General features: G+C 71.4%; 45 protein-coding genes and 1 pseudogene (2 of these 46 only partly in view). 26 read left to right on the top strand and 20 right to left on the bottom strand.

Features of this window, described 5'->3' with window-relative positions; genetic code table 11:
* The 8 genes from FHS22_RS37410 to FHS22_RS23005 all read left to right on the top strand — a co-directional run.
* Nucleotides 1–49 carry the end of a hypothetical protein gene (locus FHS22_RS37410; protein ID WP_221473977.1) on the top strand. 200 nt of this gene lie to the left of the window's left edge, so the window shows 49 of its 249 coding nt (coding positions 201–249); its start codon lies beyond the left edge, outside the window; it ends in the stop codon at nt 47–49.
* A gap of 322 nt (nt 50–371) precedes the next feature.
* On the top strand, nt 372–761 hold the full coding sequence (locus FHS22_RS23035; protein WP_184944713.1) for a very short patch repair endonuclease: 390 nt from the start codon (nt 372–374) through the stop codon (nt 759–761).
* A gap of 536 nt (nt 762–1,297) precedes the next feature.
* Nucleotides 1,298–3,856, top strand: a complete 2,559-nt coding sequence (locus FHS22_RS23030) for a Z1 domain-containing protein (RefSeq protein WP_184944711.1) — start codon at nt 1,298–1,300, stop codon at nt 3,854–3,856.
* On the top strand, nt 3,853–4,839 hold the full coding sequence (locus FHS22_RS23025) for a PD-(D/E)XK motif protein (protein WP_184944709.1): 987 nt from the start codon (nt 3,853–3,855) through the stop codon (nt 4,837–4,839). Before FHS22_RS23030 ends, FHS22_RS23025 begins: the two co-directional genes overlap by 4 nt.
* Nucleotides 4,836–6,707 carry a hypothetical protein gene (locus FHS22_RS23020; protein ID WP_184944707.1) on the top strand — a complete coding sequence of 624 codons (1,872 nt, stop codon included), beginning with the start codon at nt 4,836–4,838 and terminating at the stop codon, nt 6,705–6,707. Before FHS22_RS23025 ends, FHS22_RS23020 begins: the two co-directional genes overlap by 4 nt.
* Before the next feature lie 52 nt (nt 6,708–6,759).
* Entirely contained in the window at nt 6,760–7,584 is an 825-nt protein-coding gene (locus FHS22_RS23015) for a hypothetical protein (protein WP_184944705.1), read from the top strand.
* Complete coding sequence (locus FHS22_RS23010) at nt 7,581–8,330, top strand: DUF6339 family protein (RefSeq protein WP_184944703.1); 750 nt, start codon at nt 7,581–7,583, stop codon at nt 8,328–8,330. The genes FHS22_RS23015 and FHS22_RS23010 overlap by 4 nt, the downstream gene beginning before the upstream one ends.
* A gap of 233 nt (nt 8,331–8,563) precedes the next feature.
* The gene (locus FHS22_RS23005; RefSeq protein ID WP_184944702.1) at nt 8,564–9,919 is read left to right on the top strand and encodes a DNA cytosine methyltransferase; all 1,356 of its coding nucleotides are present in this window, start codon (nt 8,564–8,566) and stop codon (nt 9,917–9,919) included.
* 20 nt (nt 9,920–9,939) lie between these two features.
* On the opposite strand, the gene FHS22_RS23000 is transcribed toward FHS22_RS23005, so the two are convergent.
* Nucleotides 9,940–10,161 (bottom strand): DUF397 domain-containing protein, encoded by a 222-nt coding sequence (locus tag FHS22_RS23000; RefSeq protein WP_184944700.1) that lies wholly within the window; start codon nt 10,159–10,161, stop codon nt 9,940–9,942.
* 30 nt (nt 10,162–10,191) lie between these two features.
* Nucleotides 10,192–11,040, bottom strand: a complete 849-nt coding sequence (locus tag FHS22_RS22995) for a helix-turn-helix domain-containing protein (RefSeq protein WP_184944786.1) — start codon at nt 11,038–11,040, stop codon at nt 10,192–10,194.
* A 198-nt stretch (nt 11,041–11,238) separates the two neighbouring features.
* Here FHS22_RS22995 and FHS22_RS22990 point away from each other — a divergent pair, with 198 nt between their 5' ends.
* From FHS22_RS22990 to FHS22_RS22980, 3 genes are all read left to right on the top strand, one after another.
* Nucleotides 11,239–11,526 (top strand): hypothetical protein, encoded by a 288-nt coding sequence (locus tag FHS22_RS22990; protein WP_184944698.1) that lies wholly within the window; start codon nt 11,239–11,241, stop codon nt 11,524–11,526.
* A complete protein-coding gene (locus FHS22_RS22985; protein ID WP_184944696.1) occupies nt 11,523–11,981 on the top strand; it encodes an ATP-binding protein in 459 nt (152 codons plus the stop codon). The genes FHS22_RS22990 and FHS22_RS22985 overlap by 4 nt, the downstream gene beginning before the upstream one ends.
* A gap of 179 nt (nt 11,982–12,160) precedes the next feature.
* Nucleotides 12,161–12,550 (top strand): hypothetical protein, encoded by a 390-nt coding sequence (locus FHS22_RS22980; protein WP_184944694.1) that lies wholly within the window; start codon nt 12,161–12,163, stop codon nt 12,548–12,550.
* Between the two features lie 107 nt (nt 12,551–12,657).
* Here the strand turns inward: FHS22_RS22980 and FHS22_RS22975 are convergent.
* Nucleotides 12,658–13,659, bottom strand: a pseudogene (locus FHS22_RS22975) (AraC family transcriptional regulator); the annotation flags it as partial.
* Between the two features lie 123 nt (nt 13,660–13,782).
* Between FHS22_RS22975 and FHS22_RS22970 the strand changes: the two are divergent.
* Nucleotides 13,783–14,616: an NAD(P)H-binding protein gene (locus tag FHS22_RS22970; RefSeq protein WP_184944691.1), complete on the top strand. Its 834-nt coding sequence runs from the start codon at nt 13,783–13,785 to the stop codon at nt 14,614–14,616.
* Nucleotides 14,617–14,659: 43 nt separating this feature from the next.
* On the opposite strand, the gene FHS22_RS38285 is transcribed toward FHS22_RS22970, so the two are convergent.
* Nucleotides 14,660–14,848, bottom strand: a complete 189-nt coding sequence (locus tag FHS22_RS38285; RefSeq protein ID WP_260408181.1) for an OmpA family protein — start codon at nt 14,846–14,848, stop codon at nt 14,660–14,662.
* A gap of 109 nt (nt 14,849–14,957) precedes the next feature.
* Nucleotides 14,958–15,383, bottom strand: a complete 426-nt coding sequence (locus tag FHS22_RS22960) for a VOC family protein (protein WP_221473999.1) — start codon at nt 15,381–15,383, stop codon at nt 14,958–14,960.
* Nucleotides 15,384–15,766: 383 nt separating this feature from the next.
* Here FHS22_RS22960 and FHS22_RS22955 point away from each other — a divergent pair, with 383 nt between their 5' ends.
* Complete coding sequence (locus FHS22_RS22955; RefSeq protein ID WP_184944676.1) at nt 15,767–16,534, top strand: hypothetical protein; 768 nt, start codon at nt 15,767–15,769, stop codon at nt 16,532–16,534.
* Between the two features lie 40 nt (nt 16,535–16,574).
* Here the strand turns inward: FHS22_RS22955 and FHS22_RS22950 are convergent, their stop codons facing one another.
* Together FHS22_RS22950 and FHS22_RS22945 are read right to left on the bottom strand one after the other, a co-directional pair.
* The gene (locus tag FHS22_RS22950; RefSeq protein ID WP_184944674.1) at nt 16,575–17,159 is read right to left on the bottom strand and encodes an OmpA family protein; all 585 of its coding nucleotides are present in this window, start codon (nt 17,157–17,159) and stop codon (nt 16,575–16,577) included.
* A complete protein-coding gene (locus FHS22_RS22945) occupies nt 17,143–17,703 on the bottom strand; it encodes a hypothetical protein (RefSeq protein WP_184944673.1) in 561 nt (186 codons plus the stop codon). The genes FHS22_RS22950 and FHS22_RS22945 overlap by 17 nt, the downstream gene beginning before the upstream one ends.
* 167 nt (nt 17,704–17,870) lie before the next feature.
* Between FHS22_RS22945 and FHS22_RS22940 the strand changes: the two genes are divergently transcribed.
* The gene (locus FHS22_RS22940) at nt 17,871–18,866 is read left to right on the top strand and encodes a hypothetical protein (protein ID WP_260408180.1); all 996 of its coding nucleotides are present in this window, start codon (nt 17,871–17,873) and stop codon (nt 18,864–18,866) included.
* A gap of 85 nt (nt 18,867–18,951) precedes the next feature.
* Nucleotides 18,952–19,104 (top strand): hypothetical protein, encoded by a 153-nt coding sequence (locus tag FHS22_RS22935; RefSeq protein WP_260408179.1) that lies wholly within the window; start codon nt 18,952–18,954, stop codon nt 19,102–19,104.
* A gap of 311 nt (nt 19,105–19,415) precedes the next feature.
* On the opposite strand, the gene FHS22_RS22930 is transcribed toward FHS22_RS22935, so the two are convergent.
* From FHS22_RS22930 to FHS22_RS22920, 3 genes are all read right to left on the bottom strand, one after another.
* Nucleotides 19,416–20,066 (bottom strand): TetR/AcrR family transcriptional regulator, encoded by a 651-nt coding sequence (locus tag FHS22_RS22930; RefSeq protein WP_184944671.1) that lies wholly within the window; start codon nt 20,064–20,066, stop codon nt 19,416–19,418.
* Nucleotides 20,063–20,596 (bottom strand): SRPBCC domain-containing protein, encoded by a 534-nt coding sequence (locus tag FHS22_RS22925; RefSeq protein WP_184944669.1) that lies wholly within the window; start codon nt 20,594–20,596, stop codon nt 20,063–20,065. The genes FHS22_RS22930 and FHS22_RS22925 overlap by 4 nt, the downstream gene beginning before the upstream one ends.
* A gap of 71 nt (nt 20,597–20,667) precedes the next feature.
* Entirely contained in the window at nt 20,668–22,326 is a 1,659-nt protein-coding gene (locus FHS22_RS22920) for an alpha-amylase family protein (RefSeq protein WP_184944667.1), read from the bottom strand.
* Between the two features lie 101 nt (nt 22,327–22,427).
* Between FHS22_RS22920 and FHS22_RS22915 the strand changes: the two genes are divergently transcribed.
* From FHS22_RS22915 to FHS22_RS22900, 4 genes are all read left to right on the top strand, one after another.
* Complete coding sequence (locus FHS22_RS22915; protein ID WP_184944665.1) at nt 22,428–22,826, top strand: hypothetical protein; 399 nt, start codon at nt 22,428–22,430, stop codon at nt 22,824–22,826.
* 69 nt (nt 22,827–22,895) lie between these two features.
* A complete protein-coding gene (gene secD / locus FHS22_RS22910) occupies nt 22,896–25,265 on the top strand; it encodes a protein translocase subunit SecD (protein ID WP_184944663.1) in 2,370 nt (789 codons plus the stop codon).
* Between the two features lie 171 nt (nt 25,266–25,436).
* Nucleotides 25,437–25,637, top strand: coding sequence for an EF-hand domain-containing protein (locus FHS22_RS22905; protein WP_184944661.1), 201 nt, complete (start codon nt 25,437–25,439; stop codon nt 25,635–25,637).
* 118 nt (nt 25,638–25,755) lie between these two features.
* Nucleotides 25,756–27,015, top strand: coding sequence for a PucR family transcriptional regulator (locus FHS22_RS22900; RefSeq protein WP_184944659.1), 1,260 nt, complete (start codon nt 25,756–25,758; stop codon nt 27,013–27,015).
* Here FHS22_RS22900 and ccrA read toward each other — a convergent pair.
* Together ccrA and FHS22_RS22890 are read right to left on the bottom strand one after the other, a co-directional pair.
* Complete coding sequence (gene ccrA, locus FHS22_RS22895) at nt 26,996–28,306, bottom strand: crotonyl-CoA carboxylase/reductase (RefSeq protein WP_184944657.1); 1,311 nt, start codon at nt 28,304–28,306, stop codon at nt 26,996–26,998. The genes FHS22_RS22900 and ccrA overlap by 20 nt on opposite strands.
* A complete protein-coding gene (locus tag FHS22_RS22890; RefSeq protein WP_184944655.1) occupies nt 28,303–34,659 on the bottom strand; it encodes a type I polyketide synthase in 6,357 nt (2,118 codons plus the stop codon). Before FHS22_RS22890 ends, ccrA begins: the two co-directional genes overlap by 4 nt.
* A gap of 258 nt (nt 34,660–34,917) precedes the next feature.
* On the opposite strand from FHS22_RS22890, the gene FHS22_RS22885 reads away from it, so the two are divergent.
* Nucleotides 34,918–36,069 carry an alpha/beta hydrolase gene (locus FHS22_RS22885; RefSeq protein ID WP_184944653.1) on the top strand — a complete coding sequence of 384 codons (1,152 nt, stop codon included), beginning with the start codon at nt 34,918–34,920 and terminating at the stop codon, nt 36,067–36,069.
* A 69-nt stretch (nt 36,070–36,138) separates the two neighbouring features.
* Here FHS22_RS22885 and FHS22_RS22880 read toward each other — a convergent pair whose 3' ends face one another.
* The 5 genes from FHS22_RS22880 to FHS22_RS22860 all read right to left on the bottom strand — a co-directional run bounded on the left by FHS22_RS22880 (nt 36,139) and on the right by FHS22_RS22860 (nt 46,502).
* A complete protein-coding gene (locus FHS22_RS22880; RefSeq protein ID WP_184944651.1) occupies nt 36,139–37,512 on the bottom strand; it encodes a hypothetical protein in 1,374 nt (457 codons plus the stop codon).
* A gap of 185 nt (nt 37,513–37,697) precedes the next feature.
* Nucleotides 37,698–38,993 carry a glycosyltransferase gene (locus FHS22_RS22875; protein WP_184944649.1) on the bottom strand — a complete coding sequence of 432 codons (1,296 nt, stop codon included), beginning with the start codon at nt 38,991–38,993 and terminating at the stop codon, nt 37,698–37,700.
* Complete coding sequence (locus FHS22_RS22870) at nt 38,990–40,459, bottom strand: MFS transporter (protein WP_184944647.1); 1,470 nt, start codon at nt 40,457–40,459, stop codon at nt 38,990–38,992. Before FHS22_RS22870 ends, FHS22_RS22875 begins: the two co-directional genes overlap by 4 nt.
* Complete coding sequence (locus tag FHS22_RS22865) at nt 40,456–44,778, bottom strand: MMPL family transporter (protein ID WP_184944645.1); 4,323 nt, start codon at nt 44,776–44,778, stop codon at nt 40,456–40,458. Before FHS22_RS22865 ends, FHS22_RS22870 begins: the two co-directional genes overlap by 4 nt.
* Nucleotides 44,778–46,502 carry a fatty acyl-AMP ligase gene (locus FHS22_RS22860; RefSeq protein ID WP_184944644.1) on the bottom strand — a complete coding sequence of 575 codons (1,725 nt, stop codon included), beginning with the start codon at nt 46,500–46,502 and terminating at the stop codon, nt 44,778–44,780. Before FHS22_RS22860 ends, FHS22_RS22865 begins: the two co-directional genes overlap by 1 nt.
* Nucleotides 46,503–46,695: 193 nt before the next feature.
* Here FHS22_RS22860 and FHS22_RS22855 point away from each other — a divergent pair, with 193 nt between their 5' ends.
* From FHS22_RS22855 to FHS22_RS37405, 3 genes are all read left to right on the top strand, one after another.
* Nucleotides 46,696–47,328: an IclR family transcriptional regulator gene (locus FHS22_RS22855; RefSeq protein WP_184944641.1), complete on the top strand. Its 633-nt coding sequence runs from the start codon at nt 46,696–46,698 to the stop codon at nt 47,326–47,328.
* Nucleotides 47,329–47,568: 240 nt separating this feature from the next.
* Entirely contained in the window at nt 47,569–48,816 is a 1,248-nt protein-coding gene (locus FHS22_RS22850; protein ID WP_184944639.1) for an ATP-binding protein, read from the top strand.
* 614 nt (nt 48,817–49,430) lie between these two features.
* Nucleotides 49,431–50,006 carry a hypothetical protein gene (locus FHS22_RS37405; protein WP_221473976.1) on the top strand — a complete coding sequence of 192 codons (576 nt, stop codon included), beginning with the start codon at nt 49,431–49,433 and terminating at the stop codon, nt 50,004–50,006.
* An 82-nt stretch (nt 50,007–50,088) separates the two neighbouring features.
* On the opposite strand, the gene FHS22_RS22840 is transcribed toward FHS22_RS37405, so the two are convergent.
* Complete coding sequence (locus FHS22_RS22840) at nt 50,089–50,442, bottom strand: VOC family protein (protein ID WP_184944637.1); 354 nt, start codon at nt 50,440–50,442, stop codon at nt 50,089–50,091.
* 102 nt (nt 50,443–50,544) lie between these two features.
* Nucleotides 50,545–51,369: an ErmE/ErmH/ErmO/ErmR family 23S rRNA (adenine(2058)-N(6))-methyltransferase gene (gene erm, locus FHS22_RS22835; protein ID WP_184944635.1), complete on the bottom strand. Its 825-nt coding sequence runs from the start codon at nt 51,367–51,369 to the stop codon at nt 50,545–50,547.
* A 380-nt stretch (nt 51,370–51,749) separates the two neighbouring features.
* Between erm and FHS22_RS22830 the strand changes: the two genes are divergently transcribed.
* Nucleotides 51,750–54,338 carry an ATP-binding protein gene (locus tag FHS22_RS22830; protein WP_184944633.1) on the top strand — a complete coding sequence of 863 codons (2,589 nt, stop codon included), beginning with the start codon at nt 51,750–51,752 and terminating at the stop codon, nt 54,336–54,338.
* Between the two features lie 77 nt (nt 54,339–54,415).
* On the opposite strand, the gene FHS22_RS22825 is transcribed toward FHS22_RS22830, so the two are convergent.
* The gene (locus tag FHS22_RS22825; RefSeq protein ID WP_184944632.1) at nt 54,416–56,029 is read right to left on the bottom strand and encodes a GGDEF domain-containing protein; all 1,614 of its coding nucleotides are present in this window, start codon (nt 56,027–56,029) and stop codon (nt 54,416–54,418) included.
* Nucleotides 56,030–56,327: 298 nt separating this feature from the next.
* On the opposite strand from FHS22_RS22825, the gene FHS22_RS22820 reads away from it, so the two are divergent.
* Both FHS22_RS22820 and FHS22_RS22815 read left to right on the top strand, forming a co-directional pair.
* On the top strand, nt 56,328–57,497 hold the full coding sequence (locus tag FHS22_RS22820; protein ID WP_184944631.1) for a homogentisate 1,2-dioxygenase: 1,170 nt from the start codon (nt 56,328–56,330) through the stop codon (nt 57,495–57,497).
* Nucleotides 57,494–57,671, top strand: partial view of a hypothetical protein gene (locus FHS22_RS22815; protein ID WP_184944630.1) — the start only. It continues 641 nt past the right edge of the window; 178 of the gene's 819 nt are visible here — the first part of the coding sequence; the start codon lies at nt 57,494–57,496; the stop codon falls past the right edge of the window. The genes FHS22_RS22820 and FHS22_RS22815 overlap by 4 nt, the downstream gene beginning before the upstream one ends.

Raw genomic sequence — 57,671 nt, 5'->3', positions numbered from 1 at the left:
CATGGCCGAGGTGCTCCACCACCTCGGCCTGCGCGAAGCTCGCTACTAGCGAACTACCGCAAGGATTGGGGTCTGGACGACATCGCCTTCGACATCGACACCTGGCCCGACCTGCCGACCTCCATCGAAATCGAAGAGCCGGACGAAGAGACGGTCCTCCGGGCCGCGTCCCTCCTCGGGTTCGACTACTCCGAAGCCCGATTCGACAACATCAACGAGATGCACATTGGAAGATCAGCCTGAGCTCAGATTGACAGGAACACGGAAATACACATAGCACTGCGCAAGGCAGAGGACTATATGTATTAAATTTTGAAGGAAAGCAAGCTTTGACGCAACCATTGACCACCACTCCTGCAACAAGTAGCCGAATGAGCCGCCAGCGCAGCCGCAACACGCAGATTGAAATATTAATCCGCAAGAAGCTTCACCACGCGGGTCTCCGCTTCCGGGTGCACCGGCGGCCCATACCCGACCTGAACCGCGAGGCCGATATCGTGTTCGGGCCTGCGCGCGTGGCTGTCTTCGTGGATGGATGCTACTGGCACGGCTGCCCCGAGCATGCAACATGGCCCAAAACAAACGCGGACTTCTGGCGCGAGAAGATCACACGCAATCGGGAACGCGATCAGGACACCGACCGCAAGTTGACCGACGCCGGCTGGATGCCTGTCCGTGTATGGGAGCACGAAGACCCGGCCGAGGCAGTTAAGACCATCGTCGCCGTTGTGCGAGAGCGACGAGAGTTGTTCAAAGCATGATGTCCTTCACTTCATGCTCATCACACTTGAGCCTGGCGTCACTGCCCTGCCGAGCCGACAGGCTCGCCACCCATATCTCATAATTGATGATTCATGCCGTTTAACGAGTATCCTGGACAAGTGATTTCCGATAGCTGTGAATCAAAGATAATTCGCTATCGACCTTGTTGAGTCAACCTGAAGTTGGCGGCAACGCGGAACGCTTCCCGTCCCTCTCTAGCTGAGTGGGCATCGGCCGGGTACTCTCACGATCGGGTTCGTCGGTCAGCAAGGAGGTAGGGCTGTCAGCCACAGAGCGCGCTGTTGGCAGGACCGGAGATGCCGGCTCTGTGCCATAGCCCTGTCCGGCGCAGGTGCGGTAGATGGCCGACTCGAGCTCAGCGTCCTTGCGCCGTCGAACAATGAAGCCGACCGGAGCCGACACAGGACAGTGTGGCACAAATCCACCGATCGATGCGCTCATCGTCAGGGACCGCTTCTTCTCCCGGCTTCTTCTCGACTAAGTTTCTCCCAAAAGACTGGAAAGGTGGTAGATCTTGAGCCTGTACACCGTCTTCGCGGACTGGGCCAGGCGAAACGGCGTCGAGGCGGCTGCGGCCAGCTTTTCGGAGTCGTTGCCGGAAGCTCTCGTCGATAAATTCCGACGTCAGTTCGAGACAGACAAGGCGAAGGTACAGGCTGGCGGCCCACCCATCATCACGGCCGGATCGGATGACTGGTACAGCGGACCAGGGGAGTCCGACCGCTACTGGTTGGCGTTGAAGGATCGCTTCAGCACTGAAGAGTGGCCGGACGAGCGGATTGCCTCCGTGGACCATTCGTCCAGCACCGTCGTCGCCCATACCCCCCGACCGGACCGTTCCAAATGGGACGCGAAGGGACTCGTCGTCGGTTACGTGCAGAGCGGGAAGACCACCAACTTCACCGCCGTCATCGCAAAGCTGGCGGATGTGCAGTATCGCCTCGTCATCGTGCTCTCCGGCATCCACAATGGACTGCGCCGCCAGACTCAGGTGCGCCTGGATCAGTACCTGAAGGACCTCAACCCCGATCGTTGGGTGACACTGACCGAGGAGTCCCGCGACTTCGTCAAACCGTCGCACGACGCCTCAGCCGCACTCAGTCCGGAAAAGACAGTCTTGGCAGTGGTCAAGAAGAACGCCGCCGTGTTGGGCAAGCTCATCAAGTGGCTGGACACACCCAACGGCCGCAAAGCGCTCGAGTCCGCGCCGGTATTGATTATCGACGACGAGGCGGATCAGGCCTCGGTAGCCACAGGTCGGATCAACCCACTCATCCGAAGGCTCTTGGGGCTGATGCCCCGGTGCACGTATGTCGGATACACCGCAACACCTTTCGCCAACGTCTTCGTGGATCCCACACAGGACGACCTGTATCCGAAGTCATTCATTCTTAATCTGCCGCGTCCCGACGGATACTTCGGCCCCGAGAAGATTTTCGGCCGTGACGCGGTCGAGTGGGAGACGGCCGATGAGCAGGGACCTCCGGACGGTTATGACATGGTCCGTCTCGTCGCAGAGGATGATGTCCCTCTACTGCGTCCTGGGAGCAAGGAATCGGCAGACGGGTTCGCCCCCACCATGATCGACGAGCTGGTGGCGGCCGTCCATTGGTTCTGGCTGGCCACAGCAGCTCGCCGGGCGCGCGGTGACATCGGCCACAGCACAATGCTCATTCACACGTCCGTCAAGATCGCGGTTCACGAGAGCTACAAAGCACCTTTGGAAGCGCTACGACGGAAGGCCATGGACGGACTTGCCTCCGGCAATTTCGAGATTCTCGACGAGTGGCGCAACCTGTGGGAGAAGGAATCTTCACGAGTGCCGGCGGAGGACTTCAAACGGGAACAGAACTCATTCGATGACGTACTGCCGCACCTGAACGAGGTTATTGCCGCCACGCGCGTCGTCCTTGACAACTACCGGAGCCAGGACCGACTCGACTACTCCGATCCCTCGGTGGTTGCCATCGCCGTAGGGGGGAACACTCTTTCTCGAGGATTGACCCTGGAGGGACTCGTCGTCAGTTTCTTCGTCAGAGGGGCGACGGCCTACGACACTCTGCTTCAGATGGGCCGCTGGTTCGGGTACAGAACCGGGTTTGAGGATCTGCCGAGGATCTGGATGACACCGAGTCTCTCCGCAGCGTTCCGGCACCTCGCTACCGTCGAACACGAGATGCGGGACGACATCGATCGTTATCAGCGGGAGAATCTGACACCGACCCAGGTAGCGGTGAGGATCCGAACGCATCCATCCCTGCGGATCACAGCCAAAATGGGGGCTGCCCAACCGGCTTTCATCTCCTACGCCGGACGTCGATTGCAGACCCGGTACTTCAGACACAGGGATTCCGAGTGGCTGGACGGCAACCGTCAGGCAGCGGAGAATCTGGTCCAGGAGGCAGTCCGGCACGGTCGACTCGAGGACGTGGGTGGGGCCCGGCTGATTCGAGATGTCCCCGTGTCGCTCGTGAAGACCTTCCTCACGCGCTACCAGATACACGAGGACTCACCGGATCTGGAGCCGGAACTTATGGTCAAGTACATCGACCGACAGCTCACCAGTGATCCGCCGAGCCTAGCGACATGGTCTGTCGCCATCGTCATCGGAGAGGGTGGAGCTGCGACTCTGGGTGGCCTAGGCATCAATTACTCGATCCGGTCTCGGCTGAACGACGGTCAAGCCGAGCGAGCCGACATCAAGACACTGATGAGCAAACAGGACCGGGCGCTCGATCTTGGTCTGACAACCGCGGAAGCGAGGGCGAAGAGTGAGGACGAACTCGTCGCACTACGCAACAACGATCCCGTTTGCCGTGACCGGGGCCTGGTCGTCCTTTACCTGATCGAGCCGACGAGTGAGCCCGTCAACCCGAAGCAGGGCACTGACACGGCACGTCAGCTGCGCACTGCGCTCGGTGCGGCGCGGGCAGTGGTCGGTATGGGCATCACCTTCCCCGGAGATGTACAGACCAAGACCGTCAAAGCCACCCATGTCGCGGTGGATCTCACCGACGTCGAGAGCGAAAACGTCGACGAGGCTCTCGACGTCGACACCGAGGAGATGGCGTGACGGAGATCGAACCGACCATGTTGGAGCGTGCGTGGGCGGTTCTGATGCCGCCGCGCGCGAAGGAGCTTGCCTCCTTCCCTTTGGAAGTCATCTGCGGTGCGCAGCCATGCCGCGTGGCGCTCGACGGCGCGGGCACTCGTCATCTCCTTGTTCCCGTCGGCGACGAGACCGTGTCCGTCGACCCCAGGCCAGCGGTGCTCGGAATGGCTATTCGCAAACTGCACTTCGGAGGTCCTGCCGCCACCTACGTCGATGTGTCGTGTGCCGAGTCGGATCTCTTCCCGGAGTTCGATGAGGTCATGATCGACGTGTTGGAGGCTGTTTCAGGATCGCAACGGCCGGCGTCGGCGGCAATCGGTGCCGTCACGCGATGGCGAAGGCTCTTCCGGAGCAGTCTGCTTCGCGGTCTATCACGTCAGGCTAAGCTGGGCCTCTTCGCGGAAATCACCGTTCTTTTATCTCTCGTCGAGGCGAACCCCACGTTTCCTGTGGATTCATGGCGAGGACCGCTTAATGAGCCGCACGACTTTGAAGCAGCCACTCGTTGTATTGAGGTAAAGGGCCTGAGTGCCATAAGCGACAGCATCATCGTCCATGGATTGGAGCAGCTGAACACTCACGACGGGCGACCGTTGGACCTCATACTTTTGAATGTGGTGGAAGACCCCGACGGGCGGACTGTGAACGACCTCGTCGACCGACTCCGCGGCAGGGTAGCATCGCGAGCGGATCTCCGTGCGCGCTTGTCGGCGGCGGGGTGGTCGGACCAACCCGACCGACCCGACCCCGACACGTTCACGATCGGCGAGGTACGTAGGCTCGTCGTCGACTTCGACACACCCCGCCTCGTCCCGTCGTCCCTCGTTGCAGGTTCGCTTTCGAATGGCATCGGAAACCTCAGTTACAAGGTTGATCTCGCCGCGTTGCTTCCGTTTAGCACCGGGGCGTCGTTGGACGAGATCGCCGAGGAGGCCGTTCGTTGAGTATTCGCTGGTGGTCGCAGCCGTTCGCACCGGAAGGTTCAGCCGCAGCGGAAGGCATCGTCAAGCAGTTGGGGCGACCTGCGCTTGATCCGCTGACTGTCCTGGTACGAGAAGCGGCGCAGAACAGTTGGGATGCACACCTATCTGACGGCGTGGTGGAGTTCCGTGTCGATATCCGTGTCCTCGGTGACGATGTCGGCGCATGGCGTGAATTGCTGCTGCCCGAACCATCGAGCGAGTCGAACGTTGACCTCGATAGGGCTCTTCATCCCGAATCCATCGTGCTGGTGGTCTCCGATCGGAACACCAGAGGGCTGGGCGGTCCGCTCCGCGCCAGTGAGCGGGCACGCGGCGAGGAGACATCGGACTTCGTGCAGTTTCTTCGGAACGTCGGAGAACCGAGCGATCATCAGTTCGGCGGGGGTACGTACGGATTCGGGAAGGGCATCTTCTATCAACTCAGTCGAGCTGGTGCGATTCTCGTAGATACTCACACGGCCGCAGATGATCCCACCGGTCGTCGATTGATGGGTGCCGCGCTCGGACACAGTTGGTATCTCGGCGACCGCCGTTTCACCGGTCGCCACTGGTGGGGGCTCGTGGCAGCAGACGATGTGCCCGACCCGGTCCTCGCCGTACAAGCGAACGAAATTTCGAAGGTCCTGAAGTTGCCAGGATTCGCGGACGGCCGCACTGGCACGGACATCGTGATCCTGGCCGCCGACCTGGGACCCACCCGGCCTGAGCCGAACGCACGTGACCGCACACCCCAGGAAGCCGCGACCTTCATCGCATCCTCAATCCTGTGGAACCTGTGGCCGAAGATGGTCCCGGACGAGCATGGGCGACACATGCGCTTCGTCGTGGGCGCCGGCGGACCCGGGGTGCCTGTTCCTGCACCTGTCGAATTCGACGAGCTGGCACCCTTCGTCGAGGCTCTTCAAGAGATCCGGGCGGGCACGGGTACCGCGTTCTCACGCACCGTCCCGCCCAAGCACGCGGGTTCCTTCGCAATGGCCCTGAGCGCCATCGACAGTGGGAGCACCCGTCTCCTGATCGGGGCGGCAAAGCCCTTCGAGGGACCTTCCCATCACGTCGCTCGCATGCGCGTCGCCGAGCTCGTGGTGGACTACCTGCCAGGTCCGCTCCATCCCGACCCGCGTCTGGCCTACGGCGGCGTGTTCAAGGCCTCTGAGGACGCCGACGCGCTGTTCGCATCCGCCGAACCGCCGACACATGACGACTGGGTCGCCAAAGGTCTAAGCGGAACCGCACGAGGGGTCGTACAGGGAGCACGAACCTTCCTGCAGAAGCGGTTGGAAGAATGGCTCGGCCTTGGCCCTCAGGCGGGCGGTCCTGGGGGCCAAGGTCTGGGGCAGCTGTCGGCACTGCTTGCTGGCGTCGTCCCCGCACGGTTGAACGGTGAGCGGATCAGCAAGCCAGATCACGGCGGCGAGGTCACCGGCAGAGGGGGAATCGGCATCGATGGCGGTGGCGGCTCAGACGGCGGTACGACATTGCGGCACGGAGGGAAGCCTCGGTTGGTCGGAGCACCGATGTTGCAGGTTCATCAGGGGCGCCCATACCTGGTCGCCACCGTCAAGGTCCCTGCAGCGGGCGTCGTGAGAGTCCTGTCCGCAGACGTCGAGGTCGTCGTGGAAGGAGGTGGCCGCGAAAGTGAGCCTCCGCTGGGTGCCGCCGTACCGCAGATCATGCAATGGCAGTCGGCCGCTGGAGACGTCGTAATGCGAGGAAAGAACGTCCAAGTGCCCGCCGGAGAGGAATCGGACTGGTACGTCTACGCCACACACGTACCGGACGCCGTCGTGCGCTTCCGCGTAAGCCAGGGGACGTCCGATGCCGGCTGACGTCCTCCCCTACCTGGTACCCCGTACGGGCACCGTCTCGTGGGACCCATGGATGCTGCTCGACGCGGAAGAATGGAGACCGATGCCGGACGCGGTCGACGGTTGGGATCCGGGCACGGACCTGCGGGCCGCACGACGTGTACAGGTCCATGTCACGCGTTTCATCCAGGAGACGGGGCTCGATCTCGCAGACGTCGCCCTGACCGTCTCCTGGACCAGTTCGACCACCGATATGACGGAGGCCGCGCCTCCGGTGAGGTTCGATCCGAACGGCGCGGCCGTCGTCAACGCGACTCTCGTCGGTGAACGCCTGTCCGGCGTTTTGACGCTCCGGAGCACCATCAGTCTGGTTCACCCTTCTGGTGGACGGGGACTGGGCGTGGCTGCGGTCCCCGGGTCAGTACTCGCGGAACACGTTCAGCGGGTGGTGCTGGAGAACGTATCCACTATGTTCCCAGTGCATGAGATCGACTTCTCGCACACACGGCTCTCGCCCACTGCCAGCTGGCATTTGGAGACAAGCACGGACCTGATCGCACCCTTCTACGGAACCTTCCGCGTGCTCATCAATAAACGCGATCGCGAATTGAGCGCAGCAGTCGCCCGGGGAGTCAAGGACAAGCGGCAGCAGGTTCTGCTCGATGAACTGCAGGCAGGCATCGCCACGTTGCTGCTGGAGCTCGCCCTGCACCTCCGCTCCGAACTCTCCGAGCGCGAGGAATGGCCACCGGACAGCGTCGGCGACGTCCTGGCGAGAACTATCGCCGCGTCGCCGTTGTCGATCACCACGCCTCCATCGCCAGCGGAGCTTGCGGAGTTCAGGACCCAGGTCTCAGGTGCGGTCAGGAATCTCGGCAGAGGACGGATCTTCGAGTGAGCGAACTGTGGCCGCACCTTCCCGCAGTTGTGGGCGCAGTCATGTACGCCGAGCTCGCCGCAGGGCGACCTCCTGCCCCACGGGAGAGCCACCCGGACCAGACCTGGGCTCCTGTGGGGGGGCGTGTGTCGGAAAAGCGAGTACGGGAGTTGAGTAACGTAATTTCGACTCTGGCCGGGGAACACGGCTTTCCGAAGCCAGCCGGCCCCGATGCGCGTGTCGCCTTCGACCGAGAGGCGGCCAAGGTGATTCGTGATCAGCTGGATCTGTCATGGGCGGAAGCCGGTAACCGAGATCTCTGGTCCTTCCTCTCGCTCGTGATCCTTCCTCACGTGACCATGTGGCGCTTCGGGCCGGACAACAAGGAACGATGGATCGCAACTGACCTCACTCGGCACACATGGGCCCGGCTCTGGTGGCAGGCTGTGGTGTTCACTGGCCACGAGCACATCCTGGCCGTGCTGAGTGAGAGCGATCTCAACCAGCTTCTGGAACGCCGCAGCATCGGCGGTGATCCCCGTCTTGTACGAGAGATCGCTCGGGCTATCACCGGACTCAACGCAGACATTCCTCGCAGGTTGGTGATCCGCGATGTCACACTCCGGTTGCGTCGATACCTAGCGTTTCTGGACATACGAGCCCTCTCCGACCAGCAGGTCCGAGACCTATGTCATGCACTGACGAACGAGACGGTCACACGTCTGAGAGCCGGCGTACCGGCGCCCCCGAGAGAAGCCCAAGGCTGATCTGGGGCGATGTGGAACAACAGTCGACGCTCATGGATCAAGATCTTCCTGGCTGAAGACCACCTCAGGCTCGACGTTCGTCAGGCTACGATGATCCAGTCGGCTCCAGACAGCTGGATCACCTATGGCAGCAAGGCCCGTGCCTACCGCCGATAGGTCATGCAACACAGGCATCGTTTGCGACTGCAGCCGACCGTAGCGTCGCAACCGCCCTTCGCGGCTAAAATCACCCCATGCACAGTACTGGAACCCCTGTTCCCATCACAGTCGTCGACCTCTTCGCTGGCTGCGGCGGCTTCACCCAGGGATTCCATGAGTTTCGTCCTGATGGTACGGAAAGTCTCGGTCCAGTTTTCCGAAGCATTACGGCGGTGGAGAACAACCCCGCCGCAGCAGCCACATATGCTGCCAACTTCGGCAGCCTTCGCACCAATCCGGTTGGGCCCGACACACGAATCCACGTCGGGGATATCGAGAAGTGGGAACCCACCGAGGAAGATCTTCGTGCAGAAGTGATCATCGGGGGGCCTCCCTGTCAAGGATTTTCTGCGCTGAACCGAAAAAAATTCGGCCTAGAGCGCAATCGGCTATGGGAAGAATTCGTTCGGATTGTTGCCGAAATTAGACCGAAGATTTTCGTTATCGAGAACGTCGATCGGTTCTTGAAGTCGGAAGAATTCCAAAATCTACTCAAGATAGTCCAGCCGGGGGGACTTCTTCAAAATTACCGCCTGGCAACCCCTCCAAAGGGAGAGCCGAACGACTCGCCGGCAAAATCAAGTAATCGATATTTGTTGAATTCCGCCGACTACGGCGCAATTCAAGCACGGCGACGCGCCATGGTCATCGGCGTACGCATGGATGTCTGCGACGAAAAGGAATTTCACTATCCGGCCGCATCCCACGCACCGCGCCCCAAGCCTAAGGCAAAGAGAGGACATCCTGGCGATCAGCACCTTTTTAATGATTCCTCGCAACCGAATCACTGGCTTCCCGTTGACAGTGTTTTCATCGAATCGAAATCCATGCATGTTCAAGGAACCGAACTCCCGTCTCGTCGCGTACGCTTCTCCGAGATCGACGATTACGTTCCAGGCATATTCGCAACTCGAGAACTTCATATCGGCCGCAATCCTGAACTTCTTTCCCAGGCCCGTTATCGGGCGATCCCCGGTGGCGGGAATCGGAACGATCTACGCGGCAAGTGGTACACATCTGATGGAGACGGCAGCATCCGGATTTTTGAAAAACCCGATCCTGAAGGGGTGAGTACGCCCATCGAATACCTGTCTACTGTGAGCTGGGATAATCACAAGACAGGTGCAGGTGATGTCATGGGGCGACTCCGCCTCGGCGAACCGTCGGTCACCATCAGAACCGAATTCTTTAAGCCTGAAAAAGGACGATATTTGCACCCCACTGATCATCGCCCAATTACTCACTACGAAGCTGCGCGCATCCAGGGATTTCCCGTTGAGTTCAGGTGGTGTGGATCGAAAGTCGAGATCGCAAAGCAAATCGGAAATGCTGTCCCGATTCCGCTCGGCCGCGCCATTGCCGAGGCAATCTATAATTTTCTACGAGGATGATCTCGACGAATAATTTATGATTACTCTGCGGAAATGTCGTCCAGATCGCCGAGCTTAATACCAGAGGTGAAGGCTCGCCACTGTTCCGGCGTGAAAATCAGAATCGGACTATGAGGATCCTTGCTGTCACGGAGGGCCACAACGCCGGGAAAGTTGTCAGCCACCTCGACACAGTTGCCGCCGTCGGTGCTGTAACTGCTCTTGCGCCACTCGGCACGGGACCAGTCTGCGTTCGAGGCCATCCCGCGACTCCCTTCTCGACGAGCCCGAGGCTATGAGCTGATCATGGAGGAGATGAGGGTAACCGACTCCTCTGCGGTAAGTGCCCGATTGGTCAGGTTCTCGAACATCTGCGCGTACTTCGCGAGCTCGTCGAGGTCTTCGAGGATCAGGCCGCTGGTGGCCTGTTCGAGGTAGACGAGGTCGGGATCCGCCGGATCGGGAAACTCCAGGAGGACGAACGGGCCATCCATCGCCGGATGGGCCCCGCTCCGGAAGGGCAGCACCTGGATTGTGACGTTCGGCAGTTCGCTCCATCGGAGCAGAGAGGCGAGCTGGCCGTTCATCGTTTCTGGGCCTCCCACCTCGCGCACCAGAGCCGCCTCATCGAGCACCACGTGCAGGCGGATCGGGTCATCCCGAGCGAGCAACTGCTGGCGAGCGAGGCGCACACCGATTTTCTTCTCCATGTGGCCCGCACTGGGACGCATGGCCGTCGCCTCGATCACCGCCCGCGCGTACGCCTCGGTCTGCAGCAGGCCGGGAACGACCTGGACCTCGTACGTCCGGACTACCGCCGCGTCGGCTTCGAATCCGATGTAGGAGTCGAAGCCGGCCTTCATGGTGTCCCGGTGACGGTGCCACCAGCCCTTCTGCCGGGACTCCCTCGCCAGTGCGACCAGCTCCCGCCGGAGCGCGTCGTCGGTGACCTTGTAGTGGTCGAGCAGGTCGCTGACATCCCCGTGGTGGACGCTCACCCGCCCGGTCTCTATGCGGGAGACTTTGGTCGCGGACCATCCCAGAGTGGCGGCCACCTCCGTCCCATTGAGACCGGAAGCTTCCCGCAGGCGTCGCAGTTCGATCCCGAGCCGACGCCGTCGAGCCGTAGGACTGATGGGCATCCTCACCCTCCTGTTGGCCCCCAGCTTGGCAAAGCCCTTCAGCCTGCGCAAACGCAATCGGTCTGAAGTTTTCGCGTGAACGCAATTGCGTGAACGCGATTGCTCATGCATGCTCCAAGCGTACGGCTCGTCACCCTGCGTCAGGATCAGACCTTGAGAACTGCAGGAGGAGCCTCATCCGTCACGAAGGGCCAGACGATGAAGCCACACAATCCGCAGGCGCAGTTCATCCACCTGCTGCGACTGGGGTGGGATCTGCGCAACCTCGGGGTCTGCACCTCGCTCGTCCTCCCCGTCACCGGTCCGCCGGTGCTGGAAGTCATGCAGGCGGGCCGGACGCGGCTGCGTGTCATGGCCGTACGGCGGAGCCGCGAGTGGGTGTTCACCTGGCGGCCGTGGTGGGCGGGGATCCGGTGGCGGGGCGAGTGGGTCTGCGCCGAGGCGGACAACGCGGCCGACATCATCGTCGCGGAGGCGATCGCGTGAGCGCGCCGCAGCGAACCCACCGGGACGGGCCCCGGCAGGCGCGCTACGCCGTACTCGACCAGCTCCGGAACCGCGAGTTCCCCGGCGTCCCCGCCTCCGTGTCGGAGGCCCGCGCGTGGGCGCGGGAGCAACTGGCCGGACGGGTGTCCGGTGACACCCTCGACGTCGCGCTGCTCCTGCTCAGCGAGGTCTTCACCAACTCCGTGGTGCACTCCGACTCCGGTCGCCTCCCGGGCGGGTCGGTGACCGTCTACCTGGGCGCGCTCGACGGTCTGGCCCACGTCGAGGTGATCGACGACGGCTCGGCGACCACCATGCCCTTCCTCCGCGCCGCCGCGCCCGACGGCGAGAGCGGGCGCGGCCTGGCCCTGGTGGACCTGCTGGCCGCGAGGTGGAGCGTCCACCACGACGAGGAGACCGGCACCGCCGTCTGGTTCCAGGTCGAGGACGGCTGAGCCCTGGACATCGGATGCGCTCCCGGCCGCGGCGGAGTCCGCAGTGTGCGACCGGCTCCCGCCGGGCCGGACGGGAGGAGCGTCCCAGCCGGAGGCAAGTGATCTACAAGCGATCCGCACCAGGCTGGGGCCCTGCCGGGACGCCCACCGCCCCGGGTCAGGACACCGGAGGAGGAGCCATGACCGTGTCCCCGAGCGGGACGGAGGACGAGCCCTTCGTTCCCAGGAGGCTCCGCAACCCCGCCGACGACCCGCCGCCGCCACCGGGCCCGCCGATGAACCGCTGGGTCCGCCGCCTCCTGCTGCTGCTCCTGTTCGTCGTCATGGCCGCCGTGCTGGGAACCTCCCTGCGGGGGGTGCGCCTGCCCTCTCCGTCCTCCGACGAGGGGAGCTCCCGGTGTGTGGACACGAGTTCACGGCAGGCCGACGGCACGCACCCGGTCGTCGACGACCGCAACTGCGGGGACGGGGCCGACCGCCGCTACCGCTGGGAGGAGCCCGATCTCCCGGACGGCCGCGACCGCGGGGTCCTGGAGCTGATCAAGGAGCTGCTGGACGGGCGCCGCTAGATCCCGGCCCGGTGCGGTGACCGGAGCGCCCGGGAGACGGAGGCCCCGCGGTCTCCGGGTGCGGCCGTCGCCTCGGGCCTGCGGCTCTCCTCCCGGTACGTCCCGGGCCCCGGCGGCTCCTCCCGGTACGGCCCGGCGGTCGCGACCTCCTTGCGGTACGCGCTGGGGCTCGTTCCCCGGACCCGCTTGAAGGCCGTGCTGAAGCCGAACGCGTCGGCGTACCCGACCCGGCGGGCCACCGAGGTGACCGTCGTGGCCGGTTCGGCGAGCAGGTCGGCGGCGAGCGCCATCCGCCACTCCGTCAGGTAGGCCAGCGGCGGCTCGCCCACCAGCTCGGTGAAGCGCTTGGCCAGCGTGGTCCGGGAGACACCGGCCTCCGCGGCCAGGGAGGTGAGGGTCCACGGCCGGTCCGGGGCCTCGTGCATGGCGCGCAGCACCGGTCCCGCCACGTCGTCGCCGAGCGCCCGGTACCAGGCGGGCGGGACGGACTCGGGCCGGTCGAACCACTCCCGCAGCGTGCAGACCAGCAGCCAGTCCAGCAGGCGGTCCAGCACGATCTGCCGGCCCGGCCGCTCCCCGGCGAGCTGCGTCTCGAAGTAGTCGCGCAGCGGAGCGCAGTCGTGGTGGTCCGCCACGACGAGCACCGGCGGCAGCACGCGCAGCAGCCGCCTCGGCGCCTCGCCCCGGACGTGGTACGCCCCGGCCATCAGCACCGTGCGGCCGTCCAGCTCGCCGGGGCCGCCCGGCTCTCCCCGTCCGTCCCGCCCCCGGCGCCCGTCCGGGCCGCCCGCGTCCCCGGTGTGCGATCCGGCCCTCGCCGCGCCGCAGCGGACGTCGAGCGGCGGGTGCGGCCGCGCGGCCGCACCGGGCTCGTCGGCGAACACGAACGGCTCCGGTCCGCGCACGATCGCCACCTCGCCCAGCCGTACGGCGTGCGCCCTGCCGTTCTCTCCCGGGTGGGTGATCCATCCCTCCCCCCGGAGCGGCACGCACAGCGTCATGGACGGGCCGTCGGTGAAGCGCAGTGCCCACGGCGGCGAGAGCACCGACCGGCCGAAGACGGCGCCGTCGGCGCGCACTCCCCGGAGCAGATCGTCGAACGGGTCCATGGCGCCACGATATGTCCGCGTGCCGCGGTACGGCGCGCCCGCGGCACGGGCCGGACGATCGCGCATGCACGCCGTACGGACGGCCATGTCCCGCCCCCGGCGCCGGCCGGTTGACTGCGGGACATGACGACACATGCGGATCAGATCCTCGTCCTGGGCGCCACCGGCAAGACCGGGCGCCGGCTGGTGCGGCGGCTGCGCGCGGCGGGCGAGGCGGTGCGGGCCGCCTCCCGCTCGGCCGAGGTGGGTTTCGACTGGTTCCGGCCGGACACCTGGGGCCCCGCGCTGGAGGGCGCCTCGGCGGTGTACCTCGTCGCGCCGGACGACCCCGCCCCCGTCCACGACTTCGTCAAGCAGGCGGTCGCCTCGGGGGTGGGCCGGTTCGTGGCGCTGTCCGGGCGGGGCATCGAGCACGTGACCGACGACTTCGGCCAGGGCATGGTCGCCGCGGAGCGGGCCGTACGCGAGTCCGGCGTGGAGTGGACGATCATCCAGCCGAACAACTTCGACCAGAACTTCGACGAGGACCTGTGGCGGGAGCCGCTGCGGGCCGGCCGGCTGGCCCTGCCGATCGGGGACGTGCCCGAGCCGTTCGTCGACGCCGAGGACGTGGCCGAGGTGGCCGCGGCCCTGCTGACACGGGACGGCCACGCCGGGCGGGTGTACGAGCTGTCCGGGCCGCGCGGGCTGACCTTCGCGGAGGCGGCCGGGACGATCGCCCGGGCGGCGGGCCGGAGGATCGAGTACGTGGAGCTGACCCCGGAGGAGTACCGCGGGGAGCTGCTCGCCGCGGGTTACCCGGAGGACGCCGTCCGGATGCTCGGGGCGCTGTTCGCGGTGCACCGCGCCGGGCACACCGCCGAGGTCGCCGACGGGGTGCGGCAGGTGCTCGGCCGGGAACCGGCCGCCTTCGAGGCCTACGCCGCCCGGGCCGCGGCCGGGGGCGCGTGGTCCTGACGGCCGGTCCCCCCGGACCGGCCCCGGCGGGGGCCGTCGGCCCTCAGCCGGAGAAGCCGATCTCCACCCGGCGGTTCCTGGCCCGGCCCTCGGGGTTGTCCTCGCCGTCGGGGGCGGTGTTGGGCGCGACGGCGTCGGCCGCGCCGCGACCCCCGACTGCGACGGCGGGCGCGGGCTGGCCCTGGTCGACGGCAGGTGCCTGGCGGCAGGCGGGGGCGCTGTCATTTCTCACCGGGGTTCCGGGCCCTCACCTAGCCTGAGTGCTGTCCGAACTGACCGACGAACGCGCTGCTACTCGTCACCTCCGGTAATCAGTCAGCCGTCCTGTGCCGCCGGAGCCTTCAGCTGAGCTGTTGGGCCAGTCCGACGATGATGCCTTCGGGGCCGCGGACGTAGCAGAGCCGGTAGACGTCCTCGTACTGCGCCAGCTCACCGACGAGTTCGGCGCCGTGGGTGCGCAGGCGGGCGACGACGTCCTCGATGTCGTCGACGGCGAACATGATGCGGCGAATGCCCAGCGTGTTCGCCGGTGCGTCCTTCGGCTCGGCGCTGATCGCCTTCGGCGTATGGAACATCGCCAGCTCGATCCGGCCGTGACCGTCCGGGGTGCGCAGCATCGCGATGTCCTGCCGGACGTCGTCGATCCCGATGACCCGCTCCACCCAGCGCCCCTCGATCGGCATCTTGCCCTCCAGCTCCATGCCGAGTTCGACGAAGAACGAGATGACTGCGTCAAGGTCGTCGACGACGATGAGGACGTTGTCCATGCGCTGGATCGTCATGCCGGTCTCCTTCGTGTGATACGGCCGCGGCCGCCCCTGAGGCGGAGTTGCCGGGCTGTTCTCACCATCCTCCCTGGCTCAAGGCTCCGCCGTACTGGAACCGGTGGATCCGCCTGGCAGGACCGAGCGCACCTCCCATGGTCGTTTGGCCAGAAGTGCACGTCGGAGAGCGCTCGAGAGCGTGCACTTCTGGCCAAACGACCATGGCTTTTCCGGTTTCCGCCTGCGTGCCGGAGCGAGATGGGAGGCTACGGCTCGTGCTCCCCGAAGCGTTGCGCCAGGGCCCCTTCCGCACCGAGGATGCCAGGGCCGCGGGCCTGACCCGGCGCCAGCTGCAGAGCTCCCGATTCCGGCGGATATATCGGAATGTGTACGCATCAGCTGAGCTTCCCGACTCCATCCCCCTCCGGTGCCGGGCGGCCAAGCTGCTCCTGCCCCGCAGCGCGGTCTTCTGCGGCCCGACCGCCGCGGCACTGTACGGCGTGCCGCTCCCCGAGCACGACACCCTCCATGTGGCCCTGCCATCGGCGATCGGCGAGCACCCCCGCATCCGAGGTGTCCGGCTGCACCGCTACGGCCACTGGCGGCCGGCCGACCTCAGACAGGTCAAGGGCCTGCGCGTCCCCCGCCCCGAACCCCTGTTCGCGGAGCTGGCGGGCCTGCTGTCCCGCATCGAGCTCATCATCGCCGGCGACCACCTCACCCGCTCATGGACCACGCCGGACAAGATCGGCACCCACCTCGCCGAGGCCTGCGGGCACCGAGGCCTGCCCGCCGCCCGCGCCGCCCTCCCCCACCTGGAGCCGGAGACCTACTCCCCGATGGAGACCCGCCTGCGCATGCTCCTCGTCGACGGCGGCCTGCCCCGCCCCCTGGCCAACACCCACGTCCTCGACGAGACCGGCCAGCGCATCGCCCAGCCCGACCTCTACTATCCGCAGGCCCGGCTGACCATCGACTACGACGGCGCCCACCACGACCGCGACCCCCGCCAGGTCCGCCAGGACCGCGACACCATGCGCCTGCTCGCCCTGGGCGGCTACCTCGCCCTCCGGTACGATGCCCCCACCGTCTTCGGCTTCCCCCGCGAGATCGTCGCCGAGGTCCGCAACATCCTGGCCGAACGCTGGCGCTGATCGCGGAAAGCGCGCCACCCGGCCGGTCCGCGCTCGGGTCTCAGCCGGGGAAGCCGATCTCCACGCGGCGGTTCTTCGCGCGGCCCTTGGGGTTGTCCTGGCCCTCGGGGGTGGTGTTGGGGGCGACAGGGTCGGCCGCGCCGTGGCCCTCGACGGTGAAGGTGATCCCCTTGCCGCGCAGCGACCGCTCCAGGAACCGCTGTACGGCCTGCGCCCGCCGCCGCGACAGGTCCAGGTTGTAGGCGTCGCCGCCCTTGGCGTCGGTGTGGCCGTCGACGCGCACCTGCTTGCCGGCCGCCTCGGCGGCGAGGCGCTCGGCGACCTGGGCCAGGCGGCTCCTGGCCTTGGCGGTGAGCGTCGCCCTGTCGAAGGCGAACAGCACGTCGGCCGCCACGATGATCTTCCGTTCCGTGCCGCTGGTCTCGTTCGTGACCGACCCGTCCAGGTTGGCGATGCGCTCGCTGATGTCCAGGACCCGGCCCTGGGCGTCGCGCACCGGGCCGGTCAGGTCGAGAACGGGCGCGGTGACCGGTGGACCCGCCTCCACCGGGAGCACCGCAGGCGGTGACGGCGTGGGGGAGAGCAGCGCCGCGGCCAACGCCAGCGCGCTAACCGAGCGGTACATCGGCCAGCGTCCCGACGTTGGGGATGTGCACGTCCATCGAGGTCACGTCGGCGGGCGGGGCGGCGAAGGTGGCCGAGAAGGCCGCGCTCTCGCCCTCCTTGAGGAACAGCGACCCGATCCTGCTGCAGACGCACGCGCCCTCGCTGTCCAGCGCGACCAGGTGCTTCTTGGCGTTCCTGGTGTCGACCAGGAAGACCCCGTCGACGGTGGGGTGCTGCTGCGGGACGGCCGAGAAGGCGTTGTGCACCCCCCAGCCCAGCCCTCCGTTCCCCTTCGTCACGGTGGCCGTGAAGGTGAGATTGACGAACCGGTCGCGGCGGATGAACTGCACGACCTCGACCCGGAAACGGTGGTTGTCGAGGGCGCCTTCCCGGCCTGCCACGACCTTGTCCGGTGGCGCGGTCGCCTTCGCCGCCGGAGCCTCCGAGGCGGAGGAGGTGAGCTCCACCCGCTCCTTCGGGACCTCCTCGGCGGCCGAGCCGAACTGGCAGCCCGCGACCGCCAGGGCCAGCGCCGCCACGGTGACGATTCTTGTCATCCTCATGAAAGGGGGATCTTAATGATCAGCATTTACCGATTTCTAGTGGAAATCCCATGACTTCGAGCTGATTAACACGAACATCGATAATGCCGATTTCCACCCGCGGAGCCGTACGGCTGCGGCCGGAAGTCTGGACAGGCGGGGACAAAAGCACCACTACGCTCAGGGGCATGTCCGACCAGCTTGCCCACCCCCGCCCTCTCCGCGAGGAGCCCGGCGTGCAGCCGGAAACCGAACTCGCACGGCCCGCTCCCGGCGGGGACCGCGACCGGAGCAAGGGTCGCGACCGGAGCGGGGGCGGCCCGGACGGGGACGGCCCGGACGGGGACGGCGACCGGGGTGACGCCGTCGAACTGCTGCAGCGGATCGGCTCCGTGGTCCTCCCGGTCGGCGTCGCGCTCTACGCCCTGCTCTACCTCGGCGTCCAGCAGGTCTACGGCGTCTTCAACGTCACCCCCGAGCAGGCCGGCATCGACCAGGCCACCATGTTCGGCCGCCTGGTCGGGGCGCTGGTCCTGCTCGTCATCGGCGGCGCGCTGGTGCTGGGCGTCCTGGTCGCGGCCGGCTGGCTGCTGGACCGGCTGGTCTTCGGGCGGTTGTCCATGCTCGCCCGTGCCGTACGGCGCAGGCCCTGGATCGCCGCCGCGCTCGGCGCGCTGTGGTGCGGCGCGAGCTACTGGGGCTTCCTGGGCTACCTCGGCCTGGGCGAGGGGGCCGGACTCGCCTCGATCGTGACGGTCTCGGCCGTCATCGGGGCCCTCGCCTTCCTCGTCCCGTTCCGGCTGCTGCGTTCCCGCCCGGTGGGCCGGGCGGGGATGCGGATCGCGGTCGCCATGTTCACCGGCATCGGGCTCGGCTTCGCGCTCATCGGACGGCTGGAGTCGGACGCCGCCGAACTGGCCGCCACCGGCCGGGGCAGCGTCCTGCTGAGCCTGGCGGGCTTCCAGGACCAGTGGGTGGTCGTCGCCGACGCCGCCGGCAAGCCCCGGCGCGGCGGGGTGCCCGTGCTCCTGCTCGGCGAGCGGGAAGGCGCCTACGCGTTCTACGACTGCGCCCGCCGGGAGACCTTCCGGCTCCCGATGGGATCGACCACGCTGCACCGCTTCGAGCTCGAACCCGACCGCCCCGACGGCTTCACCTGCGGCGACCTGGAAGCAACGCCTTAGCGCCGGATCCCGGGAAAAGGGGTGAAACACCTGCCCCCGCCCGAACAGGTACAGGGTGACGGAGTCCCCGGCGGAAGGAACCAGCGTGGGTCCCCCTGATCCCGAACGGCGCTTCGAGGAGATCTACACCGCGCACTACCCCGACCTCCTCGCCTATGTGCGGCGGCGCACCGTCTCCCCCGACGACGCCGCCGCCCTCGCCCTGCGGTCCCTGCTGCCGGGACCGCCCCGGGCGTGACCGCGGCCGGGCGGACCGGCCCCGGGGACCCCGGGGCCGCGCAGGGGTCAGGCGGTCGCGGTGATCATCCAGGCCAGGGCGATCAGCACGACGACGGGGATCAGCCACATGACGGCCTCGATCGCGAAGTCCTTGTACACGGCGCACTTCTTTCTCTGCGGCGAACTGGGTCGACAAAAGTATCGGCCCGTAGCATAAGGGGTTAAGGGAATTGCCCGCTCGCAAGGTGTGCGCGATCCGGCAGGCCGCGCGGCCCGAGGGGTCCTCCTCCCCGGACGGACGGGGCACGGCTCCCCGGGAGCGCCGGGGGCTCAGGCGCGGCGGGCGGCGAAGGCCCGGGCGCCCTCGGCCCAGGTCCGGTCGAGGTCGGAGCCCTCGGGATAGCGCCCGTCGAGCTCCAGGACCACCATGCCGTGCGCGAAGGACCACAGGGCCTGCGCGAGGTACGGCTCGCCCGCGGCGAGGAAGAGCGGGGTGCCCGACCACTCCTCCAGCCCCGGGGCGAGGCGCTCGCGGGCCAGCGGGCCCGAGGTCGTCAGGCGGTAGAGGGCGGGCCGGGCGAGCGCGGCGGACCGGTAGGCCCGCAGCACGGCCCCGATCACCCCGCCCGCCTCGGCACCGCCCGCCTCGGCACCGCCTGCCTCGGCACCGGCGCCCCCGGCACCGGCCGCCCGGGGTCCGGCCGCCCGGGGTCCGGCCGCCCGGGGTCCGGCGGCCGCGCCCTCCAGGGCGGCGTAGAGGGCGGCCCCCATCTCGGCGAGGCCCTGCTCGACGAGCGCGGCCTCGACGGCGGCCTTGTCGGGGAAGTGCTTGTACAGCGAGGGCGCCCGGATGCCGAGCCGGTCGGCCAGCGCCCGCATGGTGAGGGCGTCGCGCCCCTCCTCCTCCAGCAGCGCCCGCGCCGCCGAGACGATCTGCGCCGCGCGGGGGGTGAGGGGGCTCAGTTCCGGCTGACCGCTCATCGGGCCATCCTCTCAGCGCGGGCCTTGAGGGCGGCGTTCATCCGCGCGAAGTCGCCCGCCACGTCCAGGAGCCTCCCGGCGAACGGGACGAGCGCGCCGGTGAAGGTCTCGCCCTGGACGAACCGGCTCCGGCCGCCGCCGAGGTCCTCGATCAGGAAGTAGTGCTCGCCGTCCACGATCCCCGGCATCACGAACCGGCCGATCCAGCGCAGCTCCCGCCCCGGGACGGCGGCCAGGACCGTCGGGGAGAAGGTCATGTCGTTCCCGCCGCCGGAGAGCCTGTTGGTGAGCCGGGCGCCGGCGCGGGGCTCGCCCTCCGCGCTCACGATGAACGGGTTCCACTCCGGGTAGGCGGCGAAGTCGGCCAGCACCCGCCACACCTCCTCGGGCGAGGCCCCGATCTCGATCTCGGTGCGGATCCGGTGCGGGCGCACCAGGGTCCAGGCGTAGACGGCGGCGGGGACGACGAGCAGGACGGCGAGCAGGACGGCGACGGCGATCAGGATCCAGGCGGGCACGGTTTCCTCCATACGGCTAACGCTGTTAGTCAGAATGTTAGGCTAACAGCGTTAGCTACGCAAGGGGTCCCGCCGGAGAACGGTCAGGAGCCCTTGGCCGAGGCGTCCTCCGGGAGCTGGTCCGGCTCGGCGACCCGGAACCAGCGGCAGCCGTACGGGCCGATGGTGAAGCGCACCTGCCCGTCCGGCGGCACGTCCTGCGTCCCGTCGACCAGCAGGTCGACCAGGACCTTCGAGTCGTCGACGCCGCACAGGTAGAGCTCCACCTGCGCCTCGCGGTCGGCGAAGTTGTGCACGGCCAGCACGGTCCCGCCCTCGGCGTCGGCCCGGTGGGCCAGCACCGCCTCGTCACCGGCGTCCAGGACCTCGTACGCGCCCCAGGCCAGCTCCGGCGACTCCCGGTAGCGCTCGATCAGCAGCGTCACCCACCGCAGCAGCGAGTCGTTGTCCCGGCGCTGGGAGTCGACGTTGACGTTGCGCGGGCCGAACCGGCCGGTGGGGCTGGGGACGGAGACCTTCGGGTCGTCGGAGAAGCCGCCGCCCGGGGCCCACTGCATGGGGATCCGCACCGCCATCCGGCCCTCGGCCTCCAGGTTCTCGCCGAGGCCGATCTCCTCGCCGTAGAAGAGCACGGGCGTGCCCGGCAGGGAGAACATCACGCTGTAGGCCAGCTTGAGCCTGCTCAGATCGCCGCCGAGCATCGGCGGCAGGCGACGGCGCAGGCCGCGCCCGAACAGCTGCATGTCCTTGTCGGGGCCGAAGGCGTCGAAGACCTCCTGGCGCTCGGAGTCGGTCAGCTTGTCCAGGGTCAGCTCGTCGTGGTTGCGGACGAAGCTGGCCCACTGCGAGTCCTTGGGCGGCCGGGGCCGCTCGCGCAGGGCTTCGGCGAGCACCTGCGGGTTCTTGCGGGCCATCGACAGGTGGAAGCGCTGCATGCCGATGAAGTCGAAGCACATGGTGATCTGGTCGCCGTTGCCGTTGCCGAAGTACTTCATCAGGTCCGGGTAGGGCAGGTTGACCTCGCCCAGCAGGATCGCGCTCCCGTCCCGCCTGTTCAGGAAGGCCCGCAGGTCGGCGAGGAACTCGTGCGGGTCGCCGTCGACGCCCTCCAGCAGGAACGGCACCGCGTCCACCCGGAAGCCGGACAGGCCCAGCTCCATCCAGAAGCCGAGGATGCGCGCGATCTCGTCGCGGACCTCGGGGTTGCCCGTGTTCAGGTCCGGCTGGAACCGGTAGAACCTGTGCAGGTAGTACTGGCCGGTCCCCTCGTCGAGCTCCCAGAAACTGTCCTCCTTGTCGGGGAAGACGAGGTCCTTGGGGTCGACGGGGTCGGGTTCGTCCTTCCAGACGTACCAGTCGCGCTTGGGCGAGTCCCGGCTGGAGCGGGACTCCTTGAACCAGGGGTGCTCGTCGGAGGTGTGGTTGACCACCAGGTCGGCGATGACCCGGATGCCCCGGTCCCTGGCGGTCCGCATGAACTCCACGAAGTCGCCGAGGGTGCCCAGGCGGGGGTCGACCGAGTAGAAGTCGGTGATGTCGTAGCCGTCGTCGCGGTCGGGGCTGGGGAAGAACGGCATCAGCCAGATGCAGGTCACCCCGAGCCGGTCCAGGTGGTCGACCTGCTGGGTCAGGCCCCGGAAGTCGCCGATGCCGTCCCCGTTGCCGTCCTTGTACGTCTCGACGTCCAGGCAGTAGATCACGGCGTTCTTCCACCACAGGTCGGCGGTGTTGGTCAGTCGCATTCGGGCGCACTACCCGCTCCCGGGACGTTTATGAGGCCGCGGCGCGGGGATGGCGCATGCCTCCGCGGGAGGAGCACTAGGGTGAGGGGAATCATCCCGGGGTGACCGGCGATCCACCGGAGGGCACCATGCGGCAGCCGAGGCGCGGCGCGTCCTTCGGCTGGCTGCTCGCCCTGCTGTTCCCGCTGCTCGTCTCCGGCGGGCTCGGGCCGGGCGCCGCCGCCCTGCTGCACGCCCCTGCGGTCGCCAAGGCCTCCGGCGAGCACCACCCGCTCTCCCGCCAGGCCCACGCCGGAGACCGCTTCCACGTCGTCGCCCCCGGGCTCGCCGGGACCGGCGGCTCCGGAGGATGGCACCCCGCCGCGGCCGTCCCGCCGGACGCCCGGCGCCTCTCCCTCGCGCGTGGCTCCGGCACGGCGCCCGCGCGCGACGACGACCCCCGCCCGCTCGCGGCCCTGCTGGTCAGGTCCGGCCGGGCTCCTCCCTCCACGGGCGTCTGAGGCACCCGGAACCGCTTCCGGGCGCCTCGCCGTACCCGCGAACATCCCTTCAAGCCCGTGGAGGCTTTCATGACGCGTGCCCCTGTGGTGCGTGCGCTGGCGGCGTTCGCCGTCATCGCGACCTCGCTCTACATAGCGCTGACCATGACCCCGCGCCTCGGCCTCGACCTGCGCGGCGGCACCCAGATCGTGCTGGAGACCAAGGACTCCCCGACCGTCCGGGCCGACGCCGAGACCACCGACCGCACCCTGGAGGTGCTCCGCCGCCGGGCCGACGGGCTGGGCGTGGCGGACGCGCCGCTGTCCCGCTCGGGCGAGCGGCGGATCATCGTCGAGCTGCCCGGCGTGCTGGACGCGACCAAGGCCGCCGAGGTCATCGGCAAGACCGCCCAGCTCACCTTCCACCCGGTCGTAGCGCTGGCCGACCAGGGCACCACGCCCGGCAAGGGCGAGCGGGTCATCACCGACGAGGACGGCGGCCGCCTCCTCATCGGCCCGGCCCGGCTGACCGGCGACGGGGTCAGCGGCGCCGAGGCGGGGCTCGACTCCCAGTCGGGCACCGGCTGGTTCGTCACCGTCGACTTCCGCGACCAGGGCCGCGAGGCGTGGGCGAAGCTGACCGGCGAGGCGGCCTGCAATCCGACGGGCGACCCCAAGCGCCGGGTCGCCATCGTGCTCGACGACAAGGTCATCATCTCCCCGCAGGTCAACGAGGGCGTCGCCTGCAACGTGGGCCTGTCCGGCGGTTCCACCCAGATCACCGGCTCCTTCACCGCCGAGGAGGCGCAGGACCTGGCCGTGCTGATCGAGGGCGGCTCGCTCCCGGTGCCCGTCGAGATCATCGAGCAGCGGACCGTCGGCCCGACCCTGGGCGCCGCCGCGATCGCCGCCAGCGCCCAGGCCGGCGTCATCGGCGTCGTGCTCACCGCGCTGTTCATCGTCGTCATCTACCGGCTGGTGGGCCTCATCGCCGCCTTCGCCCTGGCCTGCTACGCGCTCGTCTCCTACGCGGCGCTGGTGGCGCTGGGCGCCACGCTCACGCTGCCCGGCCTGGCGGGCTTCGTGCTCGCGATCGGCATGGCGGTCGACGCCAACGTGCTGGTCTTCGAGCGGGCGCGCGAGGAGTACGCCGCGGACCGGACCGGCGCGGCGGGCGGTTCCGGTACGGCGGGCGCGGCCGGGGGCTCCCGGGCGGACGGCCCGAAGGCCTCCCGGGAGGCCGCCGCGGCCGGCGGCGGGACGAAGCTCCGCCAGGCGCTGGAGAAGGGCTTCCGCAACGCCTGGAGCGCGGTGGCCGACTCCAACATCACCACGCTGCTCGCCGCCGGGCTGCTGTTCTTCCTGGCCTCGGGGCCGGTCCGCGGCTTCGGCGTGACCCTCTCCATCGGTGTGATCGCCTCCCTGGTCACCGCCATGGTCATCACCCGCGTGCTGGCCCAGTGGGCGGTGAACCGGCGGGCGGTGTCGGCCCGGCCCCGGATCACCGGCCTGTCCGACATCGGGCGGGTCCGCAGGTGGCTCAACGAGCGCGACCCCGACGTCATGCGCCGCCGTACGGCCTACCTCGTGGCCACCGGCGTGCTGGTGGCCGTCTCCCTGGCCGGGATCGCGCTGCGCGGGCTGAACTACGGCGTGGAGTTCACCGGCGGCCGGATCGTCGAGTACGCGACGAGCAGGCCGATCACCGCCGACGCCGCCCGGGAGCTGGTCGGCGACGCCGGGTTCCCCAGCGCCGTGGTGCAGACCTCGGGTTCGGACATCTCCGTGCGGACCGGCCAGATCAGCAACACCGAGGTGAACCGGATCGAGGCGGCGCTGGAGCGCGGGGCCGGGCAGGTCTCCAAGGTCCGCGACGAGCTCATCGGCCCGAGCCTCGGCGACGAGCTGCGCCGCAACGCGCTGATCGCGCTGGCCGTCGCGCTCGCCGCCCAGTTGCTCTACCTGGCCTTCCGCTTCCGCTGGACCTTCGGCCTGGCGGCCGTGCTGACCCTGGCCGCCGACGCCTCGATCGTGATCGGCGCGTTCGCGTGGCTGGGCAAGCCGATCGACGGGGTGTTCCTCGCCTCGATGCTCACCGTGATCGGCTACTCGGTCAACGACAAGGTGGTGGTCTTCGACCGGGTCCGCGAGCTGTGGGGGGCCCGGCCGAAGGAGAGCTTCGCGAAGGTGGCCGGCGCCGCGGTCCTGCAGACCGTGCCGCGCACCGTGAACACCGGCCTGGGGGCGCTGTTCATCCTGGCCGCGCTGGCCGTGCTCGGCGGCGCCTCGCTCACCGACTTCGCGGTGGCGCTGCTGATCGGCATCGTCGTCGGCACGCTCTCCTCGGCGTTCGTCGCGACGCCGCTGGCGATCGTGTTCGAGCAGCGCCACCCCGGCGCGCCGCCGCAGCCCAAGCAGCGGGTGAAGCCCAGGCGGGAGGGCTCGGGGGCGGTGGTCTGACGGTGAACCGACGGCGGTGATCGGTCGGCAGGTGCGGGGCTCCGCGCCGGTCCGGATATGCAGCAACTACATATCCGGAAATATGGCCATATGCCGGAGCCCCACATCCTGTCGTCGTCCGGCTAATGTTCTGCTCGTCTCTTTTCTCCGTACCGGAAGGCGAGTGCATCCGTGCCGAACGACTACGCGACGACCTTCAGGATCGTCGACGCCGACGACGACGGCCTCATCTCGGCCACCGAGATGAGCCGTCTCATGGAGGTGCTCGGCCAGCCCATCACCGCGGAGGCCGCCGCCGCGGCGATCGCCCGGATGGACCGGGACGGCGACGGCCTCATCTCCCTGGAGGAGTTCGCCGCGTATCTCGGATAGGTCTCAATCCCTCCCGCCGGACACGCCAGGTGTTGCCTTTGGGACAAGAACAAGCGTTTGCTACTAGCTCAAAGTGTTAACACGTCAGAACATGAGGCGCGCTCCGACAGGAGGGTCTATGCGGACGAAGGAACACACCCGGGTCGCGACCACCGGCTTCGGCGCCCGTAAGGGAAGATCCCAGGATCTCTCCGACCAGCGGCTGTGGAGGTCCACCCCCTCCGACGTGGCCAAACTGCTCCGGCCCGGCCTCTCCGAGGTCGCCGACCAGGTGATCGACGAGATCACGATCCGCATCCCGGAGTACTCCCGCCCGTCCGACGAGATCTACGTCAAGGCCGTGCGGCTGGCCGTGGACGAGGCGCTCCGCCAGTTCGTGGACCGGATCGAGAACCCCACCCGGCCCCTCGAACCGGAGGTGTTCCGCACGATCGGCCGCGGCGAGGCCAACGAGGGCCGCAACCTCGACCCGCTGCAGACCGCGATGCGGCTCGGCGCCCGGGTGGCCTGGCGGCGCCTGACCGAGCAGTCCGAGCGGATCGGCCTCACCCCGCAGCACCTGTACGACCTGGGTGAGGCCATCTTCGTCTACCTCGACCAGCTCGCCGACGCCGCCGCCGAGGGCTTCGACGAGGCCAGGGCCCGCGCGGCCGGGGAGATCGAGCGCCGCCGCCACCGCCTGATGGACCTGCTGCTCAGCCAGCCCCCCGCCTCCCCCGACGCCATCGCGGACCTGGCCAAGGCGGCCGGGTGGCGGCTGCCCAAGACCGTCGCCGGGGTCGCGCTGGACGAGCAGACCGGCGGCTACCGCCCCCCGTCGCTCCCGCCGGACGTGCTCCTCGGCCTCGACCGGCCCAGCCCCTGCCTGATCGTCCCCGACCCCAGCGGCCCCGGCCAGGCGCAGACGCTGGAGAACGGGCTGCGCGGCTGGAAGGCCGCGGTCGGCCCCGCCGTGCCGCTCTCCGCCGCCGCGACCTCGCTGCGCTGGGCCCGCGAGGCGCTGGACCTCAACCGGCGCGGCGTGCTCACCGAGCGGCGGGGCCTGGTGCGCTGCTCCGACCACATGGCCACGCTGATCGTGTTCAAGGACGAGGACCTGGTCAACGCCCTGGCCGAGGTACGGCTCGCCCCCCTGGCCCACCTGCGCCCCAGCCAGCAGGACCGGCTGGCCGAGACGCTGCTGGCCTGGCTGCGGCACGGCCGGGGGGCCGGGGAGGTCGCCGCCCGGTTGCACGTGCACCCGCAGACCGTGCGCTACCGGCTCCGCCAGCTGGAGGAGCTCTACGGCGACCAGCTGGCGGACCCCGACATCCGGTTCGAACTGGAGATCGTGCTGCGGGCCCGGCGGACCGGCTCCGTCAGCTCCGGAACAGCCTGATCCGGTCCTCGCCGATGCGCTCGCGCAGCGCGTGGTCCTCGATCCCGAGGTCCTCGGCGGGGGCCAGACCCAGCACGCCCACCTTTCCGACGTGCTCGTTGCGCTGCACGGCGCGGGCCGCCTCGCCGGTCCGCGCCAGCGGGTAGACCGTCGAGAGGGTGGGCTGCAGCATGCCCAGCGAGAGCAGCCGGTTGACCTCGTGGCACTCCTGGTAGTTCGCGCCGTGCGAGCCGATGATGCTCTTGAGCTTCATCCACAGGTGCCGGTTGTCGTAGGCGTGCGCGTACCCGCTGGAGGAGCCGCAGGTGACGACCGAGCCGCCGCGCCGGGCGACGTAGACGGAGGCGCCGAAGGTGTCCTTGCCGGTGTGCTCGAAGACGATGTGCGGGTCCTCGCCCACCTGGCGGCGGACCTCGGCGCCGAAGGCGCGCCAGGCCTTCTCGTCGTCGAGGTGCTCGAACTGCGAGCGGTCGACGATGTGCTCGCAGCCCATCCGGCGCAGCAGGTCCGCCTTCGCCCCGGAGCTGACCACGCCGACCGGGATGCCGCCGCCGTTCTTCACGAGCTGCACGCCGTACGCGCCGAGACCGCCGGTGGCTCCCCAGAGCAGCACCACGTCGCCCTGCTTCATCCGGGAGCCGCGCTCGCCGACCAGCATCCGGTAGGCGGTGGAGGCGCACAGCATGTTGCAGGCCGCCTCCTCCCAGCTCAGGTGCCTGGGCTTGGGCAGCAGCTGGGTGGCCTTGACCACGGCGAACTCGGCCAGCCCGCCGTAGTTGGTCTCGAACCCCCAGGCGCGCAGGTCCGCGCCGAGCATGGAGTCGGAATGGGTGATCGGGTCCTGCTCGTCGACGTAGGCGGGCGAGGTGACGACCCGGTCGCCGATCTTCCAGTGCCTCACCGCCGCGCCCATGCGGACGACCACCCCGGAGGCGTCCGAGCCGAGGACGTGGAAGTCCCGGTCGTGGCGGGGGTCGGTACGGCCGAAGCGCTCCAGGAAGGCGAAGGTGGGGATCGGCTCGAACATGGCCGTCCACACGGTGTTGAAGTTGATGGCGCTGGCCATGACGGCGATCAGCACCTCGTCGGGCGCGAGCTCCGGCATCGGCACCTCGCCGACGTGGACGGAGCGGGTGATGTCCTTGTCGACGCCGTCGACGCCGTGCGGGACGCGGCCGAACATGCCGACCTCGTCCTTGCGGGTGTGGGCCGCCAGGAAGGTGGTGGGGACCTCCAGGCGGGCGAGCTCTTCGGGATCGGCACCGTCGACGACGGCCTGGGCGAGGGTCACAGCTGGCCTCCAAGGTGAGCGGCGATGACTTCGACGTGGGGCGGGTCGAGCAGGTTGAGGTGGTGCGAGCCGGGGACCGTGACGATCTCCAGCCCCGGGATGTACGGGCCGAACCCCCTGGCGGGGTCGCCGTCGTGGGCGTACCTGGCGTCCTCGACCGCCCACGGGGTCGGGTCCGTGGACCGGTAGAGCACCGTCCGGCCCCCGTAGGCCCCCGCCCGGTACCCCTCCAGGGCCCGGGTGTCGGCGTGCGAGGTGATCTGGTGGCGCAGGATCGCCTCGCCCAGCAGGTCCAGCACTCCCGACGCGGCGACGCGCTCCCCGGCGAGCGCGAGCTGCCCCGCCTCGTCCAGGGCCGCCAACTCCCCGTAGCCGAGATCGACCTCCACCCCGTAGGTCTCGTGCAGGTAGGCGGCGAAGTCCGCGTACCTGCGGGCGGTGATCTCCGCCCGCTCCGCCGGGTCCCGCTCGTCCGGCAGCCCCGAGTCGATCATCGCGACCAGCTCGACGTGCTCCGCCCCGAGCTGCCGCGCGATCTCGAAGGCCAGGATCCCGCCGAACGACCATCCCCCCAGCCGGTACGGCCCCGCCGGCTGCACCTTCCTGATCTCCGCCGCGTACCGGGCGGCGCGCTCCACCACTCCCAGCTCCGCCCCGAGCTCCCCGGCGTCCTCCAGCCGTTCCAGTCCGAACACCGCCCGCTCCGCGCCGAGCAGCCCGGCCAGCGGCGCGTACACCCCCGTCGTCCCCCCGGCCGGATGCCCCAGGAACAGCGGCGTCCGCCCGCCCTCCCCGGCCAGGTAGGCGCGGGCCGCCTCGGTCAGCGGGCGGACGATCCCCCGGGCCGCCTCCTCCTCGTCGGCCGCGCGGACCAGATCGGCGACCTGCGCCCCGGTCAGCGCGCCCGCGGCCGACAGCCCGCGGCCGGTCTCCCGGCCGAGCACGCCGAGCACGATCGGCAGCACGTCCGCCGGGACCTCCTCGTTCACGCCGGGTTCGCGGCCCAGCACCTGCCGCAGCGCGGCCACGACCTGGCGCTCCGCCGCGTCCCGCGGCCCCACCGGCCGGACCGCGGCGTCCCGGGCGCCCCGGATGCCCAGTTCGGCGGCGACGGCCGCGGCCACGTCGCCGAGGGTCGCCCCCTGCAGCAGGAGCGCGGCCGGCAGACCCACTCCGAAGTCGTGCTCGATCGTCCCGCGCACCCGGGTGGCCGCCAGCGAGTCGAGCCCCGCGCCGGTCAGCACCGTGTCCTCCTGGAGCCAGGCCTCCTCGAAGCCCAGCACCACGGCCGTCCGCTCCCTGATCTTGGCGGTGATCGCCGCCAGCGCCTCGTCCGGGTCCATCCCCGTCAGCGCCCCGGCCCCGGCCCACTCGGCCGCGCCGGTCCCGGCGCCCGCGAGCTCCGCGAAGTACGGCATGCGCGCGATCCCGGGGAAGGCGGCCACCGCCGCGGCCGCGTCCAGCCGGACCACGCCCGCCGCCGCCGCGCCCCCGCCCAGCAGGGCCTCCAGCGCCTCCACACCCTCGCCCGGAGTGATCGGCGTGACCGCGGGCAGCGCCGCCTGGCTCGCACCGCCGACCTCGGCCCAGGTCCCCCAGTTGATCGTCGTCGCGGGCAGCCCCTCGGCCCGGCGCAGGTCGCACAGCGCGTCCAGCCAGGCGTTGGCCGCCGCGTAGGCCGCCTGCCCCGGCGAGCCGAGCAGCGCCGCGGCGGACGAGAACGCCACCCACCAGTCCGGATCGGCCTCCCGGGTCGCCTCGTGCAGCGCCAGGCCGCCGCGGACCTTGGCCGCCCAGACCCGGCGCAGGTCCTCGGCGCCGACCTCGGTGACCAGCCGGTCGTCCAGCGCGCCCGCCGCGTGCACGACCCCGCGCAGCCGCAGCCCGTCCTCCGTGACCGCCGCCACCAGCCGCGCGGCGGTCCCCGGCGCGGCCAGGTCGCCGGCCACCACCCGGATCTCCGTGCCGAGCGCCCGCAACCGCTCGATGGTCTCGGCGCCCTCGGGGGACGGCCCGGAGCGCCCGCCGAGCACGATCCGCCCGGCCCCCCGCTCGGCCAGCCAGCGGGCGACCACCAGGCCCAGCCCGCCGTACCCGCCGGTGATCAGGTATCCCCCGCCGCGCCGTACGACCGGCCTGCCCGGCCGGCGCGCGGGCGGGGCCGGGGCGGCGAGGCGGGCGGTGTACCGGACGCCGCCGCGCCAGGCGACCTCGTCCTCCGGGCCGTCGTCGGCGAGCTCGGCCGGCAGCGCCTCCGGGCCGTCGACGTCGGCCAGGCGGGCCCGCAGGCCGGGGTGCTCGAAGGCCAGCACCCTGACCAGCCCGCGCAGGGCGGCGGCCCCGGGGTCGCCGCCCTCCCCCTCCCGTACGGCCTGCGCCCGCTCGGTGACCAGGCGCAGGCGCGCCCCCGCCCCCGCCCCGGCTCCGGCTCCGGCTCCGGCGAGGTCGCGGACGATCCGGGTGACGGCCAGGACGGTCTCCTCGGCCCCGGCCGGAGTGAGACCGGACGGGACCAGGACGACGACCTCGCCGATCTCTGTGAGATCGGCGGTTCCTGTGAGACCGCCGGCGGCCTGCGGGATCCGGTCGGGGGCGGGTGCCCGGCGCTGGGCCGGGACCAGGGAGGGTTCGGCGCGGAGCGCGGGCGGCCGGGGCAGTGCGGCGCGCCGGACGGCGTGCCCGGCGGCGGCCAGGGCGGAGAGGAGAAGCTCGGCTCGCGGATCCCCCTCACCAGCCACGAACAGCCGGCCGCGAGCCGAGCGCTGACCTGGTCCATTCCCTGCTGAAACGAGATCGACACCCACGACACGCGACGATTCGGCATCGACTCCGGCGATCGGCGCATCCGCGGTCCACACGCGCTCCACGAGCTTGCCCGCGAGCGGGACCGGCACCTCCGCGGCGGGGATCCGCCGGGTCAGCACCCCGGTGGGGGTGCCGTCCGCGGCCAGGTGCTCGATCTCGACCGGGGTCTCCGCCCGGCTCTCCGGGGCGAGCGCGGCCAGCCGGGCCGCCAGCTCCGCCGGGGCCGGGACCGGACCGGACGGGGGCGAGTCGACGGCGACGGTCGCGGTGCCGTACCGGACCCAGATCCCCGCGGCGTTCCTGGCGTCGATCTCGATCCCGCCGGACGAGGTCAGGGTGGTGGTGACCGTGGCGGGCAGCGGCAGCAGCGCGTCCAGGGCGACGTCGGTGAGCTCCGCCCCGCCGTACACCTCGGCGGCCGCGGCCTGGGCGAGCGCGGCCACCGCGGCGAGCGGCAGCACCGGCAGGCCGTGCAGCCGCCAGACCGCGGGGTCCAGCCGCCAGGGGGCGTCCGAGAGGTCGCCGACGGTCGTGCTCCACACGTGCCCGGCGGGGCTCTCGACGTGCGCGCCGAGCAGGGGGTGGGCGCCGGGCGGGAGCGCGGAGCGCCGGACGGCGGAGGCCCAGTGGCGCTCGTGCCGCCACGGGGACGGCGGCACGTCGGCGACCGCGCCCGGCGCGGCCAGGTCCGCGGACGGCAGGGCCACCGCGACGGCGGCGAGCTGGACCGCGAACTCCTCGTCGTGGCCTCGGCGCAGGGAGTGGGTGACGACCGTGCCGCGCGGGAGGGTGTCGCGGAGCGGGGCGGCCAGCACCGGGTGCGGGCTGATCTCGGTGAAGACGCCGTACCCGTCCTCGGCGGCGGCCTGGAGGGCGGCCATCAGCCGGACCGGGCGGCGCACCCCGGCGGCCCAGTAGGCGGGCTCGAAGGTGGGGACCTCCCGGGGGTCGTCGAACACGGTCGAGTAGAACGGGAGCTCGGGCTTGCCGCCCGCGATCTCGGCGAGCGCCTCGCGCAGCTTCGGCAGCAACGGCTTGACCTGCGGCGAGTGCCCGGCGCCCTCGGCGGTCAGCAGCCGCGAGAGCAGGCCCCGCGCCCGGACCTCCGCGGCGAACTCCGCGACCCGGCCGGGGTCCCCGGTGACGACGCACTGCCGCGGCGAGGCGTGCACGGCGACGTGCAGGTCGTCCGGGACCTCTCCGGCGGCCACCTCCAGCACGGCCATGGCCCCGCCGCCGCCCAGGGTGCCGAGCAGCCGGGCCCGGCGGCAGATCACCCGGACCGCGTCGGGCAGGCCGATCCCGCCCGCGACCACGGCCGCCGCGACCTCGCCCATCGAGTGCCCGATCACCGCCGCGGGCCGTACGCCGCGGGCCGTCCAGAGCCGGGCGAGCGCCACCTGCAGCGCGAAGATCACCGGCTGGGCCGTGACCACGCCCCCGGCCTCGCGCCCCCCGGCGACGATCTCCCGCAGCGGGATCTCCGCCTCGGCCAGGAGGAGCGGGTCGAGCTCGTCGATCGCGGCGGCGAAGACCGGCTCCTCCGCGTAGAGCCGCGCGCCCATGCCCGCCCACTGCGAGCCGTATCCGGAGAACACCCAGACCGGTCCCGCCCCGCCCGCGACGGCCAGGCCGGTCTCGGCCCTGCCCTCGTGCACGGCGCGCAGCCCGGCGACCAGCTCACCCGCGTCCCGCGCCACCACGGCGGCCCCGACGCGTCCCCGCCCGGCCCGGCGCGCGAGCGTGTGCGCGACGTCCTCCAGCGCCGTCCCGTCCGGCACCGTCCCGTCCGGTGCGGGCCCGTCCGGTGCAGGCCGGTCCCGCCCTCCGGCCCAGGCCGCCAGCACCCCGGCGTGCGCCCGCACCCGCTCCGCCGACACGTCCGTCAGCAGGAACACCCGGGCGCCGTCCCGCTCCCGCCGCCCGGTCTCCCGCCGCCCGGTCTCCCGCCGCGAGGTCTCCGCTCCGTCGCCGGACGGCTCCGCCGGCGCCTGCGGAACGGCCGCGTCCAGCACGACGTGCGCGTTGGTGCCGCCGAAGCCGAAGGAGGAGACGCCCGCCCGCGGCCTCTCGCCCGGCCAGGGGGTGGGCGCCGTCACGACCTCCAGGCGCTCCCAGGGGATGTGCGGGTTGGGCTCGCGGAAGTGCACGCTCGGCGGGATCACCCCGTGGTGGAGCGCGAGGACGGTCTTGATCAGGCCGGTGATCCCGGCGGCGGCCTCCAGGTGGCCCAGGTTGCTCTTGGCCGAGCCGAGCAGCACGCGGTGCCCGGGCGGCAGGGCGGCGTCGATCGCGCGGGCCTCGATGGGGTCGCCGAGGAAGGTGCCGGTGCCGTGGGCCTCGATGTAGTCCGGCGGCTCCAGGCCGGCGTAGGCCGTGCGGAGCAGTTCCTCCTGCGCCTCCGGGTTGGGCGCGACCAGGCCGTTGGAGCGGCCGTCCTGGTTGACCGCGGTGGCCCGGACCACGGCGAGCACCCGGTCCCCGTCGCGCCGCGCGTCCGCCAGCCGCTTGAGCACCACGACGCCGCAGCCCTCGGCCCGGACCATCCCGTCGGCCGAGGCGTCGAACGCCTTGCACCGCCCGTCGGGCGCGGTCCCGCCGCCCCGGTCGAACGCGATCGTCACCACCGGCGAGAGCAGCAGGTTGACCCCCGCCGCCAGCGCCAGGTCGCTCTCCCCCGACCGCAGGCTCCGCACCGCCAGGTCCGTGGCGACCAGCGACGACGAGCAGGCGGTGTCCACCGCCAGGCTCGGCCCCCGCAGGTCGAGCACGTACGAGAGCCGGTTCGCCGCGATGCTGAACGCCGCCCCGGTCGCCGTCCAGGCGTCCACCCCGGTCACGTCCGCGGTGGTCAGGTAGGCGTACTCGTTGCCGGAGATGCCGACGAACGCCCCGGTACGGCTCCCGCGCAGCGAGCGGGGCGCGACCCCGGCGTGCTCCAGCGCCTCCCAGGCCGTCTCCAGCAGCAGCCGCTGCTGCGGGTCCATGGTCTCGGCCTCCCCCGGGACGATCCCGAAGAAGTCGGCGTCGAACCCGGCCACGTCCCCCAGGAAGCCGCCGTGCCTGGTGGTCCCGGCCAGCGCCTCGGCCGTGTGCGGGGAGCCGTCGTCGAACGCCTCCCACCGACCCTCGGGCACCTGCCCGACCGCGTCGCCGCCCGCCATGAGCAGCCGCCAGAACTCCCCGGGGCCGTGGATCCCGCCGGGCAGGCGGCAGCCGACCCCGATCACCGCGACCGGCTCGTCCGGGGCGGCCCGCCGTACGGCCTGCGCGGCGGGGTCGGCGACGGCGGAGGACGGATCGGCGGCGGACGCGGCGAGCCCGCGGGCGAGGCGGTTGACCGTGGGGTACTCCCAGACCAGCGTGGGCCCCAGTTCCCTGCCCAGCAGGGTCTCCAGCTCTCCGGCGACGGCGACCGCGTCCCGCGAGGAGAGCCCGAACTCCTCCAGCGGGCGGTCGGGGTCGACTCCGGTGAGGGGCAGGCGGCAGCGGGTGGCGATCCGTTCCGTGAGGAAGCGGCGGATCTCGTCTTCGCCGAGCAGGTCCACGGGGCGACTCCCAAGAACAGCCGAAGTGACCGGTTAACTTACCGATCAGGACCGGTGTTAAGGAGTCCTGGCAGACCACAATCCACCAGGGCGTTTTGTCATAGTTGTGATAACGGCCACAGGCGGGAGGGGATTTGTCCGCGGGGCGCAAGCGGCGCCCGCCGTTTCGTTGTGAACGCGTATAGCTACCGCTCGGTCACCGCGCCTAGGGTCGCCTGCCACGGCCCCTGTCGTCAGGCCGGGTGGAGGGAAACGACCATGCGACCTGTCCGACGCGGACTCCTGGCGCTCGCGACCGCTGCGGCCGTCGGTCTGCCCGCCGTGACGGCCGTCGGCCTCCCGGCGGCGCACGCGGCCCCCGCCGGGACAGCGGCCTCGGCGGACCGGGGCGGGCAGGTCCTGACCGCCCCGAAGAGCCCGTCGGGGCCCTGGCCGGCCGCGCGGCCCGGCGGCGCGCAGGTGGTGCAGGAGAAGTGGCTCGGCGAGCGCGCGGTCGACGTCATGGTCTCCTCCCCCTCGGTCGACGCGATCCTGCCGGTCCGGCTGCTGCTGCCCAAGGGCTGGTCGAAGCGTGCCAAGCGCACCTGGCCGGTGCTCTACCTGCTCCACGGCGGGGTGGACGACTACACCTCGTGGACCAGGATGACCGGGATCGAGGAGCTGACCGAGAACCTCGACATGATCGTCGTGATGCCCGAGGCCGGCCGGGCCGGGAACTACAGCAACTGGTTCAACAAGGGCAGGGGCGGCCCGCCCGCGTGGGAGACCTTCCACACCTACGAGGTGCGCCGCCTGCTGGAGATCGGCTACCGGGCCGGGACCCGCCGGGCCGTCTCCGGCCTGTCCATGGGCGCCTACGGGGCGATGAAGTACGCCGCGCGCCACCGCGGCATGTTCCGCTTCGCCGGCGCCCACAGCGGCGTCATGTCCACCCGCCTGCCCGGCATCCCCGATCTGATCATGAACGCCCAGGCCGCCGAGAAGCAGGACCCCAAGGCCCTGTGGGGCGACCCGATCAAGAACGCGAACGTCTGGAAGGCCAACGACCCCTCCGCCTACGCCAGGAACCTGCGCGGCGTGAGCATCTACATCTCCAGCGGCACGACCAGCCTCAACGGCGAGCTCGACCCGCCCGGCACCCCCTGGCACCCGGCCCACCTGGGCGAGCCGGTCTCGGCCTACACGACCAGGCACCTGGTCGCCAAGCTCCGCCTGTACGGGGTCAGGCCGGTGGTGAACCTCTACAAGAACGGCACCCACAGCTGGCCGTACTGGGAGCGCGAGTTCAGACGCTCCTTCCCGATGATCCTCAAGGCGCTCGGCGTGCGGGCCGCCGCCCCCGGGGCCGAGCAGGACCCGGAGGCTCCCCCGCCGGCCGAGGACGACGGCGACTGGGGCCTGCTGGACTAGCCGGCGAGCGCGCGGTCGATCGCCGCCGCGGCCGGGCCGAGACTGCTCGGCACCCTGCCGGGCGGGCGATCAGGCGGTGGTGAGGTAGACCTGGCCGAAGACCTCGCTGATCTTCTTCAGGTCGGCGGCCGGGTCCGTCGCCGGGGCGGCCGGGTTGTAGACGGCGGCCAGGCGGCGCTGGATCGGGCCGAGCTTCGCCAGTTCGGCCCAGGCGGTCAGGTGCTTCACGCCGCCCTGGGCGTCCTGGACACGGGTCCAGAGGTTGATCTGCTGGGCGCCGCCGTCCATGACCGGGGTGGAGACGCGGGTGGCGACCTCCTCGGCGGTGACGTCCCCGACGAGACCGGTCTCCTCGGCGGCGACCTGGGCCAGCACGTCCCACGCCCGGGCGCGGACCTGGATCCACTGGTTGCGCTGGGCCGTCGCGGCGTCGATGTTCCAGGCCGTGTAGCCGCCGTACAGCAGGCCGGTGTCGAGGGTGACCTGGTCGACCTGGCCGGCGACCAGGCTGGACTCGATCTTCTCCGGGGCGAGCAGCGGGTGGCGCTCGGCCATCTCGGCCTTGCAGGCCTCGTCCGCGCCGCAGGCGAACGCGGGCACGACCGTGTGCACGCCCAGCCGCTTGCCGGGGGCCGCCCGGCGGAGCGCGGCGGCGGCGCCGGCGACGAAGGCGGTGATCTCCTCGTGCTTCGTGAACGTCGTGTTGTAGCCGAGCTGCGCGGTGAACCGGATCCCGGCGACCTCGGGCCGCGCGGCCAGCGCGCCGACGCGCTTGACGGCCGCGGCGAACGCCTCGGGGCCGGCCTTCCAGTCGTCGGCCAGCTCGGTGTCGAGCCAGACCCGCAGCCCGGTGGCCCTGGCCGAGGTGACGGCCCGGCCGGCGGGGGTCTGCGCCGCCGCCGCGATCTCCGCCGCGGTGGGCGGGACCGCGGCGGCCTGCGCGGTCTGCGTGGTCTGCGTGGTCGCCGTCCCCGCGGTGCCCGATCCCGGGTCGGCGGGGCTGCCCGGCTCGGCCTCGCTCACCGTGCCGTCGCCGCCCTCCGCGTGGCCGTCGACCGAGCACTCCTGGCCGGCCTCGCACTCGGGCGTGCCGCCGTCCTCCGCGCCCTCCGGCAGCGGGGAGTTCTCGTCGCGGACGGTCCCGTCGCCCTCCGCCACCGGGCAGACGCTCCCCGGGGCCGAGCAGTCGATGAAGTGCCCGCCGTACGGGGTGGCCTCCTTGAGGTTGGCGTTGTCGTTGTCCGCCCAGAACTTCACGACGTCGAAGGCCTCGTCGGGCTTGGCCAGCCACCGGCACTGGATGAACGCCGGGGCGTCCGCCCCCATCAGGTCCCGGCAGCTCCGCGGGTCGTCCTCGGAGTGGGCCGCCGCCGCGGGGGCCACGACACCGATCAGCGTGAGCATCGAGCCGACGGCGACAGCCCGCCGCAGAGTGAGTCGCATGTCCTGGAACTTCCCGGTAAAGGCGGCCGAAACAACCGTCTTGACCTTACCTAGATCGCAACCCTCCGAACAGGCCCGGTCAGGAAAATCATCAGACTCCCGGAACCCCGGCCCCGGCCTCCGGAGAGCGGTCCGCGCGGACCCCGCCGGGCTCCCCGGCCCGCGTCCGGGATCCGGCCCGGCGCTCAGACTCCCAGTACCTCGCAGGCCCGTGCCACGCCGTCCTCGGCCCGGAGCCGCTCGCCCAGCCGCGCCGCCGCCGCCCGCATCCCGGAGTCCCGTACGGCCTGCGCCACCCGCCCGGCCAGGTCCTCCGCCGTGAGCCGCCGCACCGGCAGCGGCGCGGGCCCGGCGCCCAGCGCGGCCACCCGGGCGCCCCAGAACGGCTGGTCGGAGAAGAACGGGCAGACCACCCCCGGCACCCCGGCCCGCAGGGCGGTCCCCGTCGTCCCCGCGCCCCCGTGGTGCACCACGGCCGCGGTCCGGGGGAACAGCCACGCGTGGTCCGCGTCGCCGATCACGAACATGTCGTCCGCCCCGCCGCTCCCGGGCGGGCCGTCCGTCCCGCCGTACGGCAGGCCCTGGAGCACGCCGCGCACCCCCGCCGCGCGCAGCGCCGCCACCACCGTCCTGGCGGTCGCGGCCGGGTCGGCGGGGACCATGCTGCCGAAGCCCACGTACACCGGGGGCGGCCCGGCCTCCAGGAACGCCTCCAGCTCCGTCGGCGGGCTCCACCGGCGGTCCAGTCCCCAGTAGCCGGTCAGGTGCACGTGGCCCGGCCAGTCCGCCGGGCGGGTCACGACCGAGGGGCTCACCCCGCACAGCACCGGCACCCGGTCGGCCCGCGCCCGCCGGAACATCCCGCCCCGCATGGGGCCGAGTTCGAGCACCCGCCCGCGCAGGCGGTCGACCATCCGGCCGAGCAGCAGCCCGCTCACCCCCTCGACGAGCGCGTAGCTGGCCCGGTTGCCCCAGGGGCCCAGCGTGCGGAGGGGGACCAGCGGGTTGGGGAAGGCCCGGGTGGGCTCGCTCGGCTGGAAGTGCAGGAGCGCGTACGGCATGCCGTACCGCTCGGAGAGGTGGTGCCCGAACCCGCCCAGCGCCGGGGAGAGCACCAGGTCGGCGTCCGCGCAGGCCGCGTCCACCTCGGTGACGAGCCGTTCGGCGAGGGGCTCCACGATCCGGCGGAAGCCCCGGACGAACCCGGCGGGCCCGCTGCGCAGCCACGCCTGGCCCTCCTCGGACTCCACGATCCGCAGCGGGTCCACGCCGATCGGGCTGAACTCCAGCGTGCCCCGCGTGGCCGGGCGGCCGGTCCCCCCCGCCGCCGCGCCGTACCGGCCGGCCTCCTCGACCAGCCCGCCGTACCGCCCCGCCGCGACGACCGCCACCCGGTGGCCGCGCGCCACGAGCCCGGCGCCGAGCGCCACGCAGGGCTGGGTGTCCCCCCGCGAGCCGAACGCCAGGATCGCGACCCTCACCGGAGGGTCACCAGGCTGACCGCGGCGCCCGCGGCGACGAGCCCGGCGGCGGTGAGCAGGCCGGTGGAGTACCCGGCGGTGAAGCTCGCCGAACCGTTGACGATCACTCCGATGACCGCGATGCCGAACAGCCCGGACACCTCGCGCGCGACGCTGAACACGCCGCCCGCCACGCCCGCCCGCGCCTCCGGGACCGCGCCCAGCACCGCCGAGCCCAGCGGCATGGTCAGCGCCGAGCCGATCCCGATCACGCACACCGCGGGCAGCAGCTCGGCCCAGCCGTCCCCCGGCCGCAGGAACGCCACCGCGACCATGCCCGCCGCGACCAGCACCAGCCCGGCCGCGACCGTACGGCCCGCGCCCAGCCGGCCCTCCACGGCCGGGACCAGCGGTGTGACCACGACCACGAGCAGGGCCAGCGGCACGAAGGCCAGACCCGAGGCCGTCGGGCTGAAGCCGAGGACGCCCTGGAGGAACAGCGCCGTGAAGAAGAACACCCCGTTGACGCCGAGCCCCCAGAGCACCTGGGCGATCACTCCTCCGGTGAACGCCCGCGCCCGGAACAGCGCCAGATCGACCATCGGGTCCCGGCCCAGTCGCTCCACGGCGACGAAGACGGCCGCCGCGACCGCGGCCACCGCCAGCGCGGTCGCGATCACCGGCGAGGACCAGCCCAGCTCGGCTCCGAAGGTCAGCCCGAACGTGCCCGCCGAGAGCACGACGACCGAGGCGGCCACGCCCGGGACGTCCACCCGCGCGGCGGCCTCGTCACGGGACTCGGGCACGGCGGCGGCCGCCAGGGCGATCACCAGGACGCCGAGGGGGACGTTGATCAGGAAGACCCAGCTCCAGTGGGCGTGCTGGGTGAGGTAGCCGCCGACGACCGGGCCGAGCGCGAGCGCGCCCGCGCCGGAGGCCATCCAGACGGCGACGCCGACCGAGCGGCGGCGGTCGTCACCGCCGACGGAGACCACGGCCAGCATCGCCGGCAGGATCAGCGCGGCGCCGGCCCCCTGGACCAGGCGGGCCGCGACCAGCGTCCCGGCCGAGGCCGCCAGCCCGGCGGCGAGGGAGGCGGCGGTGAAGACCGCGAGCCCGGCGACGAGGACCCGGCGGCGGCCGTAGACGTCGGCCAGGCGGCCCCCGGCGAGCATCAGCCCGGCGAAGGTGAGGACGTATCCGGTGACGACCCATTCGAGCGCGGCCAGCGAGGCGCGCAGCTCCGCCTGGATCGTGGGCAGCGCGACCGTGACGACCGTGTTGTCGAGGGTCGTCACGAACCCGGCCAGCCCGACGACCACCAGCAGCAGACCCCGCCGCTCGGGCCTGACCCGGTCCGCGGCCGCGGACCCGGCGGCCCGGAGCGTGCCGGCGTCCCGTGTCTCGCCGGGGACCCCGGCACCCGCCCGGTCCTCGGCCGGCCCGGCACCGGCCTTCCCGGCAGGCCGCGCGGCGAGCTCGCTCATTCCTCCACCTCCACCCACATCCACCCGGCCCCGTCCGGCCTGGGCCGTACGACACGGGTGGTCCGCCGTTCGACGGCCACCCAGCCCCCGGCCCGCTCCGGTTCCGGCCGCGGCGCGGCGGGTGCCGGAACCGGCTCGGGCTCGGGCGGGCGTACGGGTTCCGGCCGCGGTACGGCCTGCGCCTGCGTCACGGGTGCCGGTACGGCCTGCACGGGTTCCCGGTGCGGGGCCGATCCGGCCGGCGGCGGGACGGGCGGTGGCGGGACGGGCGGGGACGCGACGATCGGCGGCATCGCGATCGGCGGCACGATGACCTGGGGCGCGATGACCTGGGGCGCGATGACCTGGGGCGCGATGACCTGGGGCGCGATGACCTGGGGCGCGATGACCTGGGGCGCGTCCGCCACCGCCTCGATCGGCTCCGTGGCGGGGTCCGGGTGTTCCCCGATCGGCACGATCGGCCGGCTGTCCTGACGCCGTACCGGCGGCTCCAGCTGGTCGATGAGGTGGCTGCTGACCACCGGGGCCCGCCGCGCGTGACGCGTCTCCTCGGTGTCCGGCCCGGGGTCACGGGGGGACGTCTGCGACGGGGCCGGACGCCGGGACGGTTGCGGAGCGGGCGGCACGGGAGGCAGTGGGACAGGAGACGGCGGCACGGGAGACGGCGGCACGGGAGACGGCGGCACGGGGCGGCCCGCGGCCGGTTGGAGAGGAGGAAGGGCGGGCCGACCGGCGTCCGGCCGAGCGGAGGGAGCCGGATCCTGCAGTGAAGGTGCGGACACCGGATCCGGGTGGACCGTCTGCGCGGGAGGAACCGGGGGCGCCGCGGGCATGGGATCCGGCCCCGCCGGGGGCACCGGCCGCGCCGGCGGCGTGGAAGGGGACTGCGGTACCGGTTCGGCGAGGTGGGCGGGAGCCGGGGGCGGCTGGGGAGACGGCGGGAGCGGGGGCGGGAGGGGCCCGGGAGCCGGGGTCCGGGGAGCCTGCGGGGCAGGCCGTACAGGGTTCTGCCCCGCCGGGAGGGGCGGCGGCGGGAGGGGGTCCTCGTCCTCCTCGGCCCAGTGCCAGCCGGGACCGTTCAGATTCGGCTTGATCACCTTCTTGCGCTTGCGCGGCGGACCCTGGCGGTCCGCCGGTGCGGCGGGCTCCTGCCGTGGCCCGGGTGCGGGTTCCGGTGAGGGCGGGGGACCCGAGGCGGGAGGGGCCGGGTGCGAGAAGTCCAGCGGGGGGCGGGGGTAGGGGTTCGACCGGTGCTGGCGTGAGGACTGCGCCGGGGACGGGTCCCCGTCCCCGGGGGGCGGTGTGAGACCGCCGCCCGCCGCAGGAGGAGCGGCGGCGCCGTTCGCGGGAGAAGGCCCGGCGGCCGGAGGGGCGGACACGCCGTCGGGCGTGAAGGGGCGGAGAGCGGAGGGAGCGGGCACGCCGCCGGCCGCGAAGGGGCCGGCGGCCGGAGCGCCGACGCCGTTCGCGGGAGAAGGCCCGGCGGCCGGAGCGCCGACGCCGTTCGCGGGAGAAGGCCCGGCGGCCGGAGGAACGCCCGTGCCGTTCGCGGCGGGTCCGGCGGCCGTGCCGTCCGCGGCGGGAGCACCGGTGACCGGCGGGGCGGCCGTGCCGTTCGCGGCGGCCGGCGGGAAGGGCGCACCGTTCACGGCCGGGGGGCCGGCGGGCGGAGGAACGGCGGGCGCGCCGCCGGCCGGGGCCGGTCCCTCGGTCCACGGTCCCTCGATCCACTGCCGGCCGGTGCCGTCCGGGGTGGTCCGGATCACGCGGACCGGCGCTCCTGTGGCCGGACGGGGCGGTTCCGCGGCGGGAGCCTGCGGGGTCTCCGGATGCCGGGGGCGGTCCGGAATCTCCGGATGCCCGGCGGGGGCCGGCGGGGCGGAGCGGGCCGGAGCCGGAACCTGCGGAGCGGGCGGGATGGGACGGGCCGGAGCCGGGGAGAGCTGCGGGGTTCCGGCCGGGAGCTGCGGGGTGGGCGCCGATCTCCCCAGCCGGCGGGAGGCGCGGTGCGCGCCGGGGGCGGGGGCGCTCTCGCGCTCCACCGTCACGTGGGTGCCGCCGGCGGGCAGTTCCCCGATGGGGATCAGCTCGCGCTCGCGGATCTCGATCCGCCGGTGGAAGCCCTTCAGCGCGTCCGGGAGCCACCAGTTGGCGTTGCCCATCAGCCGCATCGTCGCGGGCACCAGCAGCGCCCTGACCAGGGTCGCGTCGACCACGATGGCCACGAACATGCCGACGCCGAGCATCTTCACGACCGTGATACCGGCGGTGGAGAAGGCACCGATGACCACCAGCAGCAGCAGGGCGGCACTGGTGATCACCCCGCCGGTCTTCTCCAGGCCGACCGCGACCGCGACGGTGTTGTCCCCGCTGCGCAGCCACTCCGCCCGGACCCTGCTGAGCAGGAACAGCTCGTAGTCCATCGAGAGGCCGAACACCACCGCCAGGATCAGCACGGTGACGGTCGCCTCGATGCTCCCGGTCGGGGTGAATCCGAGGAAGTCCGCCAGGTGCCCGTCCTGGAACGCCCAGACGATCACGCCGAAGGAGGCGCCCAGCGAGAGCACGTTCATCAGGATCGCCTTGACCGGCAGCAGGATCGAGCCGAACGCGGCGAACAGCAGCAGGCCGATCACCAGGCAGACGACGAGCGCGGTCCACGGGAGGGTGGCGGTGAGGCTGGCCTCCAGGTCGAGCTGGGCGGCGGTGGGGCCGCCGACGACGACGTCCCGGAAGTTCGGCTCGCGGGTGAGGTCGCGGATCTCCTGGACCAGCGCGCGGGCCTCGTCCGACATCGGGTCCTTGTCGTAGCGGACCGCCAGCCGTACCGCGCCGTTGTTCTGCGAGACGCCCGTGACGTCGACCCCGGTGACGTGGTCGAGCCGCTCCAGCCGGTCCGCGAAGGGCTTGACGTCCAGCGGGCCGACCTCGGTGACCGGGGTGATCCCGGAGTTGCCCGCCCCGATCGGGCCGATGCGCCCGCCGACCTCCGAGGTGAGCGCCCCCGGCGCCGCGGAGGTCATCGGCCCGACCAGGTCGCGCTCGACGAGCACGATGACGTCGATGGGAGCCATCGCGTTCCTGGCGAAGTCCCGGTCGATGCGCTCGGCGACCTGGCGGCTCTCGAACCCCTCGGGCAGCACCCGGTGGTCCACGCTGCCGAACCGCACGCCCGTGAACGGCGCGGCCAGGGCGAGCAGCAGCACGCTGACGCCGACCAGGTAGAGCACCGGGCGCCGCATCACGCTGGAGGCGATGGCGTGCCAGGTCCCGCCGCCCCGGTGTGCGCCGAAGTCCGGCGCGATCCTGATCGCGTCCACCTTCGGGCCGAGCACGGCCAGCAGCGCGGGGAGCACGACCAGCGCCGCCGCCATCGCGACCAGCACCACCGCCGCCGCGCCCAGCCCGATCGAGCGCAGGAACATCTGCGGGAACAGCAGCAGCCCGCAGAGCGAGGTCGCCACGGTCAGCCCGGAGAAGGCCACCGTGCGCCCGGCCGTCGCCATGGTCCGCACGACCGCCGTCTCCACCGGCGATCCCCGGCGCATCTCCTCGCGGAAGGCGTTCAGCACGAAGAGGGAGTAGTCGATGGCCAGGCCGAGGCCGAGCATCGTGACGACGTTCAGGGAGAAGACCGAGACGTCGGTGACCTCGGTGAGCAGCCGGAGCAGCGCGAGCGCGCCGATCACCGCGAGCAGGCCGACGACGAGCGGGAGCCCGGCAGCGACCAGGCTCCCGAAGACCAGGACGAGCAGGACGAGCAGGACCGGCATCGAGATCGCCTCGGCCTGCTGCAGGTCGAGGCCGGTCTGCGTGTTGAGGTCCTGCAGCAGCGGGATGCGCCCGCCGACCTGGACCGTGTATCCGGCGGGGGCCTGCCGGAGCCGGTCCTCGATCGCCTCGTAGCCGTGTCGTTTGGTGATCTCCCCGCCGCGCAGGCTGACCAGCGCGTAGGTGGAGTGCCGGTCGGTGGAGACGAGCTCGGAGGCGTTGGTCGTCCAGTAGGTGGAGAGCTTGCCGACGTGCTCGGACGGCAGCGCCTTCAGCGCCGCGTGCACGGTGTCCCTGAACCGGTCGTCGTCGGCGTCGATCGCCGGGTTGCTGTAGAGCACGACCACGTCCGGCGAACTGCCGCCGAACCATTCGCGGCCCCACTCCGCCGCCGAGGTCGACTCCGCCCCCGGGTCCTCGAACCCGCCGTCCGACATCCGGCCGAACAGGCCCAGCCCGAAGTAGCCGGCCAGGACCGCGAAGACCGTCCCGAGCACGAGCAGGGACCATCGTCCCCGGTAGACGGCCCGCCCAAGCGACTCGAACATCAGGCTCCGGCACCCTCTGCGGACCCCGCCGAGAAGACCCCGTCCAGGTACGCCTGCGCGCACGCGCGCCGGGCGATCTTCCCGCTCGACGTCCGCGGTACGGCGCCCGCCTCGACCAGCAGGAACGCGTGCAGGCGCAGGTCGTGGTTCTTCGCGACGGCGGCCCTGACCCTGGCCTCGACCTCGGCCGGGTCGCGCCCCTCGGCCCTGCGGGAGCGCTCGGCCACCACGACCAGCCGCTCGGTCTCCTCCCCCGGCTCCGCGAACGCCGCCACGTGGTCCCGGCGGACGGCGTCGTCGGCCTCCTGCACGGTCACCTCCACATCCTGTGGATAGTGGTTGCGCCCGTCGACGATGATCAGATCTTTGATCCGCCCGGTGATGTAGAGCTCGCCGCCGTGGATCACGCCCAGATCCCCGGTGCGCAGCCAGGACCCCTGCGCGCCTTCGAGCACGTTGCCGAAGGTCTCGGCGGTGCGTTCCGCGTCGCGCCAGTAGGCCCGGGCCACGTTCGGCCCGCGCACCCAGATCTCGCCGACCTCCCCGTCGGGCCTGGCCGTGCCGTCCTCCCCCGCGACGACCACGTCCTGGCCGGTCGGCACGCCGCAGGAGACCAGCTCGCTGACCCGCCCGCCGTACGGCTCCGCCACCGGTACGGCCCGCCCGGCGGTGAGCTCGTCCCGGTCGAACACGGTCACCCGCGCGGGCAGGTCCCGGTCCATCGCGGTGACGAAGACGGTCGCCTCGGCCAGGCCGTACCCGGGGGTGTGCGCCTCGGGGCGGAGCCCGCACGCGGCGAACGCCTCGGAGAACCGGTTGATCGTGCTGCCCCGCAGCGGCTCGGCGCCGTTGAGCATGACCGCGACCCCCGACAGGTCGAGCGTGGCCTTCTCCGCCTCGGTGACCCGGCTCGCCGTGTACTCGTAGGCGAAGTTGGGGCCGCCGGTGAACACGTCGTCGTACTCGCTGAGCATGCGCAGCCAGCGGACCGGGTGCATGACGAACGCCACCGGGTCCATGAACACCGCGTGGTTGCCGCCGACGATCGGCGCGGCGATCGTCGCGATCAGGCCCATGTCGTGGAAGAGCGGCAGCCAGAGCGCCGCCGTGGACGTGCGGGGCGTGGCGCGGAAGGCGGTCCAGAGCTGCTCGGCGTTGGCGGTGACGTTGCCGTGGCCGATCTCGACCCCGGCGGGGGCGCGGGTGGAGCCGGAGGTGTACTGCAGGTAGGCCAGGTCGCCCAGGCCGATCGGTTCCGGCTCCCACTCGTCGGCCAGCAGGTCGGAGACCGTGTCGAGGGTGACGATCGCCTTGGGCCTGGGCGCGGGCCGCCCGTCGATGAACGTCTCGACGCTCGCCAGCGCGGACGTCGTGGTGAGCACGCAGACCGGGTCGGCGTCGGCGTAGGCCCGGACCAGCCGGTCGGCGTGGCCGGGCAGGTCGGGGGCGAACAGCGGCACCGCGATCACCCGCGCGTACATCGCGCCGAGCATGGCGACCACGTACTCCAGCCCCTGCGGCGCCAGGATCGCCGCCCGCTCCCCGGGCCGCGCCACCTCGCGCAGCCGTACGGCCAGCGCCCGCGCCCGCAGGTCGGCCCCGGCCCAGGAGAGGGTGCGCCGGGTCCCGCCGGGGGAGTCCGCGTAGTCCAGGAAGGTGTAGGCCGGGGCGTCCGGGATCTCCCTCGCCCACCGTGCGACTCGGAGGATCAGCGGCTCGCTCATGCTCGGGTCCCCTCGCCGGTGTACAGGGACCTAGCAACTTACGGCAGGCATTCCGCGCAGTTCTTGCCAAACGCCTGCACATTCCTCGTCTCCGGTTGTTACCGGCATGACAAGCGACAACCGGCCGGTCAGACCTCCGCCTCCCGCCATCCCCGATAATCGGGGACATGCGCCAGACCCCGGAGACGTCCTGATGGCGGCCGAGTCCTCGCAGACCCTGGAGCGCGGCCTGCGCCTGCTCCGCCTGCTCGCCGACGACCACCGGGGGCGCACCCCCACCGAGCTCGCGGCCGAGCTGGGGCTGAGCCGTCCGGCGGTCTACCGGCTGCTCACGACCCTGCAGGACGGAGGGTTCGTCCGCCGGGACGGCGAGGGGCGGGCGCATCTCGGCTTCGGCGTGCTCGTCCTGGCGCGCGCCGTGCAGCCCCTGCTCCGCGAGGGGGCGCTGCCCACCCTGCGCCGGCTCGCCGAGGAGGTCGGCGCGACCGCGCACCTCACCATCGCCGAGGGCGACGACGGCCTCGCGGTGGCGGTGGTCGAGCCGTCCTGGACGGACATGCACGTCGCCTACCGCGAGGGCTCCCGGCACCCGCTGGGCAGGGGCGCGGCGGGTCTGGCCATCCTCGCCCTGCGCGGGGGCCGCACCGGCTACGTCGCCACCGAGGGCCAGCTCCAGGAGGGCGCCCACGGCATCGCCGCCCCCGTCCCGGGCCTGCCGTGGCTGGAGGCCTCCGTCGGCGTGATCTCCTTCGCCCCCCTCGACCCCGCCGTCACCGGCCCCCTCCTCACCACCGCCGCCGAGGCCCTCTCCCGCTCCCTGTCCTGACCGTCCTTCCCCCCCTCCGCGAAGTCGGTAGATCATCGGCGGATCCCCCGGCAGCACAGGCATGGATCTTCGGCAGACTGCCCACGTATCCCTCGGCAGAACGACCACACACCCATCGGCAAACTGCGCACCGATAGGTCGGCAATCTGCGCATCAGGGTATCGGCAAATCGCTCGTCACCTCATCGGCAATCTGCGCACAGACCCAGCGACAAATTGCCGATCCAGCTAGGGTGGGAGGATGCGGAGAGCCACTGACTACCGCCCTCGTCGAGCTTCCGATCTTGTAGCGGAAGCGCTCCTCGACACGCGCGTCGTCGTCATCAACGGCGCCCGCCAAGTGGGAAAGAGCACACTCGCCGAACTCGTCGTCCGCCAGCATCCCAACGGAACAACCAGGTTCCTGGACCATCCTCTGACGCGCAGCGCGGCGGTAGAAGACCCGATCCGATTCATCGACCACGACGGACTGATGCTCATCGACGAGGTTCAACGTGTTCCCGATCTCTGGCTTGCCATCAAGTACCTGGTCGACCGAGACCCACGACCGGGGCGGTTCCTCCTGACGGGGTCCGCGCGGCTGCTCAGCCTGAGCAGCCTGCCCGACAGTCTGCCGGGGAGATCCGAGACGATCGAGCTCTGGCCGCTCTCCCAAGGAGAGATCGACGACGAACCGGACGGCTTCGTCGACGCGGCGTTCACGCACGGCGCCGACCTCCGGGCAGAGTCGCGAGACCTACGCCGGAAGGACTACCTGACGAGAGTGGAACGAGGGGGATTCCCCGAAGCGGTCCAGCGGGAAACACCACGGCGGCGTCAGCGTTTCTTCCAGAGCTACATCGATGATCTCATCTCGCGTGACATCAAGCAGGTGGCGGACATCCAGCGCGCCGGAGACATGCGACGGCTGATCTCGCTGCTCGCGGCTCAGACCGGAGGACTGCTGAGTGCCAATCGGCTCGCAGGCGAGCTGGGCATCGTCCGCTCGACCGTCCAGAGATATTTGGAGATCCTGGAAACGATCTACTTGATCCGTCTCATCCCTGGATGGTCGACCAACGCGACCACCCGTGCGCTGGCGACCCCCAAAGTCACTTTCGTTGATACCGGCCTCGCCGCCCACCTCACTGCAGGACCACTGGCAGATCTCTCCGTCGGCGGATTGATGGAGAACTTCGTGCTCGGCGAGATCGCCCGGCAGCTCTCATGGTCCGACATCGGAGCAAGCATCTATCACTATCGTGATCGCGATAAACACGAGGTCGACGGCATCATCGAGGACAACTCCGGCCGGGTCATCGGCATCGAGGTGAAAGCGGCGGAGACCGTGCGATCCGAAGACTTCAAGGGGCTGCGCCTGCTCCGGAACCGCCTTGGAACACGGTTCCTCGCGGGGTTCGTCCTGTACTGCGGGTCGCAGTCCCTGAGCTTCGGAGACGGCCTCACCTGCCTTCCCATCTCCGCCCTCTGGACCACGCCGCGCCCGTAGCCCGAGCGGCATGGGCCGAAGGACCCGCCTCCGGTGGGTGTAGCGTCTGACAGCCGAAGCCGATCATGAAGGGTGCCTGCCGTTGGAACCGCGAGACGCACGGTTGGACATGTCCCAGGGTGGGCGTGTCAGCAGGTACGGCGATGTGGCGAGCGCGCTGGCGTTGCGCAGCGACCGGCAGCTCGCCGGGCTGCTGGATCGGGCGCGGGTCCTGGGCTCGGGGGTAGGCGGCACCTCGGTGCTGCTGGACGTCGCCGGCGTGCCGGTCTTCGCCAAGCGGCTACCGCTGACCGACCTGGAGCGGCGTGCGGACAACGTGATGTCCACGGCGAACCTGTTCGGGGTGCCCGCGTTCTGCCAGTACGGAATCACCGCTCTCCCCGGGCCGGGCTTCGGCGCGTGGCGTGAGCTCGCGGCCGGAGTCATGACGACCAACTGGGTCCTGGCCGGGCGCAGTGCGGCCTTTCCGCTGCTGTACCACTGGCGGGTGCTGCCGGGAGCGCCACCACCCGGCGACGAGCACGCCGACGTCGAGGCCGTCGTGCGGTACTGGGACGGGTCAACGGGCGGTACGGGACCGCCTCCATGCCCTTGCCCGGGCCTCGGCGAGCGTCGTGCTGTTCCAGGAGTTCATCCCCCACAACCTCGGCGACTGGCTCGCCGCTCAGCTCACCGCCGGCCGGGACGCCGCGATCGCGGCGAGCGCCATGGTCGAGTCGTGCCTGCTCACCGATGTGGCCTTCATGAACGGCCAGGGGCTGATGCACTTCGACGGCCACTTCGGCAACATCCTCACCGACGGTGAACGCCTGTACATCGCCGACCTCGGACTGGCGACCTCCCGCCGGTTCGACCTGTCCGCACAGGAGATCGGGTTCCTGGAGCGCAACCGGACCCACGATCTCGGGTACGCGCTGATGCGGCTGGTCAACTGGCTCGTCACCAACCTCTGCGCGGTGAAGACACCGCAGAACGACGTACGGGAACGCAACGAGTACATCCGCGTGTGTGCGGACGGCGCGGACCCCGTCGGTGCTCCCCCGGCCGTCGCCGCGGTGATCCGCCGGTACGCACCCGTGGCGGCGGCCATGAACGACTTCTACTGGGACATCTTCGGCGTCGATCGGGCGACGCCGTACCCGGGAGAGGAGATCGAGCGTGCCCTGAGCGCGGCCCCGTATCGATCATGACCAGATCGGGCGGAAAACACCGCCGAAACCACCATGACGTCAAGATCGATAAGCCTCCCGCCGCACCCGGCGTGATCGAGCGTCACGAGAGGGGTTCGAGGAACTCCAGGCGGTTGCCGTGGCAGTCCTCGCTGTGGAAGCGGCGCATGCCGGGGATGTCGTCGGCGAAGGCGACCGGGTAGCCGGCCTCGGCCAGGCGGTGGGCCCAGGCGTCGAGGTCGTGGACCAGGAGGGCGGGGTGGGCCTTGCGGGCGGGGCGAAAGTCGTCCTCGACGCCGAGGTGCAGTTCGACGCCGTGGCCCCGGAACCAGCAGCCGCCGCGCGCGGCGAGCAGCGGCGGTTTGGGGACCTCGGCCAGGCCGAGCACGCCCTCGTAGAAGTCCCGCAGCGCGGCCTCACTCCCCGGCGGGCAGGCCAGTTGCACGTGGTGCAGCATCGCAGCTCCTCACTATTAACTTGATATCAAGATACTTGATACCGTGATACCAGGGAAGCGGGTACGGCCGGGGGCCGCGAGGTGCGGTCCCCGGCCGGGTGGTCAACCGGTGGGGTGGAGGCGGTCGAAGAGGGTCCGCCAGCGGTCGGGGTGGACGTGCGCGACGACCGCGCCGGGGTCGATCCCGGCCTCGGCGAAGGCGGCGTCCACCTGCGGCGCCGGATAGCGCAGCCGCAGGGTCGCGTGCAGCGAGCCGCCCAGCCCGGTGAAGCCGTACGCCACGAAGTCCCGGTAGCCGGGCAGCTCGGGCGCGTGCGGGCGGCGGTCGATCCGCAGGACGGCCGAGTCGACCGCCGGCACGGGCCGGAACGCCTCGCGGCCGATGCCGCCGAGCAGGCGCCAGCCGTACCAGGGCCAGGTCTGCACGGTCAGCATGCTCCAGCGGCCGAAGTCACCGGTGCGTTTGCGGGCGTACTCCAGCTGGGTGACCAGGGTGGCCGAGGTGAGCCCCGGCGCCCGCAGGCACCAGTCGACGATCTTCGAGGTGACCGCGTAGGGGATGTTCCCGGCGACCGCGAACGGCTCGCGCGGCGCGCGGGCGGCCAGGAAATCCCCCCGGACGACGCGGATGCGGGTGTCGCCGCGGGTCCGGGCGGCCAGTCTCCCGGCCAGCAGCGGATCGATCTCGTAGCCGACGACCTGGCCGCAGGTTCCGGCGAGCGCCCGGGTCAGGACGCCCTCACCCGCGCCGGGTTCCAGGACCAGGTCGTGCGGGCCTGCGGCCTCCACGATCCTGGCGACGGCGTCCGGATCGACGACGAAGTTCTGCGACAGGACGCGTCTGGCCTGGTCGCGGGCGGTTCTTCCGCCGGTGCGGGCTTTCTTCTGGGTGTGGGAGTAGTTTCCGTGAGCAAAGGACTGCGCCACAGGTGTCGCCCTTTCGGGTCCGAGAGGAATCGGTCTCGGAAGGCCCGGGGCACGCGCAGAGACGGGGTGGAACCCCGCGGGACAGGTCCCCTCCGGGGTTCCCGGATGGGGTGGACGCCCTCTCTACCGGCCCGGGACCGGGCCGCGGCGGATGCGGACGAAGAACAGGGGCGCGTGGCACGTCGGTGACATGCGGATCAGGCTAGGCACCGCCGTACCCGCGCACAAACGGTTTTCCCGCGGGGCCGCCCGCCCCGCCGGCCGGCGGGACCTCCGTCGCGGTGACCTGGAATATCTGTTTCCTCCCGAAAACGGATTGCTTGCCTCTCCCGTGGGCAGACCGAACTCGTCAGGGCGAGCTCAGGGGGGAGACGGGGGCCGTGACGGCGTTGGATCCTGCTCGTGTTTCGCAGCGGCTGCGGGCGTTGCGGACCATGGGCCTGTTCGACGCGTCCCCGGCGCCCTCGCTGGACCGGCTGGCCCGGCTGGCGGCCCGGCTGCTGGACGTGCCCGCCGCGACGGTGTCCCTGATCGACCACGACCGCCAGACGGTCCTGGGCTCGGCGGGCCCCCCGGGAACGCCGCCGAGCGCGGGGGCGCCCCCGCGGGGACCGGCCGGAACGGCGGAGCCCCCGGAGGAGGGGCGGGACGGCACGCCCTGCCCCTTCTGCGAGGACGTCACCGCCTCCGGCACGCCGCTGGCCCTGGACGACATCCGCGACTCCCCGCGGCGCGGCGGCGCCGGGGCGGTCCACGGGCTCGAGGTCGCGACCCACGCGGCCTTCCCGCTCCGCACGGCCGACGGCGAGGTGCTCGGCTCGCTCTCCCTGGTCGGCACGCGCCCCCGGCAGTGGAGCCCGGAGCACCTGCGGACCGCCGCCGACCTCGCCGCGGCGGCGGAGTCGGAGATCGCGCTGCTCCTGTCCCGCAGCGAGGCCCTGCTCTCGGCGGCCCGCCTGGGAACGATCCTCGACCGCACTCCCGACGCGTTCGTCTCGATCGACGCCGACGGGGTGGTGACGGCGTGGAACGCCGCCGCGGAGCGGCTGTTCGGCTGGACGCCGGAGGAGGCCCGGGGACGGGACGTCGCCGACCTGATCATCCCCGAACGGTTCCGGCGGGCGCACTACCGCGGCCTGCGCCGGGTACGGGAGAGCGGCAGGTCGGCCATGGCGGGCCGGCGCATGGAGCTGGTCGCCATGGACCGGGACGGCCGGGAGTTCCCCATCGAGATGACCCTGCAGGTCGACGCGGAGTGCGGCGAGACGGTCTTCCACGCCTTCCTGCACGACACCAGCGCGCGGCACCGGGCCGAGATGCTGCGCGAGACGCAGTACGCCGTGGCGCGGGCGCTGGCCGACGCCGTCTCCACCGAGCAGGCCGCCGCCGACACGGTGGCCGCCACCACCGAGGCGCTGGGCTGGGCCTGCGGCGAATACTGGAGGGTCGGCCCCGGCGAGACCGGCATCACCCGCGTCTGCTCCTGGAGCAGGCCCGGCCTGGACCTGTCGGCCTTCACCGACGACCGGCCGATCACGCTCCGGCGGGGGCAGGGACTGCCCGGCCTGGTCTGGGACACCGGCAAAGACGTCTGGATCCGGGACATGCCGACCGACCCGCACGACTTCGTCCGGCGGGAGGCCGCGCGCGAGTGCGGCCTGCACACCGGCGCCGGGCTCCCCGTGACCAGCGGCCGGCGGGTGTTCGGCGTGCTGACGTTCTTCGCCCGGACGGTCGAGGAGCCCGACGAGGACCTCATCTCCGTGCTCGACGGCATCTGCGCCCATCTCGGCCGCTACAAGGAGCGCCGCCGCGCGGAGAAGCTCACCGAGGCCCTGGACGCCAGCCGGCGCCATCTCGACCGGATCATCGCCCAGCTCAGCGACTTCGTCTGGACCCTGGAGGTCACCGCCGGCCACCGGATCGTGCCGGTCTACACCAGCCCGGACAGCACCGGGATATACGGCGGCCCGCTCCCCCCCGGCGTGGACATCCTCACCCTCATCAGGAAGCACATCCACCCCGACGACCTGGCCGCCTTCGAAACCTACCGGGCCGCGCTGGCGTCGGGGGAACCGGCGGAGGTCGAGTACCGCGCCACCGGCTCCGACGGGGTCGTGCGCTGGCTCTGGACCCGGGCGATACCCCGCTTCGAGGGCGGGCGCCTGTTCATCGACGGCATCACCACCAACGTCACCGAGCGCCACCAGCTCGACGAGGAGCGCGAGCGCCTGCTCGTCCAGGAGCAGGAGCAGGTGCGCCGGCTGCGCGACCTCGACCGGATGAAGGACGAGCTCGTCGCCGTGGTCAGCCACGAACTCCGCACCCCCATCGGAGCCATCCGCGGCTACATCGAGATGCTCAAGGACAGCTCCGGCCTCGACGACGAGCAGCTCATGTTCGCCGACGTCATCGACCGCAAGAGCGCGCACCTGCAGCGCCTCGTCGACGACCTGCTGGACCTGGCGCGGCTCGACGCCGGTCACATCAGCCTCGACGCCCGGCCGCTCTCCCTGACCGAGCTGGCGCAGCAGGCCGTCGACGACCACCGGCCCGCCGCCGACGCCAAGAAGCTCACTCTCGACGCCGACCTGACCTGGCGGGTCCCGGTGCACGCCGACCCCGTACGGCTCCGCCAGGTGCTCGACAACCTGCTGTCCAACGCGATCAGGTACACCCCGGCCGGCGGCACCGTCACCCTCACCGCGGAGCGCGAAGGCGGCAGCGCCGTGATCTCCGTCTCCGACACGGGCATCGGCGTCCCCGCCGAGCAGTACCCGCAGCTGTTCGACCGGTTCTTCCGCGCCTCCACCGCCCTGGAGTCCGGGGTCAAGGGCACCGGGCTCGGCCTGGCGATCACCCGTGCGATCGTCGAGGCCCACGGCGGCACGATCGACGCGTCCCCCCGGCCCGGCGGCGGCACGGTCTTCACGGTGCGCCTGCCCGTGGAGTCCCCGCCGAAGACGTGAGCCGCCCCGCCGAGGCCCCGCCCGGGAGTCCGGTCCGGGAGGGCGCCGGCCGGCGCCCTCCCCTGGACGCGGGCGGCTCAGGCCGCCGCCGTGGCACCGGGCGGACCGGGTACGGCCCGCTCGACCCGGTCCCGGCCCAGCCGCTTCGCCTCGTACAGCGCCTCGTCGGCCGCCCGCAGCAGGTCCGACGGTTCCTGTCCCGGGACCAGCGCGGCGACACCTCCGCTGAAGGTGACCGAGAGCGGCCGCCCGGCGACGCCGATCCCGGCCCGGCCCATCCGGCGGCGCAGCTCGTCGACCCGCTCCCAGGCGGACTCGGCCGTGGCTCCGGGCAGCAGGATCACGAACTCCTCGCCGCCGTACCGGGCGACCACGTCGTCGTGGCGGACCTCCCCGGCGAGCAGCCTGGCGAGGTGCACCAGCACGGTGTCGCCGCCGCCGTGCCCGTAGGTGTCGTTGATCTGCTTGAAGTGGTCGACGTCGATGAGCGCCAGGCTGAGGGGGGTGCCCTCCCCGACGGCGCGGGAGACCTCCCGGGCGAGGGTCTCCATGAGGTGGCGGCGGTTGTACAGCCCGGTCAGCGGGTCCCGGACCGCCTGCTCGGCCAGGTCGGCCCGGAGCGCCTCGATGGTCTCCAGTTGCCCGCGGAGCCGCGTGTTGGCCTCCTCGGCCTCGCGGCGCCGCCGGTTGAGCTCGGTGACGTCCCGTGCGGCGAGCACCCAGCCGACGCAGTGTCCGCGGCGGTCCCGCACCACGCTGGTCCGCACGTGCAGGTCGACGCCGCGGCCCAGCGCGTTCACCATGGTCTGCTCGGTGTCGCCGCCCTCCGACAGGGCGAGGCCCAGCCCCAGCGTCTCGCCGAGCGGCACCCCGATCACCTGCTCCGGGAGCCCGGCCCTGCGCAGCAGCCTGCGGGCGGAGGCGTTGACGTTGAGGACCAGACCGGAGCTGTCGAGCACGGCGACCGCGTCGGTGATCGTGTCGAACACCTGCCCGTGCGCCACCTGGATCTGCTGCTGCGGCAGCGACCTGACCATCGCCCCGTAGGCGATGACCATCGTGACGGCGAGCCCGATCGCGGTCAGGTCCGGCAGGAGCACCGGCGACGACATGACCGCGATGTTGGCCACCACGGGCGGGACGAAGGCGGCGACCGTCCAGGCGTGCACCTGCCGCCCGCCCCGAGGCGCGTGCCGCCGGGCGCGGACCACCAGCGCCAGGCTGGCCGAGAGCAGGACGTAGACGTAGGCCGTGTGCAGCCAGGCGGCCGGACCCGGGGCGGAGACGAACATCCCCGCCGGACCGGCGGGCTCGAAGCCGGCGAAGAACAGGTGGTGCAGGGGATCCGTCAGCGCCATGACCGCCACCGCCACGGGATCGGCCGCCAGCAGCAGGACGGTCCGGCGGGAGACCCGCCAGGCGCGGTTCGACACGATCATGGACAGGCAGAGGACGCTCGCCACGACGGCGGCCGACACGACGAACGAGACGGCCGCGGCCGGCCACGCGCCGGTGGGGCCGGGTGCGAGGACCTGGACCAGCCCGAGGACGGACATCACGGCGACCCCCGCCCCCATGAAGGCGTTCACGCCGGAGAGCGGGGACTGCCAGCGCCGGAGCCGGTTGACGACCGTCGCCGCACCCGCCACGGCGGCCGAGACCGCGAACGCGGCGACGAGGAGCACCTCCATGGACCGCCCTCCTTCCGTGACCGGGCGCACACGTATCGTGGTTCCTATCGACGCGGATGCCGCCGGGTTGAGCACAACCGGGAGGGCGGCCTCCCGGGCGGCGTCCGCGCCCCGGCCGCCACCCGGTCCGCCGCCGGGCCGCGGGCCGATCGCCGGGCACCCTCCGGCCGGGTCCGTCCGCGCTCCGCCCCGGCGCCGCGGACCCCGCCCCTGTTTGACATCCCCCGCCTGGTGGCGGATGGTTGTTCGTATAGAGGACGCTAATGTCCGATAATCGGACATAGGTGGGAGAGGCCAGATGCCGTACTACCGCATGGTGGGTGAGGTACCCCGCAAGCGACATGTCCAGTTCCGCCGACCCGACGGCGGGCTGTACGCCGAGGAGCTGATGGGCGAGGAGGGGTTCTCCAGCGACTCGTCGCTCCTCTACCACCGCCACCTCCCCACGGCGATCATCAAGGCCGAGGCGGTCGAGCCCACGGCGGCCTCGGTCCTGACCCCGAACCTGCCGCTCTCCCCCCGCCACTTCCGCACCCAGGACCTCCCCGCGGGCGGCGACCTGGTCACCGGGCGCGGCCTGCTCGCGGGCAACGCCGACGTCCGCATGTCGTACGCGGCGGCCGAGACCCCCAGCGAGCTCTACCGCAACTCCATGGGCGACGAGTGCGTCTACATCGCGAGCGGCCGGGTCACCTTCGAGTCCACCTACGGCGTCATCGAGGCCGGCGAGGGCGACTACGTCGTCGTCCCGACCGGGACCATCCACCGCTGGGTGCCGCAGGGCCGGGTGAGCGCCTTCACCGTCGAGGCCGCCGGGCACATCCGCCCGCCCAAGCGCTATCTGTCGAAGTACGGCCAGTTCCTGGAGCACGCCCCCTACTGCGAGCGCGACCTGCGCACCCCGCAGGAGACCCTGACCGTCGAGGGCGAGGAGGTGCCGGTGCTGGTCCGCACCCGCGGCGGGCTGACCCGGCTGGTCTACCGGAACCACCCGTTCGACGTGGTCGGCTGGGACGGCTGCCTGTACCCCTACGCCTTCAACATCAACGACTTCGAGCCGATCGTGAAGGGCATCCACGCCCCGCCCCCGGTCCACCAGACCTTCGAGGGCCCGAACTTCGTGATCTGCTCCTTCTGCCCCCGGCCGCTGGACTTCCACCCCGACGCCGTGCCGATCCCGTACAACCACCACAACGTCGACTCCGACGAGCTGATGTTCTACGCGGGCGGCGACTACACCGCGCGCAAGGGCTCCGGCATCGACGTCGGCTCGATCTCGCTGCACCCGGCCGGGTTCACGCACGGCCCGCAGCCCGGCGCCGTCGAGGCGGCCGTCGAGGCGGTGCGGCAGGGGCACACCCGCACCAACGAGCTGGCCGTGATGGTCGACACCTTCCGCCCGCTGGACCTGGGCCCGGCCGCCCTGTCGGTGGAGGACCCCGCCTACGCCTGGACGTGGGCGCGATGACCGTGACGACACCGCTCTTCCACGACCTCGTCGACGACGCGGGGCTCTTCCCGCCCACCGCCCTGCCGATGGCCGAGGCGCTGGCCCGGCACCGCAGCGACCTGGAGAGGGCGCACCCGGTCCTCACCCACCGCTTTCTCTGCCCGGCGAGCCGCCTGCCCGCGCTCCGCGCCG

It is taken from the genome of Thiemannella venezuelensis, from assembly GCF_014203605.1.
GTDB lineage: Bacteria > Actinomycetota > Actinomycetes > Streptosporangiales > Streptosporangiaceae > Planomonospora_A > Planomonospora_A venezuelensis.
The sequence above is the reverse complement of the archived record's forward strand: the minus strand, read 5'-3'. Positions and strand labels throughout refer to the sequence as shown.

Excerpts from the sequence above, each read along its gene's own strand:
- FHS22_RS23035 (WP_184944713.1), top strand. The coding sequence starts at position 372 with ATGAGCCGCCAGCGCAGCCGCAACACGCAGATTGAAATATTAATCCGC.
- FHS22_RS23015 (WP_184944705.1), top strand. The coding sequence starts at position 6,760 with ATGCTGCTCGACGCGGAAGAATGGAGACCGATGCCGGACGCGGTCGAC.
- FHS22_RS23005 (WP_184944702.1), top strand. The coding sequence starts at position 8,564 with ATGCACAGTACTGGAACCCCTGTTCCCATCACAGTCGTCGACCTCTTC.
- FHS22_RS23000 (WP_184944700.1), bottom strand. The coding sequence starts at position 10,161 with ATGGCCTCGAACGCAGACTGGTCCCGTGCCGAGTGGCGCAAGAGCAGT.
- FHS22_RS22995 (WP_184944786.1), bottom strand. The coding sequence starts at position 11,040 with ATGCCCATCAGTCCTACGGCTCGACGGCGTCGGCTCGGGATCGAACTG.
- FHS22_RS22990 (WP_184944698.1), top strand. The coding sequence starts at position 11,239 with ATGAAGCCACACAATCCGCAGGCGCAGTTCATCCACCTGCTGCGACTG.
- FHS22_RS22980 (WP_184944694.1), top strand. The coding sequence starts at position 12,161 with ATGACCGTGTCCCCGAGCGGGACGGAGGACGAGCCCTTCGTTCCCAGG.
- FHS22_RS22970 (WP_184944691.1), top strand. The coding sequence starts at position 13,783 with ATGACGACACATGCGGATCAGATCCTCGTCCTGGGCGCCACCGGCAAG.
- FHS22_RS22960 (WP_221473999.1), bottom strand. The coding sequence starts at position 15,383 with ATGGACAACGTCCTCATCGTCGTCGACGACCTTGACGCAGTCATCTCG.
- FHS22_RS22950 (WP_184944674.1), bottom strand. The coding sequence starts at position 17,159 with ATGTACCGCTCGGTTAGCGCGCTGGCGTTGGCCGCGGCGCTGCTCTCC.
- FHS22_RS22945 (WP_184944673.1), bottom strand. The coding sequence starts at position 17,703 with ATGAGGATGACAAGAATCGTCACCGTGGCGGCGCTGGCCCTGGCGGTC.
- FHS22_RS22940 (WP_260408180.1), top strand. The coding sequence starts at position 17,871 with ATGTCCGACCAGCTTGCCCACCCCCGCCCTCTCCGCGAGGAGCCCGGC.
- FHS22_RS22930 (WP_184944671.1), bottom strand. The coding sequence starts at position 20,066 with ATGAGCGGTCAGCCGGAACTGAGCCCCCTCACCCCCCGCGCGGCGCAG.
- FHS22_RS22925 (WP_184944669.1), bottom strand. The coding sequence starts at position 20,596 with ATGGAGGAAACCGTGCCCGCCTGGATCCTGATCGCCGTCGCCGTCCTG.
- FHS22_RS22920 (WP_184944667.1), bottom strand. The coding sequence starts at position 22,326 with ATGCGACTGACCAACACCGCCGACCTGTGGTGGAAGAACGCCGTGATC.
- secD (WP_184944663.1), top strand. The coding sequence starts at position 22,896 with ATGACGCGTGCCCCTGTGGTGCGTGCGCTGGCGGCGTTCGCCGTCATC.
- FHS22_RS22900 (WP_184944659.1), top strand. The coding sequence starts at position 25,756 with ATGCGGACGAAGGAACACACCCGGGTCGCGACCACCGGCTTCGGCGCC.
- FHS22_RS22885 (WP_184944653.1), top strand. The coding sequence starts at position 34,918 with ATGCGACCTGTCCGACGCGGACTCCTGGCGCTCGCGACCGCTGCGGCC.
- FHS22_RS22880 (WP_184944651.1), bottom strand. The coding sequence starts at position 37,512 with ATGCGACTCACTCTGCGGCGGGCTGTCGCCGTCGGCTCGATGCTCACG.
- FHS22_RS22870 (WP_184944647.1), bottom strand. The coding sequence starts at position 40,459 with ATGAGCGAGCTCGCCGCGCGGCCTGCCGGGAAGGCCGGTGCCGGGCCG.
- FHS22_RS22865 (WP_184944645.1), bottom strand. The coding sequence starts at position 44,778 with ATGTTCGAGTCGCTTGGGCGGGCCGTCTACCGGGGACGATGGTCCCTG.
- FHS22_RS22860 (WP_184944644.1), bottom strand. The coding sequence starts at position 46,502 with ATGAGCGAGCCGCTGATCCTCCGAGTCGCACGGTGGGCGAGGGAGATC.
- FHS22_RS22855 (WP_184944641.1), top strand. The coding sequence starts at position 46,696 with ATGGCGGCCGAGTCCTCGCAGACCCTGGAGCGCGGCCTGCGCCTGCTC.
- FHS22_RS22850 (WP_184944639.1), top strand. The coding sequence starts at position 47,569 with ATGCGGAGAGCCACTGACTACCGCCCTCGTCGAGCTTCCGATCTTGTA.
- FHS22_RS22840 (WP_184944637.1), bottom strand. The coding sequence starts at position 50,442 with ATGCTGCACCACGTGCAACTGGCCTGCCCGCCGGGGAGTGAGGCCGCG.
- FHS22_RS22825 (WP_184944632.1), bottom strand. The coding sequence starts at position 56,029 with ATGGAGGTGCTCCTCGTCGCCGCGTTCGCGGTCTCGGCCGCCGTGGCG.
- FHS22_RS22820 (WP_184944631.1), top strand. The coding sequence starts at position 56,328 with ATGCCGTACTACCGCATGGTGGGTGAGGTACCCCGCAAGCGACATGTC.